Here is a 56911-nt window from a genome sequence, read left to right on the forward strand (position 1 = left end):
CCGAACGCGTCGATCGCGGCCAGCGCCGCCTCCACGCTCGCGGTCTCGCGGTAGGCGGCGGTGGGGATGCCGGCGGCGTCGCACAGCCGCTTGGTGAAGCTCTTCGAGCCCTCGAGCATCGCCGCCCCCTTGCCCGGGCCGAAGCAGGCGATGCCTTTTTCCTCGAGCGCGTCGGCAAGCCCCGCCACCAGCGGCGCCTCGGGGCCGACGACGACGAGGTCGGCGCCGATCCCCTGCGCGAGCCGCACCGTGGCCGCGGTGTCGCCGAGGTCGAGCGCGTGCACCTCGTCGGCCCAGCGCGCCATCCCCGGGTTGCCCGGCGCGACGTGGAGCTCGGCGCAACTGCCGCATTGCGAAAGTCGCCACGCCAGCGCATCTTCGCGTCCACCCGAACCCAAGAGCAGGATCTTCATCATCGCCTCCAAGCCACCGTCTAGCGGCCTGTTAGCGCCCGATCGCCCCGGCGACAATTCACCCGCGCAAAGCGTCGGCGAATTGTCGGCGGCGTTGAAGCGCACGGTCGAGGACCGCTTCGGGCAGGTGCGCGTGCGCGGCGAGATCTCGGGCTGGAAGCGCGCCGCCTCGGGGCATTGCTATTTCACCTTGAAGGATGCCGATGCCTGCCTCGATGCGGTGCTGTGGAAGGGGCAGGCGGGGCGGCTCGCCTTCGCCCCCGAGGACGGCGCCGAGGTGATCGCCACCGGCAAGGTCACCACCTATCCCGGGCGCTCCAAGTACCAGATCGTCGTCGCGTCGATGGAGCTGGCGGGCGAGGGCGCGCTGATGGCGCTGCTCGAGAAGCGCAAGAAGGCGCTCGCGGGGGAAGGGCTGTTCGCGCGCGAGCGCAAGCGCCCGCTGCCCTACCTGCCGCGCGTGATCGGGGTGGTGACCAGCCCGACCGGCGCGGTCATCCGCGACATCCTCCACCGGCTCGAGGATCGCTGCCCGACGCACGTGATCGTCTGGCCGGTGCAGGTCCAGGGCGAGCGCGCCGCCGCGCAGGTCGCGCAAGCGATCGCCGGTTTCGACGCGCTCGACGCGGACGGCCCGGTGCCGCGCCCCGACCTCCTCATCGTCGCGCGCGGGGGCGGGTCGATCGAGGACCTGTGGGCGTTCAACGAGGAAGCCGTGGTGCGCGCCGCCGCCGCCTGTTCGATCCCGCTGATCAGCGCGGTCGGGCACGAGACCGACGTCACGCTGATCGACCATGCCGCCGACCGCCGCGCGCCGACCCCCACCGCCGCCGCCGAGATGGCGGTCCCGGTGCTCGCCGAGCTGCGCGGCTGGCTCGGCGAACTCGACCGGCGCCGGCGCGACCGGCTCGCGCGCGAGCTCGAACAGCGCGCCCGCCGCGTCGCCGACCTCGGCGACCGGCTGCCGACCCCCCAGCGGCTGCTCGAGCCGCCATCGCGGCTGCTCGGCGAGGCCACCCGCGCGCTGCGCGCGGGGCTGCGGCACCGCGCGCAGGGCGCGGGCGCGCGGCTCGCGGCGGTCGCCGGGCGGCACCGCGCCGACCTGCTCGAACGCCGGGTGACGGGCGCCGCCGAGCGGCTCGAGGCGCAGGCACAGCGGCTCGCCGGCGGATTGCGCGAAGGGGTGCGGCGCGGCGCGGCGCGGCTCGACGCGCAGGCCGAGCGCGCGGTGGTCGCGCTGCGCCAGCAGCTGCGGCGCGAGGAGGCGCGCGCCGCGGCGATCACCAGCCGGCTGCGTCCCGAGCCGGTGCGGCGCAGCCTCGGCGACCTGTCGCGGCGGCTCGAGGCGGCGTGGGAGATGGCGCGGCTGGTCCACCCCGACCGCCCGCTCGCGCGCGGCTTCGCGCGGGTGATGGCGGGGGAGACGGTGGTGACCGGAGTGGGGATGGCACGCTCGGCGGCCGCGCTCGACCTCGTCTTCCACGACGGCCGGCTGGCGGTGGTCCCCGCCGCCGCGCCGGGCGCACCGGGCGGCGCGCCCAAGGCGCCGCGCGCGCCGCGCGCCGTTGCGAAGCGCGGCAAGAGCGCCTATCGGGGCGGCAGTGACCAGCGCGGCCTGTTCGACCGCGACGAGGATGGAGATCCCTGATGCTGCTCGGCGGCGGACGCGAAGCGCGAATCCACTATGACGATGCCACCTTCCGGCTGATTGCCCACGGCGACCATGTGCGCTGCGCAGTGACGGGCGCGAAGATCCCGCTGGCCGAGCTCAAATATTGGTCGGTCGCGCGGCAGGAGGCCTATGTCGACGCGCATGCCAGCCTCGAGGCCGAACGCCGCGCGCGCGGCGGCAAACTGGCCTGAACCGCTTGCCGCGGCGCCGGCGCCGTCCGTCGCGCGGCTGTGTCAGCTCGGCAACAGTCCGTAGTCAAATTGTCAAAACCCCCTTCGGTGCGGTTGCGTATCGGAGGCACAGCGCCCTAGCGTCGCGCCGATGTCGACGAATGATCGTCGTGACATCTGGCTTTTTTCGCCGGTGCCCCGGTGCCGGTGATGAGAGGGGAAACTATGAACATCGATAAGAAGAACGTGCTGCTGGCCAGCACCGTGATCGCCGGGATGGCGTTTGCGGCGCCGGCCTATGCGCAGGACCAGGGCGAGGAAACCGGCCCGGTCGAACAGCAGAACACCGACGTCAATGCCGAGGGCGCGCCGATCGCGGAAGCCCAGGACATCGTCATCACCGGTACGCGTATCGCGCGTCCCAACGTCGACAGCGCCAGCCCGGTCACCGTGGTCGGCGAAGAAGTCATCGCCCAGACCGGCACGACCCGCGTTGAGGACCTCCTCAACTCGCTGCCGCAGGTGACGCCGGGCCAGACGGCGTTCGTCTCGAACGGCGCGACCGGTACCGCGACCGTCAACCTGCGCGGCCTCGGCTCGAACCGTACGCTGGTCCTGATCAACGGCCGCCGCCTGCAGCCGGGTGACCCCCGCCAGCCGGTCGCCGACATCAACCAGATTCCCGCCGCGCTCGTCGAGCGCATCGACGTCCTCACCGGCGGCGCCTCGTCGACCTATGGTGCCGACGCGGTTGCGGGGGTTGTCAACTTCGTGATGAATACCGACTTCGAAGGCGTCCAGCTCGACGCGTCGTTCGGTGTCTACCAGCACAACAACCGCGGTGAGCGCGCCTTCGGCGATCGTCTCATCACCGACGCGCAGGACGCGCGCGGCTTCACCTACCCGACCGGTTCGGTGTGGGACGGCGAGACGCTCGACGTCCAGCTCACCATGGGTGCGGGCTTCGACGACGGCCGCGGTCATGCGGTGCTCTACGCGGGCTACCGCGAGATCGAGCCGATCCTCCAGGGTGATCGCGACTATTCGTCGTGCGCCATCAACACCGCCGGCAACTGCGGTGGTTCGTTCAACTCGCCCAACGCGACCATCGTCGATCCCACCTTCGGTGGCTTCTTCTTCGGTGTCGCCGACGGTTCGGACGACTTCTCGGGCTTCGGCACCCCCGGTGCGCCGCCCTACAACTACGCGCCGGTGAACTTCTTCCAGCGTCCCGATACCCGTTGGACCGCTGGCGGTTTTGCCAACTATGAAATCAGCGACCAGGTCGAAGCCTACGCCGAGTTCATGTTCATGGACGACCGTTCGGACGCGCAGATCGCCGAATCGGGCACTTTCTTCGCCGAGCAGTATGACCTGGCGTGCGACAGCCCGCTGCTGACCGCTGCGCAGGGGGCCACCCTGTGCGCCGCGATCGACGGCGAGGCCGATGCGGGCGACCCGGTCGCCGACGGCGTCGTGCCGATCTTCATCGGTAAGCGTAACGTCGAAGGTGGCGGTCGTAACGACGCGCTGCGTCACACCGGCTACCGCGTGGTTGCCGGTCTTCGCGGCGACATCAACGAGCGCATCAGCTACGACGTGAGCGCCCAGCACGGCATCACCGACTATTCGACCTTCTACTCGAACGACTTCTCGCTGAGCCGTCTGCGGCAGGCCCTCCAGGCCACCACCGACGCCAACGGCAACGTCGTCTGCGCCGATCCGACCGCGGTTGCCGCGGGCTGCGTTCCCTACAACCCGTTCCAGGGCCAGGGCCTCGTCAGCGATCCGCGCAACGGTGTGACGCAGGCCGCGCTCGACTATGTGCTCGTTCCGGGCCAGGTCACCGGTGACGTCAAGCAGAGCATCTTCCAGGCCTATGCCACGGCGGAACTGTTCAACATCGACCCGATGGCGGCGGTGACCGTCCTCGGCGGTGTCGAATATCGCCAGGAATCGCTCGCGATCCGTCCGGACATCACCTTCCAGACCGGCGACCTTGCCGGCCAGGGCGGTGACAACCCGCCGGTCAACGGCGACCTCGGCGTGACCGACCTGTTCGCCGAAATGCTCGTCCCGGTCCTGTCGGACATGCCCGGCATCGACAGCCTGACCTTCGAACTCGGCTATCGTAACTCGGACTATTCGACGGGTGCCAACACCGACACCTACAAGGTCCTCGCGGAATATTCGCCGATCTCGGAGATCAAATTCCGCGGCGGGTACAACCGTGCGGTTCGCGCGCCGAACATCCTCGAGCTGTTCTCGCCGCAGAGCCGTGGCCTGTGGTCGGGTGTCGATCCCTGCTCGGGCGCCACGCCCGAATTCACCGCGGCGCAGTGCGCCAACACCGGCGTGAGCGGTGCCCAGTACGGCACCATCGCGCCGAGCCCGGCGGACCAGTATAACGCGATCTTCGGCGGCAACCCCTCGGTTGACCCGGAAGTCGCGGACACCTGGACGGCCGGTGCGGTGTTCCAGGGCGGCGACATGCTGCCGGGCTTCGTCGCCACGGTCGACTACTACCAGATCGACGTCGAAGGCGCGATCTCGACCGTCGGTGCCGAAACGATCCTGCGTCAGTGCGCGCTGACCGGCGATTCCGACTTCTGTAGCCTCGTCGTTCGCGACCCGATCTCGGGTTCGCTGTGGGCGGGTCAGAACGGCTTCGTCATCAACACGCTCCAGAACATCGGCGGTTTCTCGACCGAAGGTGTCGACGTGGGCCTCAGCTACGGCCGTGACATCGGCCCGGGTCGTGTCAACCTCGACCTGCTGGGCACCTACCTGCTCGAATATGCTGCCGACGCCGGGATCCCCGTCGAAGGTGGTGACGCGGTCGTCGACTGCGCGGGCTACGCCGGTTCGTTCTGCGGCTTCCCGCAGCCCGAATGGCGTCACACCTTCCGCACGGCGTACAACATGGACAACGGCTTCGGTGTCGCGGTCCGTTGGCGCCACATCGGTGCGGTCGAGCTCGACCAGTTCATCGATGATCCGGATCGTGCCTTCTCGGGTACCCCGGACGAGCGCGGCAACCTCGCGTCGAAGGATTACTTCGACCTCACGCTCACCTATGACGTCAACGACGACATCGGTCTGATGCTGGGTGTCACCAATATCTTCGACACCTCGCCGCCGCTGGTTCCGGCCGCGTACGGCACTGACAACGCCAACACCTGGGCGGGCACCTATCCGCCGGTGGGTCGTTACCTCTTCGCGAGCACCTCGCTGAAGTTCTAACGCCAGGCGTCAGCCAAGAACTGGGGGGTGGGACCAAGGTCCCGCCCCCCTTTTCTTTTGGGCGCGCTCTCGGCGCGCTGCCGCCGCGTCGCCCGGCCCGCCAGCGCACCGGCGAGCGCTGGGCGCACCGGGCCCGCGCGCGGCGAATTTCGATGGTGGGATGCGAAGACCCGCGGCGCGATCAGCCGGCGGGCACCATGTCGAACGCCATGGTCAGCCGCTCGCCCGTCTCGAACGGCAGCGTGCCGTGCCAGAAGATCGAGGGGAACAGCGCCAGCTTGAGCGGCGCCGGGCGCACCCGCGCCAGCGGCTCGACCGCGCGCCCGCCGTCGATCGGCGGCTGCCCGATCTGCAGCCAGCCCTCGTGCCCCCCCGCGGTGCCGAGCCGCTCGGGCAGGTCGACATAGAGCGCCGAGGACAGCCAGCCGTGGCTGTGGATATGCGGGACGTGGTGGCCCCCGCCGCGCAGCAGGATCGACCAGCTGCCGACCATCCGCACCGCCCCCGCCGCGCGGCGCGACAGGAAGGGGTGCTGCGGCTCGGGCGCGGGCAGCGCCTCGACGTGGGTGCGCACCGCGCGCAGGATCGCCGCGCGCGCGGCGACGATCTCGGGGTCGCGTCGCTTGAACAGGTTGCCGAAGGTCTGGCTGCCCCCGCGCGGGCTCTGGCCGAGCGGGGGACCGGCGGCGTGATGCAGCGCGCGCAGCCGGGTCGCCAGCGCGCGCCGCGCCGGCGCGTCGAGCTCGACCTGCTGCTCGCTGACCAGCGATTCGCCGCGATAGAACCAGTCGGCCTGCGGGTGGCCCGAGGCGCGCAGCGCGGCCCCGAACCAGGCCCAGCATTCGAGGTCGCCATGCCGCTGCAGCGCCGCCGCGCCGACACGCAACAGCTCGTCGATGCGCCCGGTGCGCATCAGGTGGCGCAGCCGCGCCGCGTCGAACGCGCGGTCCTGCATGTTGACGAGGCGGCGGAACTGCTCGTCGGCCTCGGCAACGCGGCCGCGTTCGGACAGCAGGTCGGCGCCGACCATCGCGATCAGCGGTGAGTTGGGGAAGGCGGCGATCGCCTCGCCCCAGGCGACGTCGAGCGCGGCGCCATCCTCCATCGTCTTGAGCGTGCCGAGATAGGCCGCGCGCAGGGGTTCATCGTCTGGACGCGCCTCGACGGCGGCCGCGAAGCTGGCGGTGGCGTCGCCCTCGCGCATCATCCAGCGCAGCTGGGCGAGCGCCTGGTGGCCCGCGATCCAGCCCGGTTCGCGCGCCAGCCGCGCCTCGAGCGCGCGCGCCGCCTCGCTGGCGCGGCCCTCCATCTCGAGCGCGGAGACGAGCTCGAGCAACGCGGGCGCGCGCGTGTCGCCCCGCGCGGCGATGGCGTCGGCGATGGCGTCGGCGACGGGCTCGCCCATCTCCTTGCGCAGCGACAGGATGGCGAGCCGGTCGGGCGTCTCGGCGGCCTCGAGCAGGGCGACCGCGAGGTCGTTGCGATCGATCCGCCGCGCCAGCTCGACCAGCCGCGCGGGCGCGAGGCTGCCCTCGGCCGCGGCGGCCTCGATCAGCCGCGCGGCCTCGTCTTCGTCCCAGCGCTCCAGCGCCGCCCCGATTGCAGCCTCGACTTGGTTCATGGTCCGACTTGCTGGCCGGGCGCGGACGGCTTGTCCAGCCCGCGCGCGCGCTCCCCTTTGCAATCGACCGCTTGCGGGTCTAGGCTGGCACCTCGATCCGGCCGTCTGCAGCCGGCGCAGAGGGAGTTAAGAGCGATGAGACATCTTCTTGCCACCGGGGCGCTGGCCCTGTGCGTTGCCGGCGCGGCGATCGCCGGGCCGCCCGACCAGGCGCGCGAGGAAGCCGCGGCGCTGGCCGCCGAGGCGACCGCCGAAGCGCGCGGCGACAATGCCTATGTCTGCAAGAAATTCCCGCCCAAGGTGGGCAGCCGGCTGGGCGGCAAGCGCCAGATCTGCAAGACCCAGCAGGAATGGGACCTGATCGAGACCGAGACCCGCACCTCGATGCAGGAAAATTCGCGGCAGGCGCTGCAGAGCAAGGGGCCCGGCGGCTGAGCCGGGCGCTCCGCCCGCCATGCCCAGCATGGCGCTGACGCCGGTCCGGGTTCGGGCCGGCGTTTGCTTTTCCTAACGGGTCAGGCGCGCACCGCGTGACACTGCCAGGCGACCGGCGCGCCCGCGACCTCGATGACGCGGCAGCGCCCCGCCGCGACCTGCGGCCCGAACCGCGCCAACCAGGCCTCGGCGTCGTCCACCGCGGCGCGCTGGAGCGCGGCGGCGATGGCGCGCTCGGTGCGCGCCTTGGCGAGGAAGCCCTGCCAGATGTCCGCGCGATCGGTACCCGCGACGATCGCCTGCCCGAGCCCGCGCGCGATCTCGTCGACCAACCGCGCATGACGGGGGTGCGCGGCGCGCACCGCGAGGACCGCGCTCACCAGCGCGGGGCGGTCGCCGGCCTCGAAGGCGGCGGCGACCCCTGCGTCCGCGAGCGCGTCGAGCACGGCCGCGCGCTCGGCGGTGTCCTGCACCACCGCGCTGCGCGCGTGATGCGCGATGAAGAGCAGCGGGGCGCCGGGGTGCAGCGCCGCCGCGAGCCGCGGGCCGACCGCCGTGGGGTCGGCATATTCCACCCCGAACTGGCTGGCGGCGGCATCGAAACGCGGTTGGTCGAAAGGCAGCGCCTCGAGCGGGGTGCGGTCGAGCAGCGTCAGTCCCTCGCGCGCCGATGCCGCGATGCGCGCGGCATCGACCCCGGTGAGGCGAAGGTCGGGACGCGCGTCGAGCAGGCGGTGCGCGACCTCGCCCTTGCCGCAGGCGAGGTCGAGCACGGCGGCACCGGGCGCGAGCGCTGCCGCCCATTGGCCCCACGCCTGCGCGAGCCGCCCGCGCACCGCCGGGGTCTCGGGCAGGCAGGCGCCATGCGCGGCCTGCGCCCAATAATCGCTCCAGGCCGCCGCGCTCACGCGGGGGACAGGCGCAGTTCGCCGTTGCCCTCGTCGACGGTCACGGTCATGCCGTCGCGCACCCGCCCGGCGAGGATCTCGTCGGCGAGCGGGTCCTGCAGGTATTTCTGCACCGCGCGCTTCAAGGGCCGCGCGCCGTAGACGGGATCGTAACCGACCCGGCCGAGCCAGTCGCGCGCACCGTCGGAGAGCTCGATCACGATCTTCTTGTCGTCGAGCAGCTTCTGCAGCCGCTTCAGCTGGATATCGACGATCGGGCCCATGTGGCTCTGGCTCAGGCGGTGGAACAGGATGATCTCGTCGAGGCGGTTGAGGAATTCGGGGCGGAAATGGCCGCGCACGACCTCCATCACCTGGTCCTCGACCAGCTTGGGGTCGCTGTCCTCGTCCTGCTGCGCGAGATATTGCGAGCCGAGGTTGGAGGTGAGGATGATGATGGTGTTGGTGAAGTCGACGGTGCGGCCCTGCCCGTCGGTCAGTCGCCCGTCGTCGAGCACCTGCAACAGGATGTTGAAGACGTCCGAATGCGCCTTCTCCACCTCGTCGAACAGCACGACCTGGTAGGGGCGGCGGCGCACCGCCTCGGTGAGCACCCCGCCTTCCTCGTAGCCGACATAGCCCGGGGGCGCGCCGACGAGGCGGGCGACGCTGTGCTTTTCCATGAACTCGCTCATGTCGATCCGCACCATGGCGGTGGGATCGTCGAACAGGAATTCGGCGAGCGCCTTGGTGAGTTCGGTCTTGCCCACCCCGGTCGGGCCGAGGAAGAGGAAGGAGCCCAAGGGGCGGTTGGGGTCCTGCAGCCCGGCGCGGCTGCGGCGCACCGCGGTCGAGACCGCCTTCACCGCCTCATCCTGCCCGATCACGCGCTTGCCGAGGAGCTGCTCCATCTGCAGCAGCTTCTCGCGCTCGCCCTCCATCATCTTCTCGATCGGCACACCGGTCCAGCGCGAGACCACCGAGGCGATATCCTCGTCGGTGACTTCCTCGCGCAGCATCGCGCCCTCGGTGGCGGCGCTGGCGGCCTCGAGCTTCTTCTCGAGGTCGGGGATGCGCCCATATTGCAGCTCGCCCGCCTTGGCGAGGTCGCCCGAGCGCTGCGCCTGTTCGAGCTCGATGCGCGCGGCATCGAGCGCGGCCTTGAGGTCGCCCTCGGCGTCGATCTTGTCCTTCTCGGCCTGCCAGCGCTGGGTGAGTTCGGCGCTCTCCTGTTCGAGGTCGGCGAGTTCCTTCTCGAGCTTCTCGAGCCGGTCCTTCGACCCCTGGTCGCTCTCCTTCTTGAGCGCCTCGCGCTCGATCTTCAACTGGATGATGCGGCGGTCGAGCTTCTCGATTTCCTCGGGCTTGGATTCGACCTCCATGCGGATGCGCGAGGCGGCCTCGTCCATGAGGTCGATCGCCTTGTCGGGCAGGAAGCGGTCGGTGATATAGCGGTTCGACAGCGTCGCCGCCGCGACCAGCGCGGCATCGGTGATGCGCACCCCGTGGTGGAGCTCGTATTTCTCCTTCAATCCGCGCAGGATCGAGATGGTGTCGGGGACCGTGGGTTCCTCGATCATCACCGGCTGGAAGCGGCGCTCCAAGGCCGCGTCCTTCTCGACATATTGACGATATTCATCGAGCGTGGTGGCGCCGATCACGTGTAGTTCGCCGCGCGAGAGGGCGGGTTTCAACAGGTTGCCCGCGTCCATCGCGCCGTCGGTCTTCCCCGCGCCCACCAGCTGGTGCATCTCGTCGATGAACAGGATGATCTGCCCGTCGGACTGCTTGACCTCGTCGATCACCCCCTTCAGCCGCTCCTCGAACTCGCCGCGATATTTGGCGCCGGCGATGAGCGCGCCCATGTCGAGGCTGACGAGCGTGCGGTCCTTGAGGCCGTCGGGCACGTCGCCATTGGCGATGCGCAGCGCCAGCCCCTCGGCGATGGCGGTCTTGCCGACGCCGGGTTCGCCGATCAGGACGGGATTGTTCTTGGTGCGGCGCGCGAGCACCTGCACGGTGCGGCGGATTTCCTCGTCGCGGCCGATGACCGGGTCGAGCTTGCCGTCGCGCGCCTTCTCGGTGAGGTCGATCGCATATTTCTTGAGCGCGTCGTAGCGATCCTCGGCGTTCTGCGTGTCGGCGGTGCGCCCGCCGCGCAGCGCCTCGATCGCCTGGTTGAGCCCCTGCGCGGTCAGTCCCGCGTCCTTCAGCGCCTTGGCGACATCGTCGGTGCCCAGCGTGGCGGCGAGCAGGATGCGCTCGACCGTGACGTAGCTGTCGCCCGATTTCTCGGCGACTTCCTGCGCCTTGTCCAACAGCCGCATGGTGTTGCCGTCGACGCCGGGCGCCTGGCTGGCGCCGCCGCCGGTCACGCTCGGCTCCTTGGCGACCAGCGTGTCGATATTGGCGCGCGCGGTGCGGGCGTCGCCCCCGGCCTTGGCGATCAGCCCGGCGGCCATGCCCTGCTCGTCATCGAGCAGCGCCTTGACGAGATGCGCCGGCGTGATGCGCTGGTGGTTCTCGCGCGCCGCGATGGTCTGGGCGGCCTGCAGGAAGCCGCGCGCGCGTTCGGTCAGTTTTTCGAGATCCATAGGGTGTGCCCCTCAAAAAAAGCGTAGAAAATGGTCCTTCTTGAGCCGAATGTAGTGTTGCAAAGACGCAACACAAGGGGCGCGGTGTGTTTTTGGGCTAACACGCTCAATATTGGTCGATCCGCGCGGCTTCGCGGCGCTCGAGCGCGATGCCGCACTGGCGCCCGCCTTCTGCCTCGCTGACGCCCCAGATGCGATATTTCCACGCATCGACATGGAAGCGCAGCCCGACATAGAAACCGAAGCCCGCGTCGTAGCGGCGCCCGTAGCGCGCGTGGACGGTGCACAGCCGGTTCATCAGCTCGCCGCGCTCGAAGGGGTAGCGCGGCACCACGTCGAGCGCGATGTTCGAGCGGTGCACCGAGCGCGCCGAGCCGCCCGCGCAGCTGTTGAGATAGGGGTTGCGATAGGAGGACAGCACCTCGACCTCGCCGATCGCGGGGACGACCGCTTCGGCGACGTAGCGCAGCGTGTTGACGATGCCAGGCCAGAGCGTGCGCGGGGGCACTTCATAGGCGGGCTGGCCGCACTTGCGCCAGTCGCTCGCGGTGCGCAGCAGCTGCCAGCGCTGGACCACCGAACCCACCCCGGCGGCGTCGAGATAGGCGAAATAGGCGTCGATCTCGGCCGCGAGCTGCGGGTTGCCCGCGCGCCAGGCCTGGTAGCCCGCATAATCCTGCCCGGGCTCGATATAGCTGGCCGCGGTGTCGGGCAGCATCGGCGCGATCGGCGCCATCGCGACGAGCATCGCGCTCAGGAGGCTCATGCCGGTGACCATGCGCTATCGACGCTTGGGGCTTGCAAAGGGTCCGCCATCGGCCCAGCCTTAGGGGCATGACGACACCGTTGGAAGTCGAATTGCCGCACCGCCTCGGAAAGGCGGAGGCCCGCGCCCGGATCGCGGGCAACACCCACCGTCTCGCCGACGCGATCCCGGGCGCGATGGCGGAGGTCCACGAGGCGTGGGACGGCGACTGGCTGACCCTCACGGTGGGGGCGATGGGGCAGGAGGTGCGCGCGCTGATCGAGGTCGAGGAAGCGCTCGTCAAATGCCGCATCGACCTGCCCGGGGTGCTCGGCATGTTCCGCGCCGCGATCGAACGGGCGATGAAGACGCATGGCGAGGACCTGCTGCTCGAGGACCGCTCGCTCGACTAGCCCCCATTTGCTGCTATGCTCGCGGGCGACAAGCAGGGGAGACGGGCGATGCGGCATTTCGCGATCGTGGGGTCGGGACCGGCGGGCTTCTACACCGCCGAAGCGCTCGCCAAGGCCTATGGCGATGCCGCGCGGATCGACATCATCGACCGGCTGCCGGTGCCCTACGGGCTGATCCGCTTCGGGGTCGCGCCCGACCACCAGTCGATCAAGAAGGTCGCGCTGCGCTACGACAAGGTGGCGGAGGCGGACAATGTGCGCTTCGTCGGCAACGTCTCGATCGGCGATGCGGTCTCGGTCGCCGAGCTGCGATCGCTCTATGACGCGGTGATCATGGCGACCGGCGCGCCGCACGATCGCCGGCTCGGGATCGAGGGCGAGGAGCTGCCCGGGGTGCTGGGGTCGGCCGAATTCGTGGGCTGGTACAACGGCCATCCCGACCATGCGGGGCACGCGCCCCCGCTCGACGGCGAGCATGCGGTGGTGATCGGCGCGGGCAATGTCGCGCTCGACGTCGCGCGGATCCTGTCGAAGACGCTCGACGAGCTCGAGGGGTCGGACATCGTCGCGCATGCCTATGACGCGCTGGCGGCAAGCCGGGTGCGCGATGTGACCATCCTCGCGCGGCGCGGGCCGCACCAGATCGCGATGACGCCCAAGGAACTGGGCGAATTGGGCCACCTCGAGATCGCCTGTCCCGAGGTCGATGCCGCCGAATTCCCCCCGCCCGAGGCCGACGATGCGCTCGAGGATCGCGGGCTCGCCAAGTCGGTCGGGCTGCTGCGCGACTATGCCGGGCAGCCCTGCGATAAGGAACGCGCGATCCGCTTCGACTTCTTCGCCCGCCCGGTGCGGATCGAGGGCGCGGGCAAGGTCGAGCGGGTCATCGTCGAGCGCACGCGGATCGACGACACCGGCCGCGCGCGCGGGACGGGCGAGGAATATGAACTGCCCGCCAGCCTCGTGGTGAGCTGCATCGGCTATTCCTCGCCGCCGATCGAGGGGGTTGCCTACGACCACCGCGGCGGCCGCTTCGCCAACGAGGGCGGGGTGATCGAGGAGGGACTCTACGCGGTCGGCTGGGCGCGGCGCGGGCCGACGGGCACGATCGGCACCAACCGTCCCGACGGCTATGAGGTGGCGGGGCTGATCGAGGCGGCGATGGCGCCCGGCAGCGAGGGCGGCAAGGCGGGCGGCGAGGGGCTCGACGCGCTGCTCGACGCGCGCGATGTCCACGCCACCGGCTTTTCCGACTGGCGCAAGATCGAGGCCGCCGAAGAGGCCGCCGCGCGCGCGGGGGCGCCGCGCGAAAAGATGGTCTCGACGAGCGAGATGCTCAGGCTGCTCGGGCACGAGTAAGATGCCGCTTGCATCACCCGGGAGAGGCGGCTAGGGAGCGCTTCGCCCTTGCCCCTCCGTCTCGGGATATCGAGCAAACGTCGGGGAGTAGCTCAGCCTGGTAGAGCACTGTCTTCGGGAGGCAGGGGCCGGAGGTTCGAATCCTCTCTCCCCGACCATTTTCTTTTTTTTGCAATGGGATCAGTAACCCAACCCTAAGCTTGGGGTTGCGCTCGATGTGCAGGCGACCGTGCGCGACCTCATGGACAAGGGCGTTACCGTCGATGTGCATGGCCTTGGTTCAATCGGACGGGGCGTGGGTGAGCTTATCGTGGCCGTGCTGGCCCAAATGCCGGATATGGAACGCCAACGCATTCGTGAGCGGTGCGAGGTTGGTCGTGAGGTGGCGAAGGCGTCGCTGGAGGCCACGGGGAACACGCACAGGGGCAAGGCTGGCATGGGAAGGCCGAGGGCTGCGGATGCGGCCGAAGTCGTGGCTTGGCGCCAGGAGAATGAAGCCAGCATCACGACCACCGCTGCGCATTTTAGCGTATCCGCTGCTACGATGAAAAGATATCACCTCGCACAACGCTGAACTCGGTGGGGACAGCCCTCACTTTCCAAATGGCGAGATCGTACGACTCTCCGGCGATGGAGCCGATGGTCTTGCTTTTATAGAGCGCGGGAAAGGACCTCTTGTCCTTGAGGTTGGACCCGACAAACCCGCTGTGACCGATGAGCGCGCTGGTCATTGATAGACGAACCGTCGCATGAGCATGAACAGGATCAGCGGCGTGACGAAGATCATCGGAACCGTCGGCCACCATGTCGGACCGTCGAGCTGCTTGACCAGGAACCAGACGAAGAACTGGTTGATGCTGTAGCCGACCAGCGACACCGCGAGGTAGCGCGAGGCTCGGACATGGGGACGATCCCTTTCCCCATGTCCCTTGAAGCTGACCGCGCCGTGGGTGACGTAGCTGATGCCCCAGAAGGTGATGAACACGATGGTGAAGGACACCATCGGATCAAGCCCGGCGAAATCGGCTAGCATCCAGTAGCTGGCCGCGAGCGCGAGCGTCAGGCTGAGCCCGACGACCGCATAGCGCGACATCTGGATCGCGACCGTACGCAGTCGATCGGGCAGCAGCCTTAGGAGCGGATCGAACAAGGTGGTGGGCCTTCCGAGACCAATGGCTGACTTACGCGGTCGGCGCCTGCCAGGCGGTCACGCGGAACAGCGTCGCGACCGGCAGGATCGACGTGGCCGCGCGCCGGCTAAGCATCTTGGCCGTCGCTGCCTCGATCGCATGAATGTTGGTCTCGTGATAATGGCCCTCGAACCCTGCGACGCGCCGTCCTAGGCGATAAAGCCGGTTCTCGGTCGGGCCCGACAAGATCAGGACACCGCCCGGGGACAGCTTGCGCACCAGCCGCTCGAGAAGCTCAACGTAGTCGGTGTTATGCTCGAGCGAGTCGATCGCGAAGATGTGGTCATAGGCACCGTCGGGGGCGTCATCGAGCGTTGTCTGCTTCGCCTCGGGAAGCTGTTGCTTGAGGAATTGCGCGGCAGGATCGTGGCTCTCGATGAAATCATATTGGACGCCCTTGGGGAAAAGGTGCCCGAGCTCGCCGATGGAAGAACCGAAATCGAGCACGCGCTTCATGGGCGGGCCAACCCGCTTGGCTATCTTGGCCGCCGCGAACAGGCGCAGCCAGCTGACACCGGCAGCGAGCGGATTGGGGTGGCAATAGGAAGGGACGCAGCTCTCCTCCCAAAGCTCGAAATCCTCGTCGTAAGCGATCGCTTCGCGAAGCACCCTCTGACGCTCTCTGATATGCGCAAGTTTGTTCATTTTTTTCCTTGTAGACGTCTTGGAGTGACAATGACCTTCTTGTGAAGGAGCCGCCGGTGCACCGGCTGGTCGGGAACGGATGAGATGTCCTGCGAAAGGAAGCCCAGGATCAGCTGGATGCCGACGAGAACCGGCAGCGCGCTGAGCATGACGGTGCCCGCAGTCGCCGCTTCGTCCGTCCGGAAGCTCTCGATCCACTTGGCGAGGCCGTAGCCAGCGCCCAACGTCATGAGCAGGACACCGGTCGGCAGGCCGATCGAGCCGATGCTGAAATTGCGCAGGACGTAATTGTAGAACAAGCGCTTCATGAAATTGCGGAAGTGGAGGAAGGGGAAGGTCACGAGGCAGCGCCAGATGCTGAGATTGCTGACCTCCTCGCCGTAGGTCGTCTCCATCGGCAGTTCGATGACCTTGGCCCGCAGGATGGCGAGGCGGAACAGGAAATCGGATTCGAAGAAGTAGCGCGGGTGGAGCTTGTGCAAGGGGATGAGCCTCGCGACCTCGGCATGGATGGCGACATAGCCGTTGGTCGGATCGAACAGGTGCCAGTAGCCGGTCGACAGCTTGGAGAAGAAGGACAGGCCCGCATTGCCGAGCAGTCGCAGCCGCGGCATTTCCAGCACGTGCTCGATGTCGAAGAAGCGGTTGCCCTTCACATAGTCGGCCTCGCCCTCGAGGATTGGCTTGGCGAAGTCGGGCACGAAGGCGCCATTCATCTGACCGTCCCCGTCGACCTTGACGACCACGTCGGCGCCGTCGTCGAGCGCCCTGCGAAGGCCTTTGACCACCGCGGCGCCGACGCCGCCATTGGTCTCGCGCGCGACGGCGACGACCCGCGGGTCGCGTCGTGCCAGCTGCGAGATGACCGACCGGCTGTCGTCGTTGCTGCAGTCGTCAACGCAATAGATGCGCCAGACGTCCGGCGGGATCGTGGCTACGACCCCTTCGATCGTCCGACTGACGTCGTAGCAGGGAATGACGACCGCGATGCGATGCGATTGCTGGCTCATTGCGGCATCTGTCCTTCACGGTCGGATCGGGGCGAGCAGCGAACGAACTGGCGGTACTTGCCGATCGGCTCGATCTCCCGATAGTCCTCCCAGAGCTCGCGGAACGCGGCATCCTCTTCGTAGAATTGCACGAAATCCTCGTTCCGCAAGAGATCGGTGTGGCGGGCGGCATAGCTGTCGATCAGCACGAGGTCGGGCTGCCGCGACAGGTCATGCAAGATGAATTCCCGGGCATTGCTCTCGATGGACGCAGCATGGGGGCTGCGGGCCAGTCCCTGCCGGATCTGCATCGTCGCCGGCAGGAACCAGTGGCTGTTGGTGCGGGAAACATATTCGCCATCGGCATAGATGGACGCCGGGAAGGAGGGGTAGGGGTGGACGGCGACCATAAGGAACCTGCCATTGTCGGCATGGGTATCGATCGACCCGAGGATGCGGTCGATTTCGACCGTTCGCGTGCCGCCAGGCTTGTTGACCTCCCACCAGGCCATGACGGGCCGCAGCGCTACCAGGAAAAGGCTCAGGATTGCGATCGAGGCTGCCAGCCGGAGCGTCTTTCGACCCGCAGTGGAAAGGTTCGCCAGCATGACGAGCGCGATCACGGTGACGGGCAGGCGATGGTAGGTGTAGCCCTTCTGCTGGACGACATAGGCGAGGATGAAAGCGAGGCAGGCAGCGAACAGCAGGATGCCGAGATTGTCCTGACGATAGATCGCATAGACGCCGACCGGCACGATCATGAGCAGCCACGGCAGGAGGGGGAACCGGATGACCTGCCACGGCCGATTGAACGACCAGTAGATCTCGTTTGCCAGCGGGACGGCGCGTTGCAGATACTCCTGGTTGAAGAGCAGTACCATGGCGGCATAGCCGACCATCACAGCGCCGATCGCGAGGTTCTCGGCCCGGAACAGCGAGATGCGCCCACGCCGTTTCCATTGGATAACGAGTTCGACGAATAGCGGAACCGCGAGGAAATAGGGTTTGAGCGCGAAGCCAAGCCCCGCGGCGACGCCGATGACGAGGACGAGGCCTAAGGAAGGGAGCGCCTGGTGATCGAGCCGCCGTGCGACCAAGCCCAGGTAGGGCGGGGTCGCCAGCACGGCGAGATGTTCGCGCTGAGCGAACTCGCGGCCGGGAAGGACGAGGAGCGCGGTGGCCGCGACCACCGTCAGGACGAGCTGCCGGCTCGCGGAACCACTGCCTGCCAGCCGACCGAAACACAGAGCCGAGATCGCACTGGCCAGTGCAACGGCAATCCGGAACGTCCAATCGAGCGGCCAGCTAAGCTGCATGGCGAGGGCGGTTGTCGGCATCGACAGATACCAGGCCAAGGGAGGGTTCGGCTCGATGATGTCGATACCGAATTCCGCGCCCTGTAGCATTTCCCGGGTGCCCCAGAGCACCCAGGCGACGTCATGGTTCGGATAGGTGCTCAGCTGGATCCAGATCGTGGCTGCGGTGAGCGCTGCCAATAGGGCCAGGAGGGGCCAACGGTTGCTCGAAAACACGCTTTCATCCGCTCGCGAAGAGCCGATCTCGCGTCCCGATGACGCCGAGCCGTCCAACATTCCAAGATTTTTCCGGCCCACCAGTGGTGGCATTCGGAATTGCATCTACGCCCCCTACGCCTTTCACGTAACAGGGCGTAGATAAAAAGTCCTCAGCAAAGTGTTTACCTTGATACCCGTCGAAAATTTTCCTCGTGACTAGCGCAATCGTCGAGCGCGTCTCCCGCGCGCCGGGTGTCCGGTGGTGCGGGCCGGCGGGGGGGGGGGGGCGGTTGTGGCCTTTCGGGTCAGCGGTCATGGTGGTCTCACCCCCGGTGACCCGGCCGGGGTGAGAGCCGGGCGCGCCTCAGCCTGCGGGGCGCGCCATCAGTGTCTCGCCGTTCGACCCGATGAAGGTCACCGAGCCGTCCGAACGGAAGCGGAAACCGATGAGAATGTTCATCGCCGCAGTGAATTGCTGTTCGATCGCGTCTTAGGGCGGGGCGCAGGCGCGGCGTGTCATCGCCAGATTGCCGAGCTGCACGCGGTCGCCATATTGCTGGAAGGAGCCGGTGAACTGGTTGGAGGGCGTCGAGCCCGACACCTGCCCGTCGTCCCACGTGATGGTCGGCTTATTCTCCGCGGTCACCGCATTGCCGTTGATGGCATAGACCTCCCATCTTCCCGACAGGCCGGTCGCGCCCTAGTCGCCGCCGGTGCGGACGAGCACGATCGTGCGGATATTGGCCGATCCCATCGCGGGGTCGTAGGGGGTGGTGGTGTTGCTGGTCCACAACTGCTCGTTTTTGACATTGTAGATCGTCGAGCGAACGCCATAGCGGTGGTTGGACGCGAACACGCCGCTATCGGCCTCGAGCGCGAAGTCGAAGGGGACGGACTCGCCTTCGCCGACCCGTTCGACCTCGGAGGCGATCAGCGGGGCGGGGGCATCGGCGCGAGATGTCCTGCAGGGTCACGCGATAATATGCGCCCGAGGCAGCGCCACGCGCTCGCGATAGGTGATGTCGCCGCTGATCGCATAGGTCTCAGTCTGCGCATAATCGTCGGTGGCGCAGGCGGCGAGCGGGAGCGCCACGACGCAGGCGAGCACGAGGCGGGCAAGCGTAGCGAAAGGCAGGCACGTCATGACATCGTCTCCTTCGAGAAGCGTGGATTTCTGGCCGATGGGGACGACGTAGCTGCGCGGCCAAGCACCATATTCCTCGCTCAGTACGCCGTTGCGATAGCTGCCTCATAGTCGTCGCGACCGCCGCGGATTCTGATCCCCACGACCCCGCCGCCGGGGCCGATATGGCCGGCATGGAGCGCGGCTCGGGAGATCTCGCTCTCGGTAATAGACGCCGGTGCGATAGACATTGCCCGACGGTGTCGCATTGCCCGAGCAGCGGGAGGTGAGGTCTTCGCGGCGATCGGTCATCGCATCGGCATCGGTCGGGCAGCGCTGGATGTCGGCATCGGCACGATTGGCCCAGAAGGGGAAGGTGAAGCTCTTCGACCAGCCGCCATAGTCCTGGCTGGTGACGCCGTTCTGCGTCGAGCCTTCATAATTGTCGCGCCCAAAGCGCATGGCATAGGTGACGACACCGCCGCGCTGGCCGATCACGCCGGCATGGACGGCGGCGTTGCAGATGCCCGAGCGCTCCATGTAGACTTCGGTGCCATAGACATCGCCATCGCCGATCCCGGCGCAGCGGCAGGTCTCATTGCCCCACAATCCCTGGGTGCGGCGCGCGCTGAGCGGGCACTCCTTGATGCGATCCTGCTGGAAATCGTCGCGGTCGATCTCGACCAAGTCATTGTCGGGGGTCGCCTACTGCGGCGCGGCCGAGTCGGATGACAGGGCGGGGAAGAGCATCGTGCCGGTGGCGGCAGGGAGGTAAGGGGCGTAGGTCCTGATCATCATGGGGCGCTCCTCGACATTCCCGACCCGTGGGGTCGTCACGCCTTGCCCGCCCGCGGTAGCGCGCCGAAGCAGTTAACATATGGGATTGATTACGGAAACGTCAGAAGCGTCAAAAGACGCTCCCTCCGTCGCGGATTTCAGCGATTTAATCGTTAATCAGGCATATTCTTCCTTGGCCGCGAGCGCCTTCATCAGCGCCTGCGCGGTGGGCGCCGAGGACGGCGGGTTCTGGCCGGTAATGAGGAGCCCGTCGGCGACGACATGCTCGGCAAAGACGCCGCCCTCGCTCCACTGGGCGCCCTGCTCCTTGAGCGTGTCCTCGAGCAGGAAGGGGACGACGTCGGTGAGGCCGACGGCTTCCTCCTCCTCGTTGGTGAAGCCGGTGACCTTGCGACCCTTGACGATCGGCGCGCCATCCTCGGTCTCGACGATTTTGAGCACCGCGGGGGCATGGCACACCAGCGCGACCGGCTTGCCCGCGCGCAGCGTACCCTCGATGATGCGCTTGGAATCGGCGCTCTCGGCGAGGTCCCACAGCGGGCCGTGCCCGCCGGGGTAGAAGACCGCATCGAAATCGGCGGGATCCATCTCGGACAGCAGCTTGGTGGTCGCGAGCGCCTGCTGCGCCTCGGGATCGTTCTTGAACCGCTCGGTGTCCTCGGTCTGGTTGTCGGGCTCGTCCGACTTGGGGTCGAGCGGGGGCTGGCCGCCCTTGGGGCTGGCGAGGGTGAGGCGGTGGCCCGCGTCCTTGAGGACGTAATAGGGCGCGGCCAGTTCCTCGAGCCAGAAGCCGGTCTTCTCGCCGGTGTCGCCGAGTTCGTCGTGGCTGGTGAGGACGATGAGGATGTTCATGGGGACTTGCTCCTGTGATGAGGGTGACGCGCCGCGTCTTCCTGCCTACAACGCGCGCATGCACAGGCTCGATCCGGTAATTGTCGACAACAGGTTCCGTGGTCCCGACGGGATGGGCAATGGCGGCTATGTCTCGGGGCTGGTGGCCGAGGCGGTCGGGGGCAGGGCGGCGAAGATCCGGCTCCACGCCCCGACCCCGCTCGACCGGGAGATCGCGCTGATGCGCGACGACAAGGGGGCGCGGCTGGTCGACGGCGACACGCTGCTGGTCGAGGGCGAGCCGCTCGGCAAGCCGCTCGACCTCGACCCCATCCCCGCGCCGCCCGACGATGCGGCGATCGCGGCGGCGCGGGCGCGCTTTCCCACGCCTGCTCAGCATATGGCGCCACGCTGCTTCGTCTGTGGCCCGCTGCGCGATCCCGCGGAGGCGCTGCACCTCATCACCGGGCATGACGAGCAGAGCGGGCTGGCGGCCGACCGCTGGACGCCGCGCGCCGACCTCGCCGATGCCGACGGGCTGGTGGCGACGCGCTACGTCTGGGCGGCGCTCGACTGCCCTTCCTATTTCGCCACCGGGCTGGTCGACACGCCCGCGCTGCTGGCCGGGCTGGCGGCGCGGGTCGAGCGGCGCCCGGCGCCGGGCGAGCGCCTGACGGTGACCGGCTGGCCGCTCGAGGCGGACGGGCGCAAGCTGGATTCGGGCAGCGTGATCCATGACGCCGAGCGCCGCGTCGTCGCGATAGCGCGCGCGCTGTGGATCCGGATGGACGCGGGGCTCTAGGTCGCGAAGTCGGGATCGAGCCGGTAGGCGAGCCGCATCAGCGCGGGCCAGGCCAGCATCTTGGCAACGATCGGCAGCCCGGCGCTGCCCTGCTGCGCGGTGATCTCGGGCGCGCCCTGCGGCGGATGGTTGAGCGCGTCGGGTCCCGCCGACAGCGCCAGCACCTGCGCCTGGCAGGCCCGTTCGAGATAGTAGAGCCGGATGAAGCATTCGGCCACGCTCGCGCCGGTGGCCAGCGTGCCGTGGTTGCGCAGGAGCATCATCGACTTGGTCCCGAGATGCGCGACCAGCCGCTCGCGCTCGTCATGGTCGACCGCGACGCCCTCGTAATCGTGGAAGGCGAGGTCGTCGCGCACCAGCATGGCGGTCTGGGTCAGCGGCAGCAGCCCGTCCTTGTGCGCGCTGACCGCCTGCCCGTGCGGGGTGTGGAGGTGCATCACCGCCTGCGCGTCCTCGCGGTTCATGTGCAGCGCCGAGTGGATGGTGAACCCCGCCGGGTTGGTCATGAAGGGGGTCTCGTCGACGGCATTGCCATGCACGTCGACCTTGACCAGCGAGGAGGCGGTGACCTCGTCGAACATGAGATTGTAGGGGTTCAAGAGGAAGTGATGCTCGGGCCCCGGGACGCGCGCCGAGAGGTGGGTGAAGATGAGGTCGTCCCAGCCGAAATGGTGGACCAGCCGGTAGGCGGCGGCGAGCTCGACGCGGACCTTCCATTCCTCGGGCGAGACCTTGCCCTCGAGGCTGGGGATGTCGGCGCTGTCGATCGGGCTGGCGCCCTGCATGGCGGCGGCGAGCGTGTCGGCGCGGTTCATGGGTGGGCTTCCTGCTTGTCGGGGTGGGCGGCGGCGAAGGCGGGGTGCGCGCTCGCGCTTTCATCGGCGCGCCGCAGGTGCGGATAGTCGTCGACCGGCACCGAGAAGCGACGCGCGTTGTAGAGCTGGGGGACGAGGCAGATGTCGGCGAGCGTAGGCTGGTCGCCGAACAGGAAAGCGCCCGCGCGCGGGGCCGCGAGCGCCTCGAGCGCGTCGAACCCCTCGCGCACCCAGTGGCGATACCACTCGTCCTTGGCGGCTTCCTCGCAGCCCAGCTCGGCCTTGAGATATTTGAGCACGCGCAGGTTGTTGAGCGGATGGATGTCGCAGGCGACCAGAGTCGAAAGCGCGAGCACATGCGCGCGGTCGGCATCGTCCTCTGGCATGAAGGGCGGTTCGGGCCGGGTCGCGTCGAGATAATCGAGGATGGCGAGGCTCTGGGTGAGGCGGTGGCCGTCGATCTCGAGCATCGGCACCAGCCCCTGCGGGTTGCGCGCCCGGAACGCCGCTTGCTTCTGCGCGCCCGCGACGAGGTCGACCTTCTCGGCATGATAGTGGATGCCCTTGAGGTTGAGCCCGATGCGCACCCGGTAGCTGGCCGAACTGCGATAATAGTCGTGGAGGATGGGGCGCGTCATTGGCGGAAGACTGGGGCTTCCCGACCGCCGCGTCAATCGTCGGCGGCGAGAAAGGGGGCGAGGTGGCGGGGCCGCACGCGCGCCGGTCGCCCGCTCGCCCGGTCGATCATCGCCCAGGCGGTGGCGGCGCGCACGTGGAGTCGGCCGTCGCGCGCGAACTCGACGTGGCGGATCGAGCGCGCCCCCTTCGCGGCGGGGTCGATCCAGCTGCGCGCGATGACCTGCTCGCCCTCGTGCAGCGGGCGCAGATAGTCGATCTCGTGGCGGCTCACGACCCAGAAGACCTCGTCGACGAGCGCGGGCGGGGCGACCGCCTCCCAGTGCGCGATCGCGACCTCCTGGATCCAGCGCACCCAGACCGCATTGTTGACGTGCCCGAGCATGTCGATGTCCTCGGCGCGCGCGGTGACCCGATGGGTGTAGACGGGCGCGCTCACGATGCGGGGGCCGCGGGCGGGCGCGGGGGCGCGAGCCCGGCGGCGGCGAACAGCGCCTCGAGCCGCGCCGCGGTCACCGGGACTGAGAAGGCCATGGCGCGCATCAGCGCGGTCGCCTCGGGCGGTCCCCCGATCGCGGCATGATGGTCGAGCCATTCGGGCGCGCTCACCGTGCCGTCGTCGCCGCTGCGCGCGATCAGCGCCGACCAGAAGTCGAAAAAGTCGCCGCCCGCGCGCCGCGCGGCGGCCTCGGCGACGAGCCCGAACAGGAAGCCGCAGCCATAGAAGGCCTGGTCGGCGCCGCGTTCGGGGGCCGCCGCGAGCGGTCCGCCGCCGCCGAGCTGCACGCATTCGTCCCAGCTGGCGCGCAGCGTCGCCGCCCCCAGCGCGGCGGCGCCGTCGGGGTCGACCGCCTGCGTCGCGCGCAGCGCCATCAGGTCGGCGCCCCCCTCGCTGGTCCAGGCCGCCCCCGGGGGGCCGTAGCCGACGAGGTTGCCGAGCCAGAAATGCGCCGCCTCGTGGGCGATGAACTGGCGCGCCCGCGCGGCCGCGAGCGGGCTGGGCGCGAGCAGCGGCGCGCCCTCGAGCTGCATCACCACCTGGTTGGCGACCACGCTGCCGCCCAGCCGCACCCGCCCCGGCGTGGCCCCCGCCCAGCCGACGAGCAGCTCGGGCCGCTCGTCCTCGTGCGGGCCGAGGCGCGCCGCATAATAAGCGAGGATCGCGGGGATTTCCTCCTCGAGCTGGTCGGCGAGCCAGCCCGGCACCGCGGGGTCGACGCGCATGACCAGCTGGTCGGTGGTGCGCCCCGCGGCGGGGCCGTGGAGGACATAAGCGGCGGCGGGCACGGCGAAGCTGCCGTGGCGTCCGCCATGGTGGAAATCACGCCCCTCGAAGCGCACCAGCGGGTGCCCGCCGGCATAGTCGGGCAGCATCGTCCAGTCGGCGCCGAGCGCCTGCACCGCGCCGACCGAGGGCGCCGGGCGCAGCGTGAAATGATCGGAAAACAGCGCGGTACTGTCGGGGCCGAGCCGGAGCGCGGGCTGGTAGTCGCTCTCGAGCAGCCCCTCGAACGGGGCGAAGGCGATCTCGACCCGCGACGGCAGCGCGCCGCCGTCGACCGTCACGAGCGCCTCATGGTGCCCGATCCGCGCGAGGCGGACCCCCTCGGTGAGGACGCGCCAGCTGCCCGCGCGCCAGCTCGCGCCGGTGGCCCGATCGCGCCCCGAGCGCAGGAAGATCCACACCGGCGCGCTGACGTGCAGGTCGAGCCGCAGCCGGTAGGCGTCGCGCGCCTCGGCCGACACCAGCGCCTCCATCACCGGGACGCCGTCGCGCGGGCGCTCGTAGGCGCTCGGCGCCGCGCCCGCCGCGCTGGCCGCGCCCGCCACGCCGGCCGCGAGGAGCGCGAGCCCGGGCACCAGCCGGCGCGCGATCGCGCGGCGCGGCCTCACCGCGCGCCGACCTGGTCGAGGACGAAGGCGTAGGCCTCGGCGGTCTCGTAGAGCGAGTTCCAGCGCCCCGACTTGCCGCCGTGCCCCGCGCCCATGTTGATCTTGAGGAACAGCAGATTGTCGTCGGTCTTGGTGGCGCGCAGCCGCGCCGCCCACTTGGCGGGCTCCCAGTAGGTCACGCGCGGGTCGTTGAGCCCCCCGGTGATCAGCATCGGCGGATAATCCTGCGGCTTCACCTGGTCATAGGGGCTGTAGGACAGGATATATTCGAACGCCGCGGGATCGGTGATCGGGTTGCCCCATTCGTTCCACTCGCCCGGGGTCAGCGGGAGGCTGTCGTCGAGCATGGTGTTGAGGACGTCGACGAAGGGGACGTCGGCGACGATCGCGCCGTAGAGCTCGGGCGCCTGGTTGGCGATCGCCCCCATCAGTTCGCCCCCCGCCGAGCCGCCCTGCGCGGCGACCTTGCCCGCCTCGGCATAGCCCGCCGCGATCAGCCCGCGGGTAACGTCGACGAAATCGTTGAAGGTGTTGGTGCGCTTGGTCAGCTTGCCATCGAGGAACCACTGGTAGCCAAGGTCGTCACCGCCGCGGATATGCGCGATCGCATAGGCATAGCCGCGATCGACGAGGCTCAGCCGGCTGGCCGAGAAATAGGGCGGGATGGCGTTGCCATAGGCACCGTAGCCGTAGATGAAGAGCCGCCCCGAACCGTCGAGCTCGTGATCGGCGCGGCGCATGATCGAGACCGGCACCCGGGCCCCGTCGCGCGCCTCGATCATGAGCCGGTCGACGACATAGCGCGTCGGGTCGTAGCCCGAGGGGATTTCCTGCACCTTGAGCGTGTCGAAGGTCCCGCTTTCGGGATCGTAGTCGTAGACGGTGCTGGGGGTGACCATCGAGCTGTAGCCGATGCGATAGGCGGCGGGCGCATATTCGGCCATCCCGGTGAAGCCCGCAGTATAGGCCGCTTCCTCGAAGGGTATGCGGGTCATCTCGCCGCTGTCGTAGTCGCGCAGGTAGAGCTGGTCGAGGCCGTCGAGACGGCCCGAGACGAGCAGGTGGTCGCGATGCGCGTCGACGTCCTCGAGGTAGAATTCGTCCGACCCCGGGATGACCGTGTGCCACTGCTGCGGCGCGGCGGGATCGGCCTCGGCGAGGCGGAAGTTGACGTGATTGTCGTTGGTGACGATCCAGAACTTGCCGTGGCTCGCGTCGACCGAATATTGGATGTCGGGACGGCGGCGCATGATCAGCTGCGGCGCGGCCTCGGGCCGGTCGGCGGGGATGAAATACCATTCGCCCGAGCTGTTCTCGCCGGTCATCACGAAGATGAAATTCTCGTCGGTCGACTTGGCGAGGTTGACCGTGAAGGCGGGGTTCTCGGTCTCCTCATAGACCAGCCGGTCGGCCTCGGGATCGCCGCCGAGCGGGTGGTAGAAGGCCTCGTAGGTGCGCCAATTCTCGTTGGCGACGGTATAGAAGAAGCCCGCGCCCGCCTTGTCCCATTCGGGGGTGCCGAGCGCGGTCTCGCTGACCGTCTCGAGCACCTCCCCGCTGGCGATGTCGATCACCTCGATGGTGTAGCGCTCGGACCCGTTGCGGTCGGTCAGGACGATCGCCTTGGTGCCGTCGGGGCTGACCTCGTAGCCGCCGAGGCGGAAATAGTCGTGGCCCTCGGCCTGCTCGTTCTCGTCGTAGATCAGCGTGCCGCCCTCGGGGGTGACGTCGCTGCGGGTGCCGTCGGCCTTCTTGCGATACCACAGCCGATATTGCGTGCCGGGGGCGAACTCGGACCAGTAGACATAATCGCCCATCTTCACGGGGACGCCCTTGTCGTCCTCCTTGATGCGCGCCTTCATCTCCTCGAACAGCGCCTCGATCTCGGCCTCGCGCGGGGCCTTCCATGCCTCGAAATAGGCATTTTCGGCCTTGAGATAGTCGAGCACGTCGGCATCGTCGATCACCGGGTAGCTGTCGTCGCGCAGCCAGGCATAGGGGTCCTCGACGGTGATGCCGTGGCGGGTGTAGCTGTAGTCGCGCTGCTCGGCGACGGGCGGTTCGGGCAAGTCGGTCATGCTGTCCTTCTGGGCGAGGGCGGGGGTGTTGAGCGCGGCCAGTCCGAGGCCGACCGCGAGGAGGCGACGTTTCATCGGCTTTGCTCCTTCACTTTCTGGCCAGCGACACTAGGTGCTATGCGAAGCCTTGCAACCCGATTTCGCCCGATGGACGGGCCACAGGAGATAAGATGTCGACCCATGCCGATCGCCTCGCCGCGCTGCGCACGCAGCTGAAGGACGATGCCCTCGACGGCTTCGTCGTGCCGCTGACCGACGAACATATGAGCGAATATGTCGGCAGCTACGCGCAGCGGCTGGCGTGGCTGACCGGCTTCGATGGGTCGGCAGGGGCGGCCGCGGTGTTGCCCGAGGAGGCGGCGATCTTCACCGACGGGCGCTATACCATCCAGGTCCGCAACCAGGTCGACGGCGAGCTGTTCAGCTACGAGGACGTGCCGCAGACGAGCATCGCGCAGTGGCTCGCCACCCATGCCCCCGAGGGCGGGCGGATCGGCTATGATCCGTGGCTGCACACGCGCGCGTGGGTCAAGGCGGCGACCAAGGCGCTGGCCGACAAGGGCGCGCAGCTGGTCGCGGTCGAGCGCAACCCGATCGACCAGGTGTGGATCGACCGCCCGGCGCGCTCGAGCGCGCGGCTCGAACCCTATTCGCAGAACCTTGCGGGGCGGTCGAGCGCGAGCAAGCGCGAGGACATCGCGCGCTGGCTCGAGGCCGAGGGCGCGACGGCGACCGTGATCGCGGCGCTCGATTCGATCGCGTGGACGCTCAACGTGCGCGGGTGCGACATCGTCCACACCCCCGTCGCGCTCGCCTTCCTGATCGTCCACGACGATGCCAGCGCCGACCTGTTCATCGACACCGAGAAGGCCGATGATGCGCTGCGCAACCATCTCGGCGAGGCGGTGCGGATCCACCCGCGCGCCGATTTCGAGGCGCATCTCGAGAAGGGGTACGCGGGCAAGACGGTCGCGGTCGACCCCGAGCGTTCGGTCGCCGCGATCGAGATGGCGCTCGAGCGCGGCGGCGCGCGGGTGCTCGCGCGGCGCGACCCGGCGGTGCTGCCCAAGGCGATCAAGAACGAGGCCGAGATCGCGGGTCATCGCGCCGCGCAGGAACGCGACGGGGCGGTGATCGCCAAGTTCCTCAAGTGGCTCGACGAGGAAGCGCCCAAGGGCGGGCAGGACGAGCTGTCGGTCGCCGCCAAGCTGTACGAACTGCGCGAGGCGACGGGCGAACTGCGCGACCTGTCGTTCGACACCATCTCGGGCGCCGGCGCCAATGGCGCGCTGCCCCATTATCGCGTCGACGAGGCCTCCAGCGCCAAGCTCGAGATGAACTCGATCTACCTCGTCGATTCGGGCGGGCAATATCTCGACGGCACCACCGACATCACCCGCACCGTCATCATCGGCACCCCCACCGCCGAGATGATCGATCGCTATACCCGCGTCCTCAAGGGCCATATCGCGATCGCCCGCGCGCGCTTTCCCGAGGGCATCTCGGGCGGGCGGCTCGACAGCTTCGCGCGCCAGTATCTGTGGGAGATCGGCGAGGATTATGCGCATGGCACCGGGCACGGGGTCGGCGCCTTCCTCGCGGTGCACGAGGGGCCGCAGCGGATCTCGCCGCCGGGCGGGGCCTATGCCGGCGCCGACGAACCGCTGCGCGAGGGCATGATCCTGTCCAACGAGCCGGGCTTCTACAAGGAAGGCGCCTATGGGATGCGGATCGAGAACCTCGTACTCGTCGTCGCGCACGAGGTCGAGGGGCGCCGCGTGCTCGGCTTCGAGACGCTGACCTTCGCGCCGCTCGATCGCCGGCTGATCGACAAGGGCATGCTGACCCCCGAGGAGATCGCGTGGGTCGACGAATATCACGCCGAGGTCGCCGCGAAGATCGGCCCGCAGCTCGAGGGCGACGAACGCGCCTGGCTCGAGGCGCAGTGCGCGCCGCTCTAGTCGCCTGATTCGGCAGGTTTTTTCGAGTCGCCCGCCTGCGCCTTCGCCTGCCCCTTGCGGCGGCGCAGGTTGGCGCGCAGCGCCTCGGCCAGCCGTTTCGCCTTGTCGTCCGGTTGCTCGCTCATGGGGGCAATCGCTAAAACAGCGACGGCGGCTTGCCAAGATGCTTGACAGGTCCCGGTGCTTTGGCGATAGGGCCGCCCGTTCCCGCTAGAGATGCTGCCGTAGCTCAGGGGTAGAGCACTCCCTTGGTAAGGGAGAGGTCGAGAGTTCAAATCTCTCCGGCAGCACCAGCGAGCCTTCCCGACACCAGGCGCCATCAGACCTCGTCATGCGGGGTGATCGAGGCGATCACCGTGCGCAGCGTGCGGTAGAGCATCACCACCGTCGTCGCGAGCAGCGCGATCACCAGCACGGTGAGCGCGAACAGGAGGTCGTAGAGCCGCGAGAACCAGTCGGCCGGGAGCTTTTCGAATTCGCCGATCGGGAAGACCAGCGCGAGCAGGAGCGTCAGGCTGGCGATCAGCGAGATGGTGGCGAATTGCGACACCCGGTCGATCGTGCGCCAGACGGCAAGGTCGAAATCCTCGTCGAGCCGCTTGATCATCCCGCTCAGCGTCAGCATCAGCGCGAGGATCGTGGCCGAGGCGGTCGCCGCCGCCGAGCCGAGGTAGAGCCCCGAGGAGGCGAGCGTCTCGACCAGCTGGAGCGCCTCGCCGGTCGAATAGACCGTGCCGATCGCCCAGCGCGCGAGAAACCCGAGCGTGACGAAGATCGTGAAGGCGGCGATCGACCAGGGACAATGGCGCATGCCCCCTCCAACGAGGCGCGCGAGGTCGCCGTTCCCGGCGCCCGTCGTCATCGCGCAGACGAAACGATCGCCCCCGCCGAACCGTTGGGGGATCGGAAAGGAGGCCGGCCCGATGGTGGGAGGCGCCGACAGCAAGGATCGCTCGAACCACGAGCTGGCCGAGGATCGGACCGACCTCGCCGAGGATCGCACGATCATGGCGGTCGAGCGGACGATGGCGAGCTGGATGGGATCGGGCATGGGGCTGATCGGCCTCGGGCTCGGGCTGCGCGCCCTGTTCGGCGCGTTCGAGCCGGCGTGGGTACCCAAGGCGATGGCGACCTTCTTCATGCTGCTCGCGATCCTCGTCGTGCAGGGCGCCAAGCGGCGGATGTGTTCGGCGATCAACCGGATGAGCGCCAACTGGGTGCAGGAACCCTCGACCAAGGGCATGGAATTGGTCGCCACCGGCATCTCGGCGGGGGCGGTGATGGTGGCGGTCGGCATCTGGCTCTTTTTCGGCTAGGGAGGCGGCATGAACGATGCCGACGACAACGACCTCCATGTCGAGGGATCGGAGCGATCGATGGTGGCGCTGATCATCCTCTTCGCCGCGATCCTGCTCCTCCTCGTCTTCCTGTTCCGCAGCGAACTGGGGATCGAGATCCCCGCGGTGGCGGTCGAGGTGCCCGCGGCGGTGCCCGACGGCGCCTATTCGGCGGACGACCGGCCGGCCCGCTGAGCGCGCCCGCGCAGCGGCTCCCGTTGACAGGAGGCGCGGCAAACGCCACCCCTCGCCGCTTCAGGACAGGAGGAACGATGGCGCGCGATACCCTTACCGGCTTTGGCTCCCACGTCGAAACCGAGGCCGTCGACGGCGCGCTGCCGATCGGGCGCAACAGCCCCCAACGGCCCGCCTACGGGCTTTACGCCGAGCAATTCTCGGCGAGCGCCTTCACCATGCCCCGGCACGAGAACCGCCGCAGCTGGCTCTATCGGCTGCGCCCGACCGCCGACCATCCGCCCTATGCGCCCTATCGGGGCAACGGCCTCGTGACCGCGACCGGCAGCGACCAGCCGCTCGCGCCCAACCGGCTGCGCTGGGACCCGCCCGCGCTGGCCGGGGGCAACGACTTCGTCGACAGCCTCGCGACCATGCTCGCCACGCGCGATCCCGCCGACCTCAGCGGGGTGGCGCTGCACGTCTACCGCGCCGACGTGTCGATGACGAACCGCAGCTTCATGGACGCCGACGGCGAGCTGCTCCTCATCCCCCAGCGCGGCGCGCTCCACCTCGTCACCGAGATGGGGCGGCTCGAGGTGCCGCCGGGGCACATCGCGCTGGTGCCGCGCGGGATCCGCTTCCGCGTCGAGGTGCCCGACGGCGGCGCCGGCGGCTATGTCGCGGAGAATTACGGCGCGCCCTTCCGGCTGCCCGACCTCGGGCCGATCGGCGCCAACGGGCTCGCCAACCCGCGCGATTTCGAGATGCCCGCCGCGGCCTATGAGGATGTCGAGGGCGACCACGAGCTGGTCCAAAAGCATGGCGGGCGGCTGTGGACGACCACGCTCGATCACAGCCCGCTCGACGTCGTCGCCTGGCACGGCAATGTCGCGCCGATGCGCTACGACCTTTCGCGCTTCAACACGATCAACACGGTCAGCTTCGACCATCCCGATCCCAGCATCTTCACGGTGCTGACCAGCCCGTCGGAGACGCCGGGGCGCGCCAATGCCGATTTCGTCATCTTCCCGCCGCGCTGGATGGTCGCCGAGGACACCTTCCGCCCGCCCTGGTTCCACCGCAACGTGATGAGCGAGGCGATGGGGCTGATCCACGGCGAATATGACGCCAAGGCCGAGGGCTTCGCGCCGGGCGGCCTGTCGTTGCACAACATCATGAGCGGGCACGGCCCCGACGTCGACACGTGGAAGAAGGCCAGCGCGGCCGACCTGAAGCCGCACAAGCTGGACGCCACGCTGGCCTTCATGGTCGAGACCTGCTGGCCCTATCGCCCGACCGACTTCGCGCTGGAAAGCGCGCAACCCGATTATGACGAAGCCTGGCAGGGCTTCCCCAAAGCAGAGGTGCCCGATGCAGACTGACCCGACCATTTCGCCCGATCTCGACTGCTGGGTCGAGGGGGCCAACGGCCATCCCGACTGGCCCGTCCAGAACCTGCCGCTCGGGGTCTTCTCGAGCGCCGACGGATTGCCGCGGATCGGCACCGCGATCGGCGACTATGTGCTCGACCTCGACGCGCTGGCGCAGGGCGAACTGATCGCCGACGAGGACGTGCGCGAGGCGCTCCAGCAGCCGATGCTCAACGCGCTGTTCGCGCTCGGCGCCGAGGCGATGAAGGGGCTGCGCGCGCGGCTTTCGCAGCTGCTCACCGACAGCGACTATCGCGCCGCGATCGGCCAGCATCTCATCGCCATGGACGAGGTGGAGATGGAGCTGCCCGCGCTGGTCGGCGACTATACCGACTTCTATGTCGGCATCCATCATGCGACCAATGTCGGCAAGCTGTTCCGCCCCGACAATCCGCTGCTGCCCAACTACAAGCATATCCCGATCGGCTATCACGGGCGCGCCAGCTCGGTGCGCGTGTCGGGCCACCCGGTGGTGCGCCCCTCGGGGCAGAAGCGCCCGAGCGAGGAGGGCGCCGCGCCCACGCGCAGCCCCTCGGCGCGGCTCGACTACGAGCTCGAGATGGGGATCTGGGTGGGCGAGGGCAACGCGCTCGGCGACCCCATCCCGATCGAGGAAGCCGAGAACCATATCGCGGGCTACTGCCTCCTCAACGACTGGTCGGCGCGCGACCTGCAGGCGTGGGAATACCAGCCGCTGGGGCCGTTCCTCGCCAAGAGCTTCCTCACCACCGTGAGCCCGTGGGTGGTGACCCCGCAGGCGCTCGCGCCCTACATGAAGCCGATGCCGCCGCGCCCCGAGGGCGATCCCCAACCGATCGACTATCTGGCGGGCGGGCCCGACAAGGCCGCGCTCGGGATCGCGCTCGAGGTGCTGCTCAGCACCGAGAAGATGCGGCGCGCGGGCGATGCGCCCCACCGCCTCAGCGAAGGCGAGGCGGCGGCGGCGATGTACTGGTCGGCGGCGCAGATCGTCACCCACCATGCCAGCAACGGCTGCAACCTCCAGCCCGGCGACCTGATCGGCACCGGCACGCTCTCGACCGCCGAGGAAAGCGGCTACGGCTCGCTGCTCGAACTGTCGGAGGGCGGCAAGAAGCCGATCAGCCTGCCCAACGGCGAGACCCGCACCTTCCTCGAGGACGGCGACGAGGTCACGCTGCGCGCCCGCGCGGTGGCCGAGGGGCAGCCGGGCATCTCGCTGGGCGAATGCACCGGCCGCGTGCTGCCGGCGCGCGGATGACCCCCGTGCTCGTCCTCGCGCTCGCCCTCGTCGCGGGGCTGCTCAACGGCCCGCGCACCTTCGCGCCGGTCGCGCTGGTCGCTTGGAGCGCCGCCTTCGGCTGGCTCGACGTGGCCGGCACCTGGCTCGGCTGGCTCGGCGCGCCCGCCCCCGCCGCGCTGCTCACGCTGCTGGCGCTGGGCGAGCTCTATGGCGACAAGGTGACGACGCGCTCGCGCACCTGGCTCCCGGGCATGATCGCGCGCGCGGTGATGGGCGCGCTGGTCGGCGCCGGCATCGCGCTCGGCGCGAGCGACCCGGCCCCGGGCGGCTGGGGCGCGCTGCTCGGCGCGCTCGGGGCGCTGGTCGGGACCCCGGCGACCCTGCCGTTGCGGCTGGCGCTGGCCCGGCGCCTGGGCCGCGACCTGCCCGCCGCGCTCATCGAGGATGCCATCGTCATCGGCGGCATCGCGGCGATCATCGCGCTCGTTGCCTGACGCCACCGCCCTAGGGCCGGGGTTGGGTTGGCGCCCGCGCCGCCCCATCTAGGCGGCATGGCCGATCCTGACGACGATCCCCGCGAACGCGCCGTGCCCGCCGGGCGCGCGGCGCGTGTCGGGCAATTCACAAGGCTTGGCCTCGGGGTGGTCGGCGGGATGGTTGGCGAGGGGGCGCGGCGGCTCGCGCGCGGGGAGGGGCTGCGCGCGCGCGACCTCATGCTCACCCCCGGCAATATCGCGCGCGTGACCGAGCGATTGAGCCACCTGCGCGGCGCGGCGATGAAGCTGGGGCAGATGATCTCGATGGACGCGGGCGACCTGCTGCCCCCCGAGCTGGCGGCGATCCTCGGGCGGCTGCGCGAGCAGGCGCATCGCATGCCGCCGCAACAGCTGAACCAGCTGCTCAAGGCCGAATGGGGGCCCGACTGGCGGCGGCGCTTCAAGCGCTTCGAGCCGACCCCGATGGCCGCCGCCTCGATCGGGCAGGTGCACCGCGCCACGTTGCCCGACGGGCGCGCGCTGGCGGTGAAGATCCAATATCCGGGGGTGGCGCAGTCGATCGACAGCGACGTCGACAATGTCGCCACGCTGCTGCGCGTCTCGGGGCTGCTCCCCAAGGCGCTCGACATCGCGCCGCTACTCGAGGCGGCCAAGGCGCAGCTCGCCGAGGAAGCCGATTACGAGCGCGAGGGCGCCCAGCTCGAGGCCTATAAGGCGCGGCTGGCCGATGACCCGCGCTACGTCGTGCCCGGGCTGGTGCCCGAGCTCACCACCCCCAATATCCTCGCGATGGACTTCGTCGAGGGGGTCGGGATCGAGACGCTGCGCGAGGCGCCGCAGGCGCTGCGCGACCGGGTGATGGGCGAACTGATCGAGCTGGTGCTGCGCGAGCTGTTCGAGTTCGGGGTGATGCAGACCGACCCCAATTTCGCCAACTATCGCTTCCAGCCCGAGAGTGGCCGGCTGGTGCTGCTCGATTTCGGCGCGGCGCGGCCGGTCGATCCCGCCATCGCCGATTCCTATGCCAGGATCCTCGCCGCGATCCGCGCCGGGGGCCGCGACGCGGTGCGCGAGGCGTCGGTGGCGGCGGGGTTCGTCAGCCCGATCGCGGCGGACAGGCACCGCGCGCTGATCGACGGCATGATCGACGTTATCGTCACCGAATTCGCCCGCCCCGGGCCGTTCGACTTCGGCGACCGCGGGTTCGTCGCGGGCCTGCGCGAGCAGGGGATTCGGATCGCCGAGGACCGCGAGGCGTGGCACCTGCCACCCGCCGGCACGATCTTCGTCCAGCGCAAGATCTCGGGCACCGCGCTGCTTGCCGCCAACCTCAAGGCGCGGGTCGAGATCCGCCCGCTGATCGACGCCGCGCTACACGAACGCGCCGTCTAGCTGGCGGATCATCCCGAGGAGGGCATCGATCGCGGGGGTGTCGATGCCATGCTCGCGCGCGATCGCGCGCGGCGCGGCGACCAGCGCCTTCCACTCGAGCGGGCGCCCCGCCTCGACGTCCTGCAGCATCGAGGGCTTGAACACCCCCAGCTTGCGGGTGACCTCGAGGCGGTCGTCGACGCTGTCGGCGATGGGACAGCCGATCGCCTCGCCGATGCGGCGGCACTCCTCCATCCCGGTGCGGATGAAGCCGACCAGCTGCTCGTCGTCGAGCAGGCGGTCGACGGTCTGGCGGGTCAGCGCGGACAGCGGGTTGATCGTGAGATTGCCCCACAATTTGTACCAGATGGCGCTGCGGATATGCTCGTCCTGCTCGGCGGGCACCCCGGCCTCGCGGAACAGCCGGACGAGCTCGGTGACGCGCGCCGACTGCGCGCCCGAGGGTTCGCCGAGGAGCAGCTTGTCGGCGGTGCCCACGCGAATCCAGTCGCCCGTCCGGCTGACCGAGGCATGGACCACGGTGCCGATGACGTTGCCGATCGGCACCGCCGCGCGCAGCGAGCCGACGGGATCGACGTCGACCACCGTGGTGTCCTCGAGAAACCAGAAGGGAACCCCGTTCTGCAACGGCAGCACGAGCGTGTCGTCCTTCATGTTGGTGGCGAGCAGCGGCGCGACCTGGGGCAGGTACATCGCCTTGACCGCGAGCAGGATGAGGTCGGGCTTGGGATCGAGCGCGTCCCACACCGGCAGCTCGACCCGCGTCTCCTCCTCGCCCTCCTCGAGGACGATGATCTCGTTGTCGCCGCTGATGCGCTTCGGCTCGCGCAGGATCGCGACCTCGTGGCCCGCGGCCTTGAGGCGTCCGCCGAGCCAGCAGCCGATCGAGCCGGCGCCGATGATCCCGATGAATTTCTTGTCGCTCATGTCCACCCGTCTTGCCTGTGAGGCACAAGCGCCGGGCGCCGCCCCATGTTCCTGCGCGCCACCAAAAAGGGCGCCGCGGTGTGGCCGCGACGCCCCTTTCGATCCGGCTGCCCGGAGACGCCTAGCCGGCGACATACTCCTTGGCCGGGCGACGCGCGTAGATGCCGAAGCCGGCGATGATCGCGTAGCAGGCGATCGGCAGGAACAGCGCGGTGCGCAGGCTGTCGGTCGCATCGGCGATCAGCCCGAACAGCGGCGGCACCACCGCACCGCCGAAGATGGCGATGTTGATGATGCCCGAGCCGTCGGCGGCGCGCGGCCCGAGCTTCTCGCAGGCGAGGCTGAAGATGGTCGGGAACATGATCGAGTTCATCAGGCCGACCGCCAGCAGCGCATAGCCGGCGACGGTGCCGGTGGTGTTGGCGCTGATGAGGATCAGCGCGATCGCGCCGATCGCGTTGAAGGCGAGGATCTTGCCGGGCGAGAAGACGCGCAGCAGCCCCGAGCCGATGAAGCGACCGACCATCGCCCCGCCCCAGTAGAGGCTGATGAGCTTGCCCGCCGACAGTTCGTCGAGCCCGAGCACGCTTTCCTGCATCAGATAGTTGACGATGATCGAGCCGATCGCGACCTCGGCACCGACGTAGAGGAAGATGCTCAAGGCGCCGAAGCCGAAGCGGGTGCGCTTGATCAGGTCGAAGCCCGCGAGCCCCGAGGAGGGCGCATGTTCTTCGCCCTTGAGGCGGTTGCGGAAGACCCAGACCGCGAGCGCGACCAGCGCGATCAGCCCGGCGAGCCCGAGATAGCCCTGCCAGATCGCTTCCGACCCCGCCTGCCGATAGGCGGTGAGTTCGGCGCCTTCGAGTTCGGCGGCGGTCACCTCGGCGAGGCTGCCGAGGATGATGATCGAGCCGACGAAGGGAAAGACGGTGGTGCCGAGCGAGTTGAAGGCCTGCGCGAAGGTGAGGCGGCTGTGCACCGTCCTCTGCGGGCCGAGCAGGCTGATCAGCGGGTTGGCGACGACCTGCACGATGACCACCCCCGAGGCGAGGATGAACAGCGCGAAGAGGAAGACGCCGTAGATCGCGGTCTGGCTCGCCGGGATGAAGAGCAGGCAGCCCACCATCATCGTCAGCAGCCCGATCACCGCGCCCCGCATGTAGCCGACCTTCTTGACCAGCTTGGCGCCGGGGATGCCGATCAGCAGGTAGGCGAGGAAGAAGGCCGACTGCACCAGCAGCGCCTCGAAATAGCTGAGCGTGAACAGCTCCTTCAGCTTGGGGATGATGACGTCATTCAGGGACGTGATCCCGCCGAAGATGAAGAAGAGCGCGAAGACGAAATAGTTCAGCCCCGGCGCGTCGATGCCGACGTCATGTTCGACTTCCGGCCGCGGATCGGTGCTGCTGGCCGCATCGGGCGACACTGAAACCATGGAAAAATCCTCCCCCAAAGAGCTTGCCCCCGACAGGACGCTGCCGGGAAAAGAGCGCGACTGTGAACGATCACAAGGGGCGCGTCCATCCTCTTTGTGCCGTCAAAGCGCTTGTCAGGGAAGGGGTTAGCGGATGGTGCGGATGCGGGTCACCGCCAGCGCGGACAGGACGGTCGCGCCCGCGGCCAGCAGCATCAGGCTGCGCAACGGTGCCCCGCCCAGCGCGCCCGCGGCGAGCGAGAGCGCGAGCGCGGGGGCGATGACCGAGGGCAGGGTGTTGGTGAGGTTCATCATGCCGAGCAGCGCGCCGCGGCGGCGCCGCCCGGCGACGAGGCTCGCCACCATCGCGCTGTCGACCGAGAGGAAGGCGGTGAGCGCGGCGGTGAAGAGCGCGTGCGCGGCGATGACGAGGCCCCAGTGCGGCGCCCAGGCGAGCAGGCCGAGCATCGCCGCCATCACCAGCGCGGTGGCGACCAGCACCGGCTTGCGCGCCCCGAGCGCATCGCTCCACCGCCCCGCCGCGAGCCCGGCGAGGATGGCGAACAGGTTGGAGACCAGCGCGAGCAGCGCGACCGCGGCCGAGGCGGTCTGCGCGCCGAAGCCGCGCGCGCACGACGCGACGCTGTCGACGTAGAGGAAAAGGTAGGAGATCACGCTGACCGCGCCGATCTGCACCAGCAGCCGCGCGATCCAGGCATAAGCGAAATCGCCGCGCAGCAGCTTCCACGCCGCCGCCCCCGGCGCCTCGCCCCGCGGCGCGGTGGCGATGACCGGGGCGCGGGTCCAGCCGACGAGCAGCGGGGCGATGGCGAGCCCGACGAAGGCGGCGACCATCGCGAAGGGCCAGCCCGCATCGCCCGCCGAGACCCAGCCGACGAGGCTGACGGTGAAGCCGGCGAGCGGGAGCATCGCCCCCTGCGCCCCCGCGACCAGCCCCTTGCGCGCGTCGGGGACATAGTCGGCGAGCAGCGCATTCAAGGGCGCGAACAGGATGTTGAAGGCGAACTGGAAGGCGATCATCGCGAGCATCAGCTGCGCCAGCGTCATCGCCCAGCCGAAGGCGGAGAGGCTGGCGAGGACGAGCAGGAGGCCGATGAGGATCTGCGGGCGGCGGGTGCCGATCCGCGCCATCCAGCGATCGCTCCACCAGCCGCCGAGGATGTGCGCGCCGCTCGCCACCAGCCCGCCGACGAGCAGCAGCAGCGACAGGTCGGCGAGCGCGCTGCCCGGGGCCACCGCCTCGACCCGGCGCGGCAGCAGCAGCACCAGCAGCGGCATGAAGGCAGTGAACGCGCCGAGGGTGGCGAGGATGAGGCGGGGTTCGAACCCGCTCGAGTGCAGCGCGGGACCGGGCGCGCGCGGCGGCGCGCTCACCGGCGCCGCGGGCCGGTGGTCTCGCGCACGATCAGCTCGAACGGCAGGACGTGGACCTCCTCCTCGACCTCCTTGCCCTCGGCGCGGTCGATGAGCAGGTCGCACGCCTTGGCCACCATCTCGGCGGTGGGCTGGCGGATCGCCGACAGCGGGGGCACCGAGAAGCGCACGCCGGGCGTGTCCTCGAAACAGAGCAGCGACAGCCGGTCGGGGACCTTGATCCCGCGCCGCCCTGCCTCGCGCAGCACCGCGAACGCCATCTCGTCATTCTCGGCGATGATCGCGCTCGGGCCGTCGCCCTCGTCGAACCAGCGCGCGGCGATGGTCGCCGCCTTGTCGTAGGAAAAGTCGCCCTCCTCGACGCGCGGGGAATGCCCCGCCGTGCGCATCGCCGCCACATAGCCCTCGCGGCGGGCGAGCGAGCCGCGGTAGCGCGCATCGCCCGCGAGCAGCGCGATGTCGGCATGGCCGAGCGCGGTGAGGTGCTCGACCGCCGCGCGCGCCGCGCCCGCCTCGTCCATGTGCACCGAGACGGCGGGAATGTCGGGGTTGGGCAGCCCGATCCGCACGAACGGGCGCGCGCGCTCGCGCAGCTGCGCCGCGAGTGCGGGGTTCTCGCTGTGCGGCTGGGTCAGGATGATGCCGTCGGGCTGGAGGCTGGTGAGGATGCGCTGCATCTGCTGCGCCGCCTGCGTGGGCTCGGTGTCGACGAGTTCGAACAGCATGTGATAGCCGCGCTCCTCGCACGCCATCATCCCGCCATAGAGCATCTGGTCGACCCAGTCGTTGCCGCGTCCGGCGGCCCAGTTCTCGATGGTGCGGGCGCGATCGTTGATCGCCATGATGAGGAAGCTGCGCGCCCCGCCCATGCGCCGCGCGGCGAGGTTGGGGACATAGCCGAGCCGGGCGATCGCCTCCTCGACCCGCGCCTTGGCGTCGGCGCTGACCGAGGGCAACCGGTTGATGACCCGGCTCACCGTCTGGCGCGACACGTTGGCCGCGCGCGCCACGTCCTCGATGGTCACCGAACGCTTACTGCTCATCTGCTCCAAATTCCCCCATGGCTTGCGCCTGTTATCATCCCCGCCGCGAATGGCAAAGCGCGATCGGGTCGCGTGGGGCTTGCCCCTTGTGAACGCTCACACATCTGATACAGCTAGCAGCCGGAGCGAGACCGGTCGCAGGCCGGGATCCTCGCCAGGAGAGAAACACACGGCGGGTGGCCGCGGTCGGGGGTGTACGGACCGATCTGCCGGGTCGCATCGCCGTGGCGCAACAGGAGTGCCCCCATGAGTCGCATCGCCCCTTCGCTCGGCCTTTTGATGGCGGCCACCGCGCTTGCCGGCTGTACCGCCCCGATGACGGGCACCGCCCCCGCCAGCGCGACCACCGCGACAGCCAGCGCGCTCGACGAGGAGGCGTTCGTCGCCGACCTCGTCGCGCGCATGAGCCTCGAGCGCAAGGTCGCGCAGCTGATCCAGCCGCAGATCAACAGCTTCACCCCCGAGGACATGGAGCGCTATCGCTTCGGCAGCTACCTCAACGGCGGCAACGGCGGTCCCTATGGCGACGAGTTCGCCCCCGCCGCCGCATGGCTGCGCTACGCCGAGGAGATGTACGCGGCCTCGGTCCAGCCGCTGCCGGGCGATGAACCGGTGATCCCGACGATGTGGGGGACCGACGCGGTCCACGGCCACACCAATGTCGTCGGCGCCACCATCTTCCCGCACAATATCGGGCTCGGCGCCACCCGCGACCCCGACCTCGTGCGCCGCATCGGCGCGGCGACCGCGACCGAGATCGAGGTGACCGGGATCGACTGGAACTTCTCCCCCACCGTTGCGGTCGCGCGCGACGATCGCTGGGGCCGGACCTACGAGAGCTATTCGGAAGACCCCGCGCTGGTCGCGGCGATGGGTGCCGCGCTGGTCGAGGGGTTGCAGGGGCGCCGCGGCGCCGACGATCGGCTCGGCGAGGGGCGGGTGATTGCCACCGCCAAGCATTTCTTCGGCGACGGCGGGACCGAGCAGGGGGTCGACCAGGGCGACGTCAACGGCGACCTCGAGGAGCTCAAGGCCATCCACGCGGTGCCCTATCCCGCCGCGATCGGCGCCGGGGTCGAGACCATCATGGCGAGCTTCAACTCGATCAACGGGCGCAAGATGCACGGCAACAAGGAGTTGCTGACCGACGTGTTGCGCGGTGAGATGGGGTTCGACGGGCTCGTGGTGGGCGACTGGAACGGCCACCAGCAGGTCGCCGGCTGCACCGTCACCGACTGCCCGCAGTCGCTGCTGGCGGGGCTCGACATCTACATGGTGCCCGACGACTGGAAGGGGCTGATGGACAATCTGGTCGCGCAGGTTCGCGACGGGACCATCCCGATGCAGCGGCTCGACGAGGCGGTCGCGCGCGTGCTGCGGCTCAAGCTGCGCGCCGGGATCCTCGGGCCCGAGGCGGCGCCGCCGTCGGCGCGCGCCAACGCGGGCGAGCTCGACAAGCTCGGGAGCGCCGCGCACCGGGCGATCGCGCGCGAGGCGGTCGCGAAGAGCCAGGTCGTGCTCAAGAACGACGGCGTGCTCCCGCTCGCCCCGGGCACCGACATCCTCGTTGCGGGGCGCGCCGCCGACAGCATCGCACAGGCGGCGGGCGGCTGGACGCTGACCTGGCAGGGCGGCGGCGAGCTCGACAATGACATGTTCCCCGGCGCGACCTCGATCTGGAGCGGGCTCGAGGCGGCGGCGCGCGCGAGCGGCGGCAGCGCCACGCTGTCGCAGGACGGCGACTATGCGACCCGACCCGACGTCGCGGTCGTGGTGTTCGGCGAGGAGCCCTATGCCGAGTTCGCGGGCGACCGCAAGACCATGGTGTTCGGTGACGAGGAGGGGCTCGAGCTGCTCCGCCGCTACGAGGCCGAGGGGATCCCCGCGGTCGCGGTCTTCCTGTCGGGCCGTCCCCTGTGGATGAACCGCGAGATCAACGCCGCCGACGCCTTCGTGGCGAGCTGGCTGCCGGGCGGCGAGGGGGCCGGGGTCGCCGATGTCCTCTACGGGCTGGTGCCCGCGACCGGGCGGCTGTCGTTCAGCTGGCCCGCCGATTGCGGCGGGGCGCCGGTCAACGGTCCCGAGGGAGCGCTCTTCCCGCTCGGCTACGGGCGCGCGCTCGACGAGGTCGCCGCGCTGCCGCGGCTCGACGAGCGCTGCGATCACCTCGATGCCGCGGCGGCGACCTGGTACGCCGACGGGCGGCTCGCGGCGGGGATCAGCGCTACCGCGGGCGGGCGCGACCTGCCCAACCTCGTGGGCGAGGGCGGCGGGGTGGTCGTGCGCGGCTACGACCGCAACCGGCAGGAGGACGCGCGCCTCGTGACCTTCGGCCCGGGCAGCAGCCTGACGCTCGCCGGCCCCGAAGCCGAGGGCGGCTACCGGTTGGTCTACTCGGTCCACGCCGCGCCCGCCGGCGCGGTGCGCATCGGCGTGGGCGACACGACCATTGACGTGACCGAGCAGATGGCGCTCGCGACGGGCAAGGGGGATCGCGAGATCCTGCTCACCGAGGCCTGCCTGCCGGGGCTCGGCGATGCCCTGACCATCAGCAGCGAGGCGCCCTTCCGGATGGTGATCGCCGAGATGTCGCGGGTCGACATGCCCGCGGGCACGGCCTGCTCCTTCTAGGAGGCGCGATCGCTTCGGCCCGCAAGAAGGCCCGCCCTCCGCGACCGGGGGGCGGGCCTTTTCCATGCCGGCGTGCGCCGGGCGGGCCGCGGCGCGCGGGCGAGCGGCCTATTCGGCGGCCATCGCGGCGGGGCAGTAGCGTTCGAGATACTGGTCGTGCGTCGGCATGTTGCCGACGACGTAGCGGATCGACTTGTCGATCCCCTCATATTCCTCGCGCAGCTTGTCGAGGTCGAGGCTGTGCGCCATCGCGCTGGGACGCCCGGGCACGATGCCCTGCCCCATCATCACCGCCACCCAACTGGTCTCGGCGAACAGCTCGTCCTCCTCGCGGAACACTTGCCCGTTGAGGCGGAACAGGTCGATCTTCTCCTGCAGCGTGTCGGGGATGTCCATCGTCCGGCAGTAGTTCCAGAACTCCGAATCGTCGCGCTTGGTCGCCTTGTAATGGAGGATGAGGAAGTCGCGGATGCGCGAGAATTCCTTGCCGAGGAGGCGGTTGAAGGTCTCCTCCTGCGCGGGGGTCACGCCATCGAGGCTGAGCACCCCGGCGAGCTTGGCGATGGCGCTCTGGATGAGGTGGATCGAGGTCGATTCGAGCGGCTCCATGAAGCCTCCCGACAGCCCCACCGCGACGACGTTCTTGTTCCAGAACTTCTTGCGGCGGCCGGTGACGAAGCGCAGGTGGTTGGGCTCGGCCATGACCTCGCCGTCGACATTGTCGAGCAGGATGCGGGTGGCCTCGTCGGCTTCCATGAAGGACGAGCAATAGACGTGGCCGTTGCCGTTGCGGCGCTGCAGGGGCACGCGCCACTGCCAGCCCGCGCTGTGCGCGGTGGCGCGGGTATAGGGCAGGACGGTGCCGTCGCCGCGCGAGGGGATGGCCACCGCGCGGTCGCACGGCAGCCAGTGGGTCCACTCCTCGTAGCCGGTCTCGAGCGCGTCCTCGATCAGCAGCCCGCGAAAGCCCGAACAGTCGATGAAGAAGTCGCCCTCGATCTCGGCACCGTCCTCGAGCGTGACCGAGCGCACGAAGCCGCTTTCGCCGTGCAGGTCGGAGGTGACGATCTTGCCCTCCTTGCGGACCACCCCGCGCGCCTCGGCATAGCGGCGCAGGAAGCGCGCATAGGCGGTGGCGTCGAGATGGTAGGCATAGTTGATCGCGGGCAGTTCGGCGCCCTCGTCCTGGTGCATGAAGCGACGGTGCATCGCCGCCATCGTCTCGGGGCTGAACTGGTGCAGCGGGCGCGTATCGCCGGCCATCCGGTAGCGCATCCAGATCTCGTGGAACGAGACGCTGTCGACCGCATAGCCATAGTTGCCGAAGGGATGGAAGTAGCTGTCGCCGACGCTCTCCCAATTGACGAAGTGGATGCCCAGCTTGAAGCTGCCCTGCACCGCGGCGAGCAGCTCGGCCTCGTCGATCCCGAGCCGGTCGTTGAAGTTGAGGAAGGGCGGGATCGTCGCCTCGCCCACCCCGACCGTGCCGATCAGTTCGGATTCGACCAGCGTGATTTGCATTAGTTGCGACTGCGCCAGCCGCGACAGCGCCGCCGCCGCCATCCAGCCGGCGGTGCCGCCCCCCACGATCACGATCTTCTTGATAGGCATGAACTTCCGGTCCTCTCCACCTGTCACCCGAGCGCAACAGTGGGTCCCCCGCCGTCGCCCTAAGCCCGCGCAAACTAACGGAAAAGCAGCATATTGTGAACGCGCATCTTTTGCTTGTGAACGATCACACGCTTCTTTACACCTGACCCGTCCATATCTGCGCGATGTCCGCGCTCGCCAATGTATTCAGGGGAGGATCTTTTGGCCACCGAAGAGAAGAATTTGTTCAGCATGCGCATGCTCGGCACCGCGTCGAGCTTTGCGATGGTGATGGCGTTGTCGCAGCCCGCCTACGCGCAGGACGCGAGCGATCCGGCGCAGGCCGAGGACGAGCAGGAAGAGCTCGAAGGCACCGACATGCCGGTCGTCGAGGAAGACGATACCGTCGTCATCACCGGCTATCTTCGCAGCCTCGAGACCGCCGCCGCGATCAAGCGCGACGCCGACACCTTCGTCGACGTCATCACCGCCGAGGACATCGGCGCGCTGCCCGACCGCTCGGTCGCCGAATCGCTCCAGCGCGTGCCCGGCGTGAACATCAGCCGCTTCGTCCAGCGCGACGACCCCGATCGCTTCTCGGTCGAGGGCTCGGGCGTGATCATCCGCGGACTTCCCTACGTGCGCTCGGAACTCAACGGCCGCGACATCTTCTCGGCCAACGGTGGCCGCACGCTCGGCTTCAACGACGTCTCGCCCGAACTGCTCGGGCGCGTCGAGGTGTTCAAGAACCTCACCGCCGACATGGTCGAGGGCGGCATCTCGGGGACGGTCAACCTCGTCACCCGCAAGCCGCTCGACAATCCCGGCCTCAAGATCGCGGGCACGATCGAAGCCAATGTCGGCGACCTCGCCAAGGAATGGTCGCCCGGTTTCTCTGGCCTCGTGTCCAACACCTGGGACTTCGAGGCCGGCACCATCGGGCTCCAGGCTGCCTATGCGCAGCAGGAGCTGGTGACCCGCACCGACGCCAGCCAGATCACCGACCCCTGCTTCCGTCCCGAGACGCTGCTCGCCGACCAGCCCTGCTTCCGCTCGCTGCCGACCGGTTCGGGCGGGATCGACGGCAATGCCGATCCGCTCGGCCCCGACGAGTTCGACACCACCGGGCTGATCATCGCGCCGAAGGGCGCGGGGGTGCGCACCACCACGCTGACCCGCGACCGTAACGCCTTCTCGGGCGTCGCGCAGTTCGAGAGCGCGGGCGGCGAACTCCTCATCACCGCCGAATATCTGCGCGCCGAGACCGACGGCAGCCTCGCCGAATTCGCGGTGTTGGCGCAGGTCAACGACGACAATTTCAGCCCGGTCATCGCGCCCGGCACCAACCCCGTCATCATCGGCCGCGAGCTGGTGTCGGCCACGCTGACCCAGACCAGCCAGGAAGGCATCACGGGCATCCCGACCGAGACCCTGCGCTTCGTGCAGCAGGACGGCGCGATGACCGAGGACTTCTCGGTCGACGTCGATTTCGCGCTGACCGACCGGTTGCGCGGCAACGTCGAATTTCAGACGATCAACTCGGATCGCAGCCTCGACGGCGTGATCACCGCGATGCGCTCGTTCAGCGACATCTTCTACGACAATTCGGGCGAGACCCCGGTGGTCCGCTTCTTCGAGGCGGGCAGCGGCGGCAACGCCGACCTCAGCGCGGTCGCCGACCCCGAGGGCATCTACTACTGGTTCCACCTCGACGGGCGCCTGCGCAACGAGGGCGACCTCAATTCGCTGCGCGGCGACATGGAATATGACCTCGAGGCCGGCCCGCTCAAGCGCGTCCGCTTCGGTGCCCGCTGGGCCGAGCGCAACCAGAAGACCCGGCAGGCCACCTACCAGGTCTGGTCGAACCTCGGCGACACCTGGACCACGCGGAACGGCGACTGGAGCTGGTCGCAGAACGACCCGAGCCGCTTCTACGGCGCGGGCGGCGGCGCCTATGTCGTCGACTTCCCCGGGCAGGCCAGCCTGTACGATCCGTTCGGCGACAACTTCCAGCGCGGCAACGTGGCCGCCCCGGTCGGCGCGGCCTTCTACTACGGCGGCGACGACCTGCTCCGCAAATATCTCGCGGGCACGCTCGAGGCCGACTTCCAGGCGATCCAGGACTTCACCCGTTCGCCCGAACAGCGCGACCTCATCCCGCTCGACGAGGACGGCGAGCCGATCTTCCAGCCCGCCAGCGTCACCAGCGTCGGCGAAGGCACGCTCGGGCTCTACGCCCGCGCCGATTACGAGCATGAGTTCGACAACGGCTGGGTGCTCGATGGCAACTTCGGCGTGCGCTACGTCGAGACCAACGTGCGCAGCGACGGTATCCTGAGCTTCCCCGAGCCGGGGGTGATCGACAACCCCGAGCTGGGCGGTGACGGCGACGGCGTCGCCGAGCGTTCGGATCTCGAGGCGGTCTGCGCCTTCATCGCGGGCAACCCGGGGCTCAACCGCAGCTTCTGCTCGCTGCCCGATTCGCGCCGCGACGAATATGTCGCCGCGTTGAACGGGGCGCGGACCGACCTGGGGTCGGGGCAGAGCTACGACAACTGGCTGCCGAGCTTCAACGCGCGGCTCGACTTCGGCAACGGCATGCTCGTTCGCGGCGCGGTGTCGAAGGCGATCTTCCGTCCCGACCTCGCCGCCAACGGCGTGGGCGGGGTGATCGGCGACAATATCGGCGTCCTCGTCCAGTCGGGCACGCTCGACAGCGGGCCGCTGTTCGCGATCAACACGGGCAACCCGTTCCTCAATGCCACGCAGGCGTGGAACTACGACCTGTCGTTCGAATGGTATTGGGACACGGTCGGCTCGCTCACCGTCACTGGCTTCATGAAGGACATCGACGACGTCGTGACCTCGGGCGCGGTGGTGAACCAGCTGGTCAACTCGGAGACGGGGCTCGCCTATGACGTTCGCGTCGACGGCCCGCAGAACCTCGAATCGGGTCGCCTCAAGGGGGTCGAGGTCGCCTACCAGCAGGTCTACGACTTCCTGCCCGGCGCGCTCGGCGGGATCGGCTCGCAGCTGACCTACACCTATGTCGACGGCGGCGAGTTCTTCAACGACGCGGGCGGCGCGCGGCAGAGCCCGTTTGCGCAGGGGCTCCCGCTCGCGGGCATCTCCGAGCACACGGTCAACGCGGTGCTGTTCTACGAATATGCCGGCCTGTCGGCGCGTGCCGCCTACAACTGGCGCTCGGACTTCCTGCAGACCCCGCGCGACGTGATCTTCCCCTTCTCGCCGATCTATGGCGAGGACACCGGGCAGCTCGACGCGTCGATCTTCTACGCGGTCACCGACAATGTGAAGGTCGGGGTGCAGGGGGTGAACCTGCTCGACGAGGTCACCCGCACCTCGCAGCTGATCGATTACGACGGCACGCGGATCACCCGCTCGGCCTTCCGCAACGATCGCCGCTTCACCTTCCTCGCCCGTTTCGACTTCTAGTCGCGACGCGCCAGATCAACGCAGGGGGCCCCGGCAGCGATGCCGGGGCCCTTTTGCTTGGCGGGTAGGCGGGCGCGAGCGCGGGCGCGGGCGCGGGCCGGGCGCGAGCCGGGACGCTCCGCCGCGGCGCGCCTCACGCACCCGGCGCCGCGCTGCACGCGTCGGCCCATTCGCCGCGGAAGATGGCGCGCGCGCTGACGATCCCCATGTCCTCGTAGGCGAGCGTGCAGAAGTCGAAGAGCGTGTCGGCCTCGAGCGGTTCGAAGGTGAAGGGGTCGGGCAGGTGGTAGTCGGCGATCCGCTGGCTCTCGAGGATGGTCAGCGCGCGGTGCCGCCGATCGCGCGCGAGCGTGGCGATCAGCCGGTCGATCGCGCGCGCCGGCCCCTCGAGGCACTGGAAGAATTCGTGGCTGCTCGAATAAAGCGCCGAGCGCAGCCCGCGCCGGATGTTGTTGCGCCGGCTCACGGCGATGATGTCGTTGAGCTTCTTGAAGGTGATCGGCCCGGTCGGCGCGCTCACGTAGCAGACCCTAAGCAGCGGCAAGGTCGCCTCCTGCCCGCCCCAGCTCCTCGAAGTTGGTCGGGCGACCGAGGAAATAGCCCTGGAACAGCTCGATCCCGGCGGCCTCGAGCAAGGTGCGGGTCGCCGCGTCCTCGAGCCCCTCGGCGATCAGCTCGAGCTCGAGCGAGCGCGAGATCGAGGCGAGCGCGCTGATCACCGCGACATTGGCCTCGCTGTGCAGGTCGTCGACGAACGACTTGTCGATCTTGAGCGCGTTGACCGGCAGGCGGCTGATGTGCGCGAGGCTCGAATGCCCGGTGCCGAAATCGTCGAGCGCGATGCGAAAGCCGCAGGCGCGCACGTCCTCCAGCGCGCCGTAGAGCGCCGAGCCGGGGTCGAAGAAGGAGCTGTTCTCGGTGATCTCGACCACGAAGCGGGTCGGGTCGAGCCCGCGCTGCTCGATCTGGCGGGCAAGCCGCGGCGCGAACTTCTCGCTCAGCAGGTTGGCGGGGGTGCAGTTGAGGTGGATGACCGGGTGGGTGCCGACCATCGCCGCGAGCGCGGCGCTGTCGCGGATCGACTGCTCGAGCACCTGCAGGCTGAGGTCGGGGTCGGTCAGCCCGGCGGCGAAGGCCTCGGGACGCTGCACCCGCTTGCCCGAGCGGGTGCGCGCCAGCGCCTCGACCCGGACCGCGTCGGGATCGGCGAGCGAGACGATCGGCTGGAACGCGGTGAACAGGCGCCGTTCGGCCACCGCGGCGGCGAGGACGGCGACCTGCGCCGCCTTGGCGCCGAACGGGTCGGGCAGCGTGTCGGTGTAGAGGGTGGCATTGCCCTTGCCCGCGGCCTTGCCGTTGTAGAGCGCGATGTCGGCGCGGCGGAGCGCCTCGTCGAAGCTGTCGCCCGAATACCAGCGCGCCAGCCCGATGGTGCAGGGGATCGAGACGCGCGCGCTGCCGCATTGCATCGGTCTCTTGAGGGTGCGGATGAGCTTGCGCAGGAAGCGCATGGCGATCCGCTCGGAGACCGGCTCGGGGAAGAACATGGCGAATTCGTCGCCGCCGATCCGGCACAGCTCGGCGAAGGGGACGATCTCGCGCATCAGGTTGGCGGCATGGCGCAGGGCCTGGTCGCCGACCGCGTGGCCGAAACCGTCGTTGATCGGCTTCATGTTGTCGAAGTCGCACAGCGCGACCCACCCGCTCTTACCCGGCTTGGCGAGCGTGCGCGAGACGATCCGGTAGAAGGCGCGGCGGTTGCGCAGCCCGGTGAGCGTGTCGTGCTCGCTCGCCCATTGGGTCTCGATCGACTTGTCATGCTGCTCGGAGATGTCGACGACCACGCCGGAGATCAGCGTGCGGTCCTCGCTGCCGCTGGCGAGCCCGAAACAGCGGACCCGGCGCAAGGCGCCGCGCGCGCTGATGATATCGGCCTCGAAGCTGAACTTCTCGCGCTTGTGCAGCGCCTCGAAGACCGCGCGGCGCACGGTGTGGCGCGACCCGCGCGAATAGAAGCCGAGCGCGCGATCGAGCGTGATTGGCTCGCCCACCGGCACGTCGTGGAGGCGGTAGGTGCCGGGCGACCAGTCGACGTGGCGGTCGCCGTCGCGATATTGCCAGCACCCCACCTTCGCGAGGCTTTCGAGTTTGGCGTCCTGGGCCAGGAACACGTGTCTTTCCCCCGCAAGCGATGCCTGGGAGTGTAAACGGTTTACGGCGCGGATGGTCGACCCTTGCTCCGAAACGGAGCCGATTGGCGGAGCACCGGCCGCGCGCGTTCGGGGACGGGGCGATGACCGCGCCGATTCGGTGCGAGCACGGCGCGGCGGGGCGCAAAAAAAAGGGGGGGCAGCGGGATGCCAACCGCGGGCGGCGGCGCACGGCGCGTGCCGACCAGCGGATATGGTGCCGCAGAAGGGACTCGAACCCCCGACCCCATCATTACGAATGACGTGCTCTACCAGCTGAGCTACTGCGGCATCGCTTGCGCCCCGGGAGGGGCCAGCGGATGCGCGCCTCTACCAATGTGCGCGCCCGCCTGCAAGCCCGTGCGCGCCGGCGCGCGAGCGGGACCCGGCGCGGCGCTGGTTGAGACGCGCTTAACGAATTTTTCAGCCCGCGCGCGCATGTTCCCATGCAGATCTTATCATCAGGCGGGGTGGGCCATGTACGCGCAGCAGCAACAGACCGACAGGGGTAGCGAGGCGGCCATCGCCGACCGGCGCATGCAGGTCCGGGCCTACAATTACTGGTATTCGCTGCTCGACGGGCGCGACTTCCCCTCGATCGACGACCTCCGGCCCGCCGACCTCCAGCATTTCGCGGTCAACAGTGTGCTGATGGATTTCTCCCGCGGCACCGACGATCCCACGCTGCCCTATATCGGGCAGGCCGTGCGCGCGCAGTGCGGGGTGGGCGAATCGGTCGAACGGCTGAGCGAGGTCCCGCGCCATTCGATGCTCGGCGTGGTCGCCGATCATTATGCCCGGCTGATGGAGTGCCGCGCGCCCGTCGGCTTCGAGAGCGAGGGCCCCGAGGAGGTCGGCGACGGCCCGCTCTACCGCGGCATCCTCATGCCCTTCTCCTCCGACGATCGCACCATCGACTTCGTCTATGCGGTGATCAACTGGAAAACCGCCGAGCAGCGCGCGGCCGAAACCGCGGCGCGGCGCGAGGCCGAGGCCGAGGCGACGGGCGCGCTCGAGGATCTCGACGCCCCCGCGCCGGTGCCGCACGGCGAGCCGGCGTCGCTCGACCCCGCCGAGCCCGCGCCCGTCGCGGCGACGCCGCACGACGATGCCGGGAACGCGGCCACCGCCGCCTACGCTTCCGCCGCGGACTGGACCGACGGCCCCGACAGCGCGGTGGAGGCCGCGACCGAGGACCCCGCCGCCGCACCGGTCGACGCCGACGCGCCGGGGGTGGTCGCCTTCGCCCCCGCGCTCCCCGACGACGAGGAGGCCGCCTCGTTCGCTCGGGTCGACGACATGCCGACCGACGCGGCGGAGGCCGAGACGGCGGCTGCGGGTGATGCGCCGGCCGAGGCCGAACCGGCCGACGGGGGCGCCGATTATGCCGCGCTCGCCGCGGTCGAGCTGCCCGACGACATGGGCGATGCGGGCGAACAGGACGCCGGGGACGAGACGGGCGGCGACTATGCCGAGCTGACCGGCAGCTTTGCGCGCATGGAGCGCCCCGACCCGCTCGCCGACATGGACGAGGCGGCGGACGGCGACATCCTCGAACTGGCCCCCGAGGCGCAGGTCGAGGTCGACCCGTTCGATGCCGCCGCGCCGGGCGAGGACACCGCGGACGCCGCGGGCGCCGACGATGGCGACTCCGACGAGGGCCACTGGGGGGAGGCGCCGACACCGACGGCGCCGGTGCTCGACACCGCCGTGGACGAGCCCGAGCCGACCGCCACCATCGACCCCGCCGCGATCGACGCCGACACGGGCCCCGAGCCGGAAACCGACGCGGCGGACGGGGTAGACGCCCAAGACGCGCTCGCCGCGACGCTCGCCGTGCCGCTGGCGCCGACCGACGCGGCGGACGAGGCGGAGGACGCGCACGAGCCGGACCCGCAGGCGGCGGAGGAAGCCGACGCGGCGACGGCCGACGTCCTCGCGGCCGAAGCGGACACGGACGCAGACGCGGACGCGGACGATGACGCCGACGACCCCTCGCCGCTCGAAACCTGGCTCGAGGCCGCGCGCGAGGCGGCGGCGCTGTCCAACGATGCCGACAGTCGCAGCCGCGCCGCGCTCTACAAGGCGCTCGGGCAGGCCTATGACTTCAGTCTCGTCGCCGAGGCCGAACCCGATCATTATGCGGCGCTGCTCGAGGCGGCGGACCTCACCGTGCAGGCGCGCGCGCCGATGACCCCGATCGTCAAGCTCGTGTTCGGGATCGATTACGACAAGACCCGGCTGACCGAGTTCGCCGCCGCCCTGTCCTACGGCCACCGCAAGGGAATCGCGCAGGGGGACTTCGAGGCGTTCGTGAGCGAGGCCGAAGGCGGGCTCAAGGGGCTGGTCGCCGCCGAGCGCGCGCTCAAGCGCGGCGAGGAGGCGCGCGCGCCTGCCGGCAACGCCCGGCTCGAGGCGGCGTGTCGCCGCCTGCGCGAACGCGACGCCATCGACCTCGCCCGGCTCGGCGCCAACGAGGAGTTCGCGCTGGTGCTGGTGCGCCGCGACGACAATGGGGCGCACGCGCCGGTCGCGCGTGTGATCGATCACAAATTGGTCGAGCGCGCGATCCTCAAGTCGGGACGCTAGAACGCCCGCAAACTCCCCCTTGTGACCCCTCTGGGGCGGGTCTATAGCCCGCCGCCAAGTCAGGATGCGTCAGGGAAGCGGCATGTCGGAACAAGGGATCGATCCCGCCTGGGTGGAAGTGCTCGAACAGGCGATGGAAGCGAGCGCGCTTCCGGGTGACCTCGATGGCTATGGCCTCGAAGACCTCGAGGACGCGGCGCGCTTCGTTGCCGAGACCGCGCAGCAGCGCAAGCCCGGCCGGCTCAACCTCGAACTCGAGAGTTCGGGCGGCGAGGCGGGGCAGCGGCGGATGCGGCTCGCGCTCGTCAACGACGACATGCCCTTCCTCGTCGACAGCGTCGCCGGCGCGATCGCCGCGCGCGGGCTGTCGGTCTACCGCCTGCTGCACCCGATCATCCGCGTGCGCCGCGACGCGGAAGGGCGGATCATCGGCTGGGGCGGCGAGGAGGGCACCCCCGAGAGCCTGATCTTCATCGAGCTCGACCGCGCCGATGCGCGTGGGCGCCACGACCTGTCGGTGATCCTGCGTGACGTACTCGAGCATGTTCGCGCCGCGGTGCGCGACTGGAAGGCGATGCTCGCCGAGATGGCGAGCGACGCCGAGCGGCTGCGCGAGCAGCGCCCCGAAGCGGCCAATTTCCTCGACTGGCTCGGTGACAACAATTTCACCTTGCTCGGCCATCTCCTCATCGGCGAGGACGGCAAGCCGGGCGCGGGGCTCGGCATCCTGCGCGACGGTATCGAGCTGTGGGACGAGAGCGTCGTGCGCGCCGCGATCGAGGCGCTGACCTCGGGGGGGCGCAGCTATCTCATCCTCAAGGCCGACCAGGTCTCGCCGGTGCACCGGCGGGTGCCGCTCGACGTCATCATGGTCCGGCGCGAACAGGGCATCTCGGTGCATTGCGGGCTGTGGACCTCGGAGGCGCTGCGCGCGCCCGCCGCCGAAGTCCCGATCCTGCGGCAGCGGCTCGCCGCGCTCGACAAGGAGCTTGGCTTCTCCCCCGCGAGCCATGGCGGCAAGGCGCTGACGCATGCCATCTCGACGCTGCCCCACGACCTCGTGATCAGCTTCGAGGAGGAGGAAGTGCGGCTCGCCGCGCTGACCGCGATGAGCCTCGCCGATCGCCCGCGCCCGACGCTGCTGGTGCTGCAGGGCACGCTCCAGCGTCACCTCTATGCCTTCGTCTGGCTGCCGCGCGACGAGCTCTCGACCTCGCGCCGGCTGGCGATCGCGATGATGCTCGAGGACGAGGTGGGCTCGCCCATCTCCTCCTGGTCGGTCGAATTGGGCGACGGCGAGCTGGCGCTGCTGCGCTACACCATGGCGACCGATCCCTCGATGCCGCTCCCCGATGTCGAGGCGCTCGACCGGGCGCTGGTCGAGATGGTGCGCGGCTGGGCCCCGGCGGTGGAGGCCGAGCTGATCGACGAGGTCGGCGCCGGCCGCGCCACCCGCCTCGCGCTCTCCTTCCTGCCCGGCATGCCCGAAAGCTATCGCGCGCGCACCACCCCGCGCGAGGGGGCGCTCGACATCACCCGAATGAGCGCGCTCGACCCCGACCTCGACGAGCGCAGCGTGCGGCTGGTGCGCGCCGAGCACGAGGCACCCAACCGGCTGCGGCTCAAGACCTATCGCGCCAACGGGATCATCCCGCTGTCCGAGGCGGTCCCGGTGCTCGAATATTTCGGCTTCGAGGTGCTCGAGGAAATTCCGACGGCGCTCGCCGACGGGGCGCTCGGCTATATCCACGACTTCCACCTCGAGCTGCCCGAGGGCACCGACGTGGCGGCGATCATGGAGCGCGCCGAGGTGGTCGAGGCCGCGATCGCCGAAGTGATGCAGGGCGAGGCCGAGAACGACGGCTTCAACAGCCTCGTGCTGTTCGCCGGGCTCGAGCCCCGCTCGGTGGTCTGGCTGCGCGCGTGGTTCCGCTACATGCGGCAGATCGGGGTGGCCTTCGGGCTGGCCACCGTGGTCGAGACGCTGCAGGACGCGCCGACCGCGACCGCCGCGCTGATCGATGCCTTCATCGCCGCGCACGACCCGCAGGCCGCCGACGACCGCGCCGCCAACGTCGAGCGCGCGCTGCGCAATTTCGACGATGCGCTGTCGATGGTGCAGTCGATCGACGACGATCGCATCCTGCGGCTGTTCCGCGCCATCGTGAAGGCGACGCTGCGGACCAACGCCTTCGCGGTGAAGGACGGCGAATGCCTCGCCTTCAAGTTCGACAGCGCCAAGATCCCCGGGCTGCCCGCCCCCGTCCCCTACCGCGAGATCTGGGTCTACGGCCCGCGCGTCGAGGGGATCCACCTGCGCGGCGGCCCGGTCGCGCGCGGCGGGCTGCGCTGGTCCGACCGGCGCGACGACTTTCGCACCGAGGTGCTCGGGCTGGTCAAGGCGCAGCTGGTCAAGAACGCGGTCATCGTGCCGACCGGCGCCAAGGGCGGCTTCTACGCCAAGCAGCTGCCCAACCCGAACGATCGCGAGGCGTGGTTCGCCGAGGGCACCGAGGCCTATCGCACCTTCATCCGCTCGCTGCTGTCGGTGACCGACAACATCGTCGACGACAAGGTCGTCCACCCCGACAATGTGGTCGTCCACGACGGCGACGATCCCTATTTCGTGGTCGCCGCCGACAAGGGCACCGCGACCTTCTCCGACATCGCCAACGCGATCGCGCTCGAACGCGGGTTCTGGCTCGGCGACGCCTTCGCGAGCGGCGGCTCGAACGGCTATGACCACAAGGCGATGGGGATCACCGCCAAGGGGGCATGGGTCTCGGTCCAGCGCCACTTCCTCGAGATGGGGATCGACGTCCAGACCGACCCGATCGACGTCGTCGGGGTCGGCGACATGTCGGGTGACGTGTTCGGCAACGGGATGATGCTGTCCAAGGCGCTGCGCCTCGTCGCTGCCTTCGACCACCGCCACATCTTCATCGATCCCGACCCCGATCCCGCGACCAGCTGGGAGGAACGCAAGCGCCTGTTCGAGATGGGGCGCTCGAGCTGGGACGATTACGACCGCGACAAGCTGTCGCCCGGGGCGATGATCGTGCGGCGCGACCAGAAGTCGATCCGCCTCACTGCGCAGGCGCGCGCGGCGCTGGGGCTGGGCGAGGAGGTCGAGGAGGAACTCGCCCCGCAGGCGATCCTGTCGGCGATCCTCAAGGCCCCCGCCGACCTCCTCTGGTTCGGCGGCATCGGCACCTATGTGAAGGCCGCGCGGCAGAGCAATGCCGAGGTCGGCGACCCGACCAACGACGCGATCCGCGTCAATGCCGAGGAGCTGCGCGTCAAGGCGATCGGCGAGGGCGCCAACCTCGGGATCACGCAGGAAGCGCGAATCGAGTTCGCGCTCGGCGGCGGGCGCATCAACACCGACTTCATCGACAATTCGGCGGGGGTCGACTGCTCGGACAACGAAGTCAACATCAAGATCCCGCTCAACCGCGAGATGCGCGAGGGACGGCTCGATTTCGACGCGCGCAACCGCCTGCTCGAGGCGATGACCGACGAGGTCGCGGCGCTGGTGCTCGAGGACAACCGGCTGCAGGCGCTCGCGCTGTCGGTCGCCGAGGCGCGGGGCGCGGTCGGGCTGCCCGGGTTCGTGCGCACGATCGAGATCCTCGAGGCCTCGGGCCGGCTCGACCGGCGCGTCGAGGGGCTCGCCAGTTCGGAGGCGCTGATGCGCCGCGGGCTCGACAATGTCGGCATGACCCGGCCCGAACTGGCGGTGGTGCTGTCGATGTCGAAGATGGCGTTGCAGGACGCGGCCGAACAGCTCGACCTCGCCGCCGACCCGGCGCTCGAGGAGGAGCTCTACGCCGCCTTCCCGCGGCCGATGATCGAGCAGCATCGCGACGCGGTCGCCGCGCACCGGCTCGAGAACGAGATCATCGCCACCAAGGTCGCCAACCGGCTGGTCAACCGGCTCGGCCCCTCGATCGCGCTCGACATGACCGAGGAGGAAGGCGTCGCGCTGGGGCAGGTCGCGGTGGCGTTCATCGTCGCCGAGCGGATCCTCGGGCTGCCCGCGCTGTGGGCGCGGATCGAGGCCGCCGAGGTCGACGAGAAGACCCGCATCGAACTTTTCTCGGTGGCGGCGCGCTCGGTGCGCAGCCACCTGTCGGACATCCTGCGCTCGGCCGGGGCGGAAACCCGCGTGTCGGCGCTGCTCGACCTGTTCGCGCCGGGCTACAACGAGGTCGAGAGCGCGACCCAGCGGCTGATCCGCGCCGAGGTGCGCAACGAGGCGCAGGCGCGGCGCGAACGGCTGACCGAGATGGGGGCCGACCCCGAACTGGTCGATGCGCTGATCCACCTCTACGAGATGGACGGGGTGTTCGGGCTGGCCGCGCTGGGGCATCGCAAGGGCAGCAACATCCTGCCGCTGACCGCCGCCTATACCCGGCTCGGCGAAGCGCTCGGGCTCGACTGGGCGCAGCAGCAGCTCATCCGCTACGTGCCCGCCGACAATTGGGAGCGGTTGCTGGTCGCCGGGCTGGCGCGCGACTTCGAGCAGCTGCGGATCGACTTCCTCGCCAAGGTCCTGCGCGGCGATCGCGAACTCGAGGGCGCGATCGAGGCGTGGATCGAGCGCAACCAGCCGCGGATCGAGCAATTCCGCCGCCTCATCGAGCGCGCGCAGAAGGCGGGCGGGGCGACCACGCCGATGCTCGCGCAGATCGCCAACCAGGCGCGCATCCTGCTCGCCCGCTAGTGGGCATGCGCCTCGCGATCCTCACCCCGTCCGAGTGGGACGCGCAATTCTATGCCGCCGAATTGGCGC

47 protein-coding genes, 3 tRNA genes and 2 pseudogenes (2 of these 52 running past the window's edge) are annotated in these 56911 nt (G+C 69.3%); 22 read left to right on the forward strand and 30 right to left on the reverse strand.

Translation table 11 applies throughout. From position 1 onward, the window contains the following. A protein-coding gene (gene purD / locus L8951_RS06220) for a phosphoribosylamine--glycine ligase (RefSeq protein ID WP_244383201.1) crosses the window boundary here: on the reverse strand, window positions 1-413 show its beginning. Its footprint begins 847 nt before the window's first position; only the first 413 of its 1260 coding nucleotides appear in the window; the start codon lies at window positions 411-413; the stop codon falls past the left edge of the window. Between purD and xseA the strand changes: the two genes are divergently transcribed. From xseA to L8951_RS06235, 3 genes are all read left to right on the forward strand, one after another. Next, complete coding sequence (gene xseA / locus L8951_RS06225; protein WP_244383202.1) at window positions 406-2061, forward strand: exodeoxyribonuclease VII large subunit; 1656 nt, start codon at window positions 406-408, stop codon at window positions 2059-2061. The genes purD and xseA overlap by 8 nt on opposite strands. Continuing rightward, window positions 2058-2276, forward strand: coding sequence for a DUF2093 domain-containing protein (locus L8951_RS06230; RefSeq protein ID WP_407696409.1), 219 nt, complete (start codon window positions 2058-2060; stop codon window positions 2274-2276). Before xseA ends, L8951_RS06230 begins: the two co-directional genes overlap by 4 nt. Window positions 2277-2480: 204 nt before the next feature. Continuing rightward, window positions 2481-5498 (forward strand): TonB-dependent receptor domain-containing protein, encoded by a 3018-nt coding sequence (locus L8951_RS06235; RefSeq protein WP_244382137.1) that lies wholly within the window; start codon window positions 2481-2483, stop codon window positions 5496-5498. Between the two features lie 181 nt (window positions 5499-5679). Here the strand turns inward: L8951_RS06235 and L8951_RS06240 are convergent, their stop codons facing one another. After that, the gene (locus L8951_RS06240) at window positions 5680-7119 is read right to left on the reverse strand and encodes a putative 2OG-Fe(II) oxygenase (protein WP_244382138.1); all 1440 of its coding nucleotides are present in this window, start codon (window positions 7117-7119) and stop codon (window positions 5680-5682) included. Between the two features lie 135 nt (window positions 7120-7254). Between L8951_RS06240 and L8951_RS06245 the strand changes: the two genes are divergently transcribed. Continuing rightward, on the forward strand, window positions 7255-7554 hold the full coding sequence (locus L8951_RS06245) for a hypothetical protein (protein WP_244382139.1): 300 nt from the start codon (window positions 7255-7257) through the stop codon (window positions 7552-7554). Between the two features lie 80 nt (window positions 7555-7634). Here L8951_RS06245 and L8951_RS06250 read toward each other — a convergent pair whose 3' ends face one another. The 3 genes from L8951_RS06250 to L8951_RS06260 all read right to left on the reverse strand — a co-directional run bounded on the left by L8951_RS06250 (window position 7635) and on the right by L8951_RS06260 (window position 11801). Further along, the gene (locus tag L8951_RS06250; RefSeq protein WP_244382140.1) at window positions 7635-8462 is read right to left on the reverse strand and encodes a methyltransferase domain-containing protein; all 828 of its coding nucleotides are present in this window, start codon (window positions 8460-8462) and stop codon (window positions 7635-7637) included. Beyond that, entirely contained in the window at window positions 8459-11035 is a 2577-nt protein-coding gene (clpB, locus tag L8951_RS06255; RefSeq protein ID WP_244382141.1) for an ATP-dependent chaperone ClpB, read from the reverse strand. The genes L8951_RS06250 and clpB overlap by 4 nt, the downstream gene beginning before the upstream one ends. 106 nt (window positions 11036-11141) lie before the next feature. Next, window positions 11142-11801 carry a hypothetical protein gene (locus tag L8951_RS06260; protein WP_244382142.1) on the reverse strand — a complete coding sequence of 220 codons (660 nt, stop codon included), beginning with the start codon at window positions 11799-11801 and terminating at the stop codon, window positions 11142-11144. Between the two features lie 68 nt (window positions 11802-11869). Between L8951_RS06260 and L8951_RS06265 the strand changes: the two genes are divergently transcribed. The 4 genes from L8951_RS06265 (at window position 11870) to L8951_RS06280 (ending at window position 14126) form a co-directional block, all read left to right on the forward strand. Further along, entirely contained in the window at window positions 11870-12193 is a 324-nt protein-coding gene (locus tag L8951_RS06265; RefSeq protein ID WP_244382143.1) for a polyhydroxyalkanoic acid system family protein, read from the forward strand. A 48-nt stretch (window positions 12194-12241) separates the two neighbouring features. Further along, on the forward strand, window positions 12242-13552 hold the full coding sequence (locus L8951_RS06270) for an FAD-dependent oxidoreductase (protein ID WP_244382144.1): 1311 nt from the start codon (window positions 12242-12244) through the stop codon (window positions 13550-13552). Window positions 13553-13633: 81 nt separating this feature from the next. Beyond that, a tRNA-Pro gene (locus L8951_RS06275) sits at window positions 13634-13710 on the forward strand. A gap of 71 nt (window positions 13711-13781) precedes the next feature. Then, window positions 13782-14126: a serine integrase family protein gene (locus tag L8951_RS06280; RefSeq protein WP_244382145.1), complete on the forward strand. Its 345-nt coding sequence runs from the start codon at window positions 13782-13784 to the stop codon at window positions 14124-14126. 153 nt (window positions 14127-14279) lie between these two features. Here the strand turns inward: L8951_RS06280 and L8951_RS06285 are convergent, their stop codons facing one another. The 10 genes and pseudogenes from L8951_RS06285 to L8951_RS06325 all read right to left on the reverse strand — a co-directional run bounded on the left by L8951_RS06285 (window position 14280) and on the right by L8951_RS06325 (window position 20663). After that, complete coding sequence (locus L8951_RS06285) at window positions 14280-14702, reverse strand: GtrA family protein (protein WP_244382146.1); 423 nt, start codon at window positions 14700-14702, stop codon at window positions 14280-14282. A gap of 31 nt (window positions 14703-14733) precedes the next feature. Beyond that, window positions 14734-15387, reverse strand: a complete 654-nt coding sequence (locus L8951_RS06290; RefSeq protein ID WP_244382147.1) for a class I SAM-dependent methyltransferase — start codon at window positions 15385-15387, stop codon at window positions 14734-14736. Next, window positions 15384-16397 carry a glycosyltransferase family 2 protein gene (locus tag L8951_RS06295; protein ID WP_244382148.1) on the reverse strand — a complete coding sequence of 338 codons (1014 nt, stop codon included), beginning with the start codon at window positions 16395-16397 and terminating at the stop codon, window positions 15384-15386. The genes L8951_RS06290 and L8951_RS06295 overlap by 4 nt, the downstream gene beginning before the upstream one ends. After that, on the reverse strand, window positions 16394-18013 hold the full coding sequence (locus L8951_RS06300; protein WP_244382149.1) for a hypothetical protein: 1620 nt from the start codon (window positions 18011-18013) through the stop codon (window positions 16394-16396). The genes L8951_RS06295 and L8951_RS06300 overlap by 4 nt, the downstream gene beginning before the upstream one ends. Window positions 18014-18380: 367 nt before the next feature. Further along, window positions 18381-18578, reverse strand: coding sequence for an META domain-containing protein (locus tag L8951_RS06305; protein ID WP_265535989.1), 198 nt, complete (start codon window positions 18576-18578; stop codon window positions 18381-18383). A 12-nt stretch (window positions 18579-18590) separates the two neighbouring features. Beyond that, window positions 18591-18839: pseudogene (locus L8951_RS06310) on the reverse strand (YbaY family lipoprotein); the annotation flags it as partial. A 21-nt stretch (window positions 18840-18860) separates the two neighbouring features. Further along, window positions 18861-19034 carry a hypothetical protein gene (locus L8951_RS06315; protein ID WP_244382151.1) on the reverse strand — a complete coding sequence of 58 codons (174 nt, stop codon included), beginning with the start codon at window positions 19032-19034 and terminating at the stop codon, window positions 18861-18863. 80 nt (window positions 19035-19114) lie between these two features. After that, window positions 19115-19282: an LCCL domain-containing protein gene (locus L8951_RS11715; protein WP_407696396.1), complete on the reverse strand. Its 168-nt coding sequence runs from the start codon at window positions 19280-19282 to the stop codon at window positions 19115-19117. Between the two features lie 121 nt (window positions 19283-19403). Continuing rightward, window positions 19404-19700, reverse strand: a pseudogene (locus L8951_RS11720) (LCCL domain-containing protein); the annotation flags it as partial. Window positions 19701-19967: 267 nt separating this feature from the next. Beyond that, on the reverse strand, window positions 19968-20663 hold the full coding sequence (locus tag L8951_RS06325) for a type 1 glutamine amidotransferase domain-containing protein (protein ID WP_244382153.1): 696 nt from the start codon (window positions 20661-20663) through the stop codon (window positions 19968-19970). A 58-nt stretch (window positions 20664-20721) separates the two neighbouring features. Between L8951_RS06325 and L8951_RS06330 the strand changes: the two genes are divergently transcribed. Beyond that, window positions 20722-21444: a hotdog family protein gene (locus L8951_RS06330; protein WP_244382154.1), complete on the forward strand. Its 723-nt coding sequence runs from the start codon at window positions 20722-20724 to the stop codon at window positions 21442-21444. Here the strand turns inward: L8951_RS06330 and L8951_RS06335 are convergent. Genes L8951_RS06335 through L8951_RS06355 form a run of 5 tightly spaced genes read right to left on the reverse strand, consistent with a single transcriptional unit; the run spans window position 21441 to window position 26866 of the window. Beyond that, window positions 21441-22229, reverse strand: a complete 789-nt coding sequence (locus L8951_RS06335; RefSeq protein WP_244383204.1) for a class II aldolase/adducin family protein — start codon at window positions 22227-22229, stop codon at window positions 21441-21443. The two genes, L8951_RS06330 and L8951_RS06335, sit on opposite strands and share 4 nt — an antisense overlap. A gap of 26 nt (window positions 22230-22255) precedes the next feature. Then, a complete protein-coding gene (gene maiA / locus L8951_RS06340; protein ID WP_244382155.1) occupies window positions 22256-22897 on the reverse strand; it encodes a maleylacetoacetate isomerase in 642 nt (213 codons plus the stop codon). A 32-nt stretch (window positions 22898-22929) separates the two neighbouring features. Further along, window positions 22930-23334 carry an acyl-CoA thioesterase gene (locus L8951_RS06345; protein WP_407696397.1) on the reverse strand — a complete coding sequence of 135 codons (405 nt, stop codon included), beginning with the start codon at window positions 23332-23334 and terminating at the stop codon, window positions 22930-22932. Continuing rightward, window positions 23331-24788 carry a hypothetical protein gene (locus L8951_RS06350; RefSeq protein ID WP_244382156.1) on the reverse strand — a complete coding sequence of 486 codons (1458 nt, stop codon included), beginning with the start codon at window positions 24786-24788 and terminating at the stop codon, window positions 23331-23333. The genes L8951_RS06345 and L8951_RS06350 overlap by 4 nt, the downstream gene beginning before the upstream one ends. Next, a complete protein-coding gene (locus L8951_RS06355; RefSeq protein ID WP_244383206.1) occupies window positions 24785-26866 on the reverse strand; it encodes a S9 family peptidase in 2082 nt (693 codons plus the stop codon). Before L8951_RS06355 ends, L8951_RS06350 begins: the two co-directional genes overlap by 4 nt. A 170-nt stretch (window positions 26867-27036) precedes the next feature. Between L8951_RS06355 and L8951_RS06360 the strand changes: the two genes are divergently transcribed. Then, the gene (locus tag L8951_RS06360; protein WP_244382157.1) at window positions 27037-28827 is read left to right on the forward strand and encodes an aminopeptidase P family protein; all 1791 of its coding nucleotides are present in this window, start codon (window positions 27037-27039) and stop codon (window positions 28825-28827) included. Here the strand turns inward: L8951_RS06360 and L8951_RS11520 are convergent. Next, window positions 28824-28952, reverse strand: a complete 129-nt coding sequence (locus L8951_RS11520; RefSeq protein ID WP_265535950.1) for a hypothetical protein — start codon at window positions 28950-28952, stop codon at window positions 28824-28826. The two genes, L8951_RS06360 and L8951_RS11520, sit on opposite strands and share 4 nt — an antisense overlap. A gap of 93 nt (window positions 28953-29045) precedes the next feature. Here L8951_RS11520 and L8951_RS06365 point away from each other — a divergent pair. Beyond that, window positions 29046-29120, forward strand: a tRNA-Thr gene (locus tag L8951_RS06365). Window positions 29121-29146: 26 nt separating this feature from the next. On the opposite strand, the gene L8951_RS06370 is transcribed toward L8951_RS06365, so the two are convergent. Next, window positions 29147-29638: a hypothetical protein gene (locus L8951_RS06370; protein WP_244382158.1), complete on the reverse strand. Its 492-nt coding sequence runs from the start codon at window positions 29636-29638 to the stop codon at window positions 29147-29149. 112 nt (window positions 29639-29750) lie between these two features. Here L8951_RS06370 and L8951_RS06375 point away from each other — a divergent pair, with 112 nt between their 5' ends. From L8951_RS06375 to L8951_RS06400, 6 genes are all read left to right on the forward strand, one after another. Then, window positions 29751-30143 (forward strand): DUF202 domain-containing protein, encoded by a 393-nt coding sequence (locus tag L8951_RS06375; RefSeq protein ID WP_244382159.1) that lies wholly within the window; start codon window positions 29751-29753, stop codon window positions 30141-30143. Between the two features lie 9 nt (window positions 30144-30152). Next, window positions 30153-30359, forward strand: a complete 207-nt coding sequence (locus L8951_RS06380; RefSeq protein WP_244382160.1) for a hypothetical protein — start codon at window positions 30153-30155, stop codon at window positions 30357-30359. A gap of 77 nt (window positions 30360-30436) precedes the next feature. After that, the gene (gene hmgA, locus L8951_RS06385; RefSeq protein WP_244382161.1) at window positions 30437-31723 is read left to right on the forward strand and encodes a homogentisate 1,2-dioxygenase; all 1287 of its coding nucleotides are present in this window, start codon (window positions 30437-30439) and stop codon (window positions 31721-31723) included. Further along, window positions 31713-33011: a fumarylacetoacetase gene (gene fahA / locus L8951_RS06390; protein WP_244382162.1), complete on the forward strand. Its 1299-nt coding sequence runs from the start codon at window positions 31713-31715 to the stop codon at window positions 33009-33011. The genes hmgA and fahA overlap by 11 nt, the downstream gene beginning before the upstream one ends. Continuing rightward, window positions 33008-33487: a DUF4126 domain-containing protein gene (locus L8951_RS06395; RefSeq protein ID WP_244382163.1), complete on the forward strand. Its 480-nt coding sequence runs from the start codon at window positions 33008-33010 to the stop codon at window positions 33485-33487. The genes fahA and L8951_RS06395 overlap by 4 nt, the downstream gene beginning before the upstream one ends. Before the next feature lie 57 nt (window positions 33488-33544). After that, a complete protein-coding gene (locus tag L8951_RS06400) occupies window positions 33545-34882 on the forward strand; it encodes an ABC1 kinase family protein (RefSeq protein ID WP_244382164.1) in 1338 nt (445 codons plus the stop codon). Here L8951_RS06400 and L8951_RS06405 read toward each other — a convergent pair. From L8951_RS06405 to L8951_RS06420, 4 genes are all read right to left on the reverse strand, one after another. Next, window positions 34862-35809 (reverse strand): ketopantoate reductase family protein, encoded by a 948-nt coding sequence (locus tag L8951_RS06405; RefSeq protein ID WP_244382165.1) that lies wholly within the window; start codon window positions 35807-35809, stop codon window positions 34862-34864. The genes L8951_RS06400 and L8951_RS06405 overlap by 21 nt on opposite strands. 121 nt (window positions 35810-35930) lie before the next feature. Next, window positions 35931-37244 carry a sugar MFS transporter gene (locus L8951_RS06410; protein WP_244382166.1) on the reverse strand — a complete coding sequence of 438 codons (1314 nt, stop codon included), beginning with the start codon at window positions 37242-37244 and terminating at the stop codon, window positions 35931-35933. Window positions 37245-37370: 126 nt separating this feature from the next. Further along, window positions 37371-38618, reverse strand: a complete 1248-nt coding sequence (locus L8951_RS06415) for an MFS transporter (protein WP_244382167.1) — start codon at window positions 38616-38618, stop codon at window positions 37371-37373. Then, complete coding sequence (locus L8951_RS06420; RefSeq protein WP_244382168.1) at window positions 38615-39661, reverse strand: LacI family DNA-binding transcriptional regulator; 1047 nt, start codon at window positions 39659-39661, stop codon at window positions 38615-38617. Before L8951_RS06420 ends, L8951_RS06415 begins: the two co-directional genes overlap by 4 nt. Window positions 39662-39907: 246 nt before the next feature. Here L8951_RS06420 and L8951_RS06425 point away from each other — a divergent pair, with 246 nt between their 5' ends. Continuing rightward, window positions 39908-42292 carry a glycoside hydrolase family 3 protein gene (locus L8951_RS06425; RefSeq protein ID WP_244382169.1) on the forward strand — a complete coding sequence of 795 codons (2385 nt, stop codon included), beginning with the start codon at window positions 39908-39910 and terminating at the stop codon, window positions 42290-42292. A gap of 108 nt (window positions 42293-42400) precedes the next feature. Here the strand turns inward: L8951_RS06425 and L8951_RS06430 are convergent, their stop codons facing one another. Next, on the reverse strand, window positions 42401-43903 hold the full coding sequence (locus tag L8951_RS06430; protein ID WP_244382170.1) for a tryptophan halogenase family protein: 1503 nt from the start codon (window positions 43901-43903) through the stop codon (window positions 42401-42403). Window positions 43904-44134: 231 nt separating this feature from the next. Between L8951_RS06430 and L8951_RS06435 the strand changes: the two genes are divergently transcribed. Continuing rightward, complete coding sequence (locus tag L8951_RS06435) at window positions 44135-47338, forward strand: TonB-dependent receptor (RefSeq protein ID WP_244382171.1); 3204 nt, start codon at window positions 44135-44137, stop codon at window positions 47336-47338. A gap of 133 nt (window positions 47339-47471) precedes the next feature. On the opposite strand, the gene L8951_RS06440 is transcribed toward L8951_RS06435, so the two are convergent. The 3 genes from L8951_RS06440 to L8951_RS06450 all read right to left on the reverse strand — a co-directional run bounded on the left by L8951_RS06440 (window position 47472) and on the right by L8951_RS06450 (window position 49818). Further along, complete coding sequence (locus tag L8951_RS06440; RefSeq protein WP_244382172.1) at window positions 47472-47858, reverse strand: BLUF domain-containing protein; 387 nt, start codon at window positions 47856-47858, stop codon at window positions 47472-47474. Window positions 47859-47868: 10 nt separating this feature from the next. Continuing rightward, the gene (locus L8951_RS06445; RefSeq protein WP_244382173.1) at window positions 47869-49509 is read right to left on the reverse strand and encodes a putative bifunctional diguanylate cyclase/phosphodiesterase; all 1641 of its coding nucleotides are present in this window, start codon (window positions 49507-49509) and stop codon (window positions 47869-47871) included. 233 nt (window positions 49510-49742) lie between these two features. Further along, window positions 49743-49818, reverse strand: a tRNA-Thr gene (locus tag L8951_RS06450). Between the two features lie 186 nt (window positions 49819-50004). On the opposite strand from L8951_RS06450, the gene L8951_RS06455 reads away from it, so the two are divergent. The 3 genes from L8951_RS06455 to L8951_RS06465 form a co-directional block, all read left to right on the forward strand. Further along, complete coding sequence (locus tag L8951_RS06455) at window positions 50005-52116, forward strand: PAS domain-containing protein (protein WP_244382174.1); 2112 nt, start codon at window positions 50005-50007, stop codon at window positions 52114-52116. Between the two features lie 82 nt (window positions 52117-52198). Next, window positions 52199-56842, forward strand: a complete 4644-nt coding sequence (locus tag L8951_RS06460; protein ID WP_244382175.1) for an NAD-glutamate dehydrogenase — start codon at window positions 52199-52201, stop codon at window positions 56840-56842. A gap of 5 nt (window positions 56843-56847) precedes the next feature. Beyond that, window positions 56848-56911 carry the start of an ATP-grasp domain-containing protein gene (locus L8951_RS06465; RefSeq protein ID WP_244382176.1) on the forward strand. 788 nt of this gene lie beyond the right edge of the window, so only the first 64 of its 852 coding nucleotides appear in the window; the start codon lies at window positions 56848-56850; its stop codon lies off the right edge, out of view.

The sequence above is a fragment of the Sphingomicrobium astaxanthinifaciens genome (assembly GCF_022865105.1).
GTDB classification, from domain to species: Bacteria; Pseudomonadota; Alphaproteobacteria; order Sphingomonadales; family Sphingomonadaceae; genus Sphingomicrobium; species Sphingomicrobium astaxanthinifaciens.

What these genes read in the sequence shown, in the direction of transcription:
- L8951_RS06235 (WP_244382137.1), top strand. Translation starts at nt 2,481, where the DNA reads ATGAACATCGATAAGAAGAACGTGCTGCTGGCCAGCACCGTGATCGCC.
- L8951_RS06240 (WP_244382138.1), bottom strand. Translation starts at nt 7,119, where the DNA reads ATGAACCAAGTCGAGGCTGCAATCGGGGCGGCGCTGGAGCGCTGGGAC.
- L8951_RS06245 (WP_244382139.1), top strand. Translation starts at nt 7,255, where the DNA reads ATGAGACATCTTCTTGCCACCGGGGCGCTGGCCCTGTGCGTTGCCGGC.
- clpB (WP_244382141.1), bottom strand. Translation starts at nt 11,035, where the DNA reads ATGGATCTCGAAAAACTGACCGAACGCGCGCGCGGCTTCCTGCAGGCC.
- L8951_RS06260 (WP_244382142.1), bottom strand. Translation starts at nt 11,801, where the DNA reads ATGAGCCTCCTGAGCGCGATGCTCGTCGCGATGGCGCCGATCGCGCCG.
- L8951_RS06265 (WP_244382143.1), top strand. Translation starts at nt 11,870, where the DNA reads ATGACGACACCGTTGGAAGTCGAATTGCCGCACCGCCTCGGAAAGGCG.
- L8951_RS06270 (WP_244382144.1), top strand. Translation starts at nt 12,242, where the DNA reads ATGCGGCATTTCGCGATCGTGGGGTCGGGACCGGCGGGCTTCTACACC.
- L8951_RS06290 (WP_244382147.1), bottom strand. Translation starts at nt 15,387, where the DNA reads ATGAACAAACTTGCGCATATCAGAGAGCGTCAGAGGGTGCTTCGCGAA.
- L8951_RS06295 (WP_244382148.1), bottom strand. Translation starts at nt 16,397, where the DNA reads ATGAGCCAGCAATCGCATCGCATCGCGGTCGTCATTCCCTGCTACGAC.
- L8951_RS06300 (WP_244382149.1), bottom strand. Translation starts at nt 18,013, where the DNA reads ATGCAATTCCGAATGCCACCACTGGTGGGCCGGAAAAATCTTGGAATG.
- L8951_RS06315 (WP_244382151.1), bottom strand. Translation starts at nt 19,034, where the DNA reads ATGACGTGCCTGCCTTTCGCTACGCTTGCCCGCCTCGTGCTCGCCTGC.
- L8951_RS11715 (WP_407696396.1), bottom strand. Translation starts at nt 19,282, where the DNA reads ATGCGACACCGTCGGGCAATGTCTATCGCACCGGCGTCTATTACCGAG.
- L8951_RS06325 (WP_244382153.1), bottom strand. Translation starts at nt 20,663, where the DNA reads ATGAACATCCTCATCGTCCTCACCAGCCACGACGAACTCGGCGACACC.
- L8951_RS06330 (WP_244382154.1), top strand. Translation starts at nt 20,722, where the DNA reads ATGCACAGGCTCGATCCGGTAATTGTCGACAACAGGTTCCGTGGTCCC.
- L8951_RS06335 (WP_244383204.1), bottom strand. Translation starts at nt 22,229, where the DNA reads ATGCAGGGCGCCAGCCCGATCGACAGCGCCGACATCCCCAGCCTCGAG.
- maiA (WP_244382155.1), bottom strand. Translation starts at nt 22,897, where the DNA reads ATGACGCGCCCCATCCTCCACGACTATTATCGCAGTTCGGCCAGCTAC.
- L8951_RS06355 (WP_244383206.1), bottom strand. Translation starts at nt 26,866, where the DNA reads ATGACCGACTTGCCCGAACCGCCCGTCGCCGAGCAGCGCGACTACAGC.
- L8951_RS06360 (WP_244382157.1), top strand. Translation starts at nt 27,037, where the DNA reads ATGTCGACCCATGCCGATCGCCTCGCCGCGCTGCGCACGCAGCTGAAG.
- L8951_RS11520 (WP_265535950.1), bottom strand. Translation starts at nt 28,952, where the DNA reads ATGAGCGAGCAACCGGACGACAAGGCGAAACGGCTGGCCGAGGCGCTG.
- L8951_RS06370 (WP_244382158.1), bottom strand. Translation starts at nt 29,638, where the DNA reads ATGCGCCATTGTCCCTGGTCGATCGCCGCCTTCACGATCTTCGTCACG.
- L8951_RS06375 (WP_244382159.1), top strand. Translation starts at nt 29,751, where the DNA reads ATGGTGGGAGGCGCCGACAGCAAGGATCGCTCGAACCACGAGCTGGCC.
- L8951_RS06380 (WP_244382160.1), top strand. Translation starts at nt 30,153, where the DNA reads ATGAACGATGCCGACGACAACGACCTCCATGTCGAGGGATCGGAGCGA.
- hmgA (WP_244382161.1), top strand. Translation starts at nt 30,437, where the DNA reads ATGGCGCGCGATACCCTTACCGGCTTTGGCTCCCACGTCGAAACCGAG.
- fahA (WP_244382162.1), top strand. Translation starts at nt 31,713, where the DNA reads ATGCAGACTGACCCGACCATTTCGCCCGATCTCGACTGCTGGGTCGAG.
- L8951_RS06395 (WP_244382163.1), top strand. Translation starts at nt 33,008, where the DNA reads ATGACCCCCGTGCTCGTCCTCGCGCTCGCCCTCGTCGCGGGGCTGCTC.
- L8951_RS06400 (WP_244382164.1), top strand. Translation starts at nt 33,545, where the DNA reads ATGGCCGATCCTGACGACGATCCCCGCGAACGCGCCGTGCCCGCCGGG.
- L8951_RS06405 (WP_244382165.1), bottom strand. Translation starts at nt 35,809, where the DNA reads ATGAGCGACAAGAAATTCATCGGGATCATCGGCGCCGGCTCGATCGGC.
- L8951_RS06410 (WP_244382166.1), bottom strand. Translation starts at nt 37,244, where the DNA reads ATGGTTTCAGTGTCGCCCGATGCGGCCAGCAGCACCGATCCGCGGCCG.
- L8951_RS06420 (WP_244382168.1), bottom strand. Translation starts at nt 39,661, where the DNA reads ATGAGCAGTAAGCGTTCGGTGACCATCGAGGACGTGGCGCGCGCGGCC.
- L8951_RS06425 (WP_244382169.1), top strand. Translation starts at nt 39,908, where the DNA reads ATGAGTCGCATCGCCCCTTCGCTCGGCCTTTTGATGGCGGCCACCGCG.
- L8951_RS06430 (WP_244382170.1), bottom strand. Translation starts at nt 43,903, where the DNA reads ATGCCTATCAAGAAGATCGTGATCGTGGGGGGCGGCACCGCCGGCTGG.
- L8951_RS06435 (WP_244382171.1), top strand. Translation starts at nt 44,135, where the DNA reads ATGCGCATGCTCGGCACCGCGTCGAGCTTTGCGATGGTGATGGCGTTG.
- L8951_RS06455 (WP_244382174.1), top strand. Translation starts at nt 50,005, where the DNA reads ATGTACGCGCAGCAGCAACAGACCGACAGGGGTAGCGAGGCGGCCATC.
- L8951_RS06460 (WP_244382175.1), top strand. Translation starts at nt 52,199, where the DNA reads ATGTCGGAACAAGGGATCGATCCCGCCTGGGTGGAAGTGCTCGAACAG.